This window comes from Pseudomonas sp. NPDC089734 (genome assembly GCF_044748865.1).
Classification (GTDB): Bacteria; Pseudomonadota; Gammaproteobacteria; order Pseudomonadales; family Pseudomonadaceae; genus Aquipseudomonas.
Genome location: NZ_JBIVGV010000010.1, coordinates 1 through 57671 on the forward strand (window position 1 = coordinate 1; position 57671 = coordinate 57671).

The 57671-nt window shown below is 58.6% G+C and carries 51 protein-coding genes and 2 tRNA genes (1 of these 53 running past the window's edge); 22 read left to right on the forward strand and 31 right to left on the reverse strand.

Annotated elements, in window-relative coordinates:
- Nucleotides 1–323: 323 nt before the first annotated feature.
- The 6 genes from msrQ to ACIPY9_RS14255 form a co-directional block, all read right to left on the reverse strand.
- A complete protein-coding gene (msrQ, locus tag ACIPY9_RS14230; RefSeq protein ID WP_400702117.1) occupies nt 324–944 on the reverse strand; it encodes a protein-methionine-sulfoxide reductase heme-binding subunit MsrQ in 621 nt (206 codons plus the stop codon).
- Nucleotides 944–1957 (reverse strand): protein-methionine-sulfoxide reductase catalytic subunit MsrP, encoded by a 1014-nt coding sequence (msrP, locus tag ACIPY9_RS14235; RefSeq protein WP_400702120.1) that lies wholly within the window; start codon nt 1955–1957, stop codon nt 944–946. Before msrP ends, msrQ begins: the two co-directional genes overlap by 1 nt.
- 63 nt (nt 1958–2020) lie before the next feature.
- Nucleotides 2021–2878, reverse strand: a complete 858-nt coding sequence (gene pssA / locus ACIPY9_RS14240; RefSeq protein ID WP_400702122.1) for a CDP-diacylglycerol--serine O-phosphatidyltransferase — start codon at nt 2876–2878, stop codon at nt 2021–2023.
- 146 nt (nt 2879–3024) lie between these two features.
- The gene (gene ilvC, locus ACIPY9_RS14245) at nt 3025–4041 is read right to left on the reverse strand and encodes a ketol-acid reductoisomerase (RefSeq protein WP_117166276.1); all 1017 of its coding nucleotides are present in this window, start codon (nt 4039–4041) and stop codon (nt 3025–3027) included.
- A gap of 45 nt (nt 4042–4086) precedes the next feature.
- A complete protein-coding gene (gene ilvN, locus ACIPY9_RS14250) occupies nt 4087–4578 on the reverse strand; it encodes an acetolactate synthase small subunit (protein ID WP_025258538.1) in 492 nt (163 codons plus the stop codon).
- 2 nt (nt 4579–4580) lie between these two features.
- On the reverse strand, nt 4581–6305 hold the full coding sequence (locus ACIPY9_RS14255; protein WP_400702127.1) for an acetolactate synthase 3 large subunit: 1725 nt from the start codon (nt 6303–6305) through the stop codon (nt 4581–4583).
- A gap of 398 nt (nt 6306–6703) precedes the next feature.
- Between ACIPY9_RS14255 and ACIPY9_RS14260 the strand changes: the two genes are divergently transcribed.
- Nucleotides 6704–7123 (forward strand): DUF4124 domain-containing protein, encoded by a 420-nt coding sequence (locus tag ACIPY9_RS14260; RefSeq protein ID WP_400702130.1) that lies wholly within the window; start codon nt 6704–6706, stop codon nt 7121–7123.
- Between the two features lie 13 nt (nt 7124–7136).
- Here the strand turns inward: ACIPY9_RS14260 and ACIPY9_RS14265 are convergent, their stop codons facing one another.
- Genes ACIPY9_RS14265 through mrcB form a run of 3 tightly spaced genes read right to left on the reverse strand, consistent with a single transcriptional unit; the run spans nt 7137 to nt 10526 of the window.
- Nucleotides 7137–7466 carry a YqcC family protein gene (locus ACIPY9_RS14265; protein ID WP_400702133.1) on the reverse strand — a complete coding sequence of 110 codons (330 nt, stop codon included), beginning with the start codon at nt 7464–7466 and terminating at the stop codon, nt 7137–7139.
- Nucleotides 7466–8185 (reverse strand): tetratricopeptide repeat protein, encoded by a 720-nt coding sequence (locus tag ACIPY9_RS14270; protein ID WP_400702136.1) that lies wholly within the window; start codon nt 8183–8185, stop codon nt 7466–7468. The genes ACIPY9_RS14265 and ACIPY9_RS14270 overlap by 1 nt, the downstream gene beginning before the upstream one ends.
- A 16-nt stretch (nt 8186–8201) precedes the next feature.
- Complete coding sequence (gene mrcB / locus ACIPY9_RS14275) at nt 8202–10526, reverse strand: penicillin-binding protein 1B (RefSeq protein WP_400702139.1); 2325 nt, start codon at nt 10524–10526, stop codon at nt 8202–8204.
- A 131-nt stretch (nt 10527–10657) separates the two neighbouring features.
- Between mrcB and ACIPY9_RS14280 the strand changes: the two genes are divergently transcribed.
- Nucleotides 10658–12193, forward strand: coding sequence for a bifunctional aminoglycoside phosphotransferase/ATP-binding protein (locus ACIPY9_RS14280; protein ID WP_400702142.1), 1536 nt, complete (start codon nt 10658–10660; stop codon nt 12191–12193).
- 95 nt (nt 12194–12288) lie between these two features.
- Nucleotides 12289–12633 (forward strand): pentapeptide repeat-containing protein, encoded by a 345-nt coding sequence (locus tag ACIPY9_RS14285; protein ID WP_400702145.1) that lies wholly within the window; start codon nt 12289–12291, stop codon nt 12631–12633.
- Between the two features lie 313 nt (nt 12634–12946).
- Here ACIPY9_RS14285 and deoC read toward each other — a convergent pair whose 3' ends face one another.
- From deoC to ACIPY9_RS14305, 4 genes are all read right to left on the reverse strand, one after another.
- The gene (gene deoC / locus ACIPY9_RS14290; protein WP_400702148.1) at nt 12947–13726 is read right to left on the reverse strand and encodes a deoxyribose-phosphate aldolase; all 780 of its coding nucleotides are present in this window, start codon (nt 13724–13726) and stop codon (nt 12947–12949) included.
- 135 nt (nt 13727–13861) lie between these two features.
- Nucleotides 13862–14629: a heme ABC transporter ATP-binding protein gene (locus ACIPY9_RS14295; RefSeq protein WP_400702151.1), complete on the reverse strand. Its 768-nt coding sequence runs from the start codon at nt 14627–14629 to the stop codon at nt 13862–13864.
- On the reverse strand, nt 14629–15666 hold the full coding sequence (locus ACIPY9_RS14300; RefSeq protein ID WP_400702154.1) for a FecCD family ABC transporter permease: 1038 nt from the start codon (nt 15664–15666) through the stop codon (nt 14629–14631). Before ACIPY9_RS14300 ends, ACIPY9_RS14295 begins: the two co-directional genes overlap by 1 nt.
- Nucleotides 15663–16577, reverse strand: a complete 915-nt coding sequence (locus tag ACIPY9_RS14305; RefSeq protein ID WP_400702157.1) for a hemin ABC transporter substrate-binding protein — start codon at nt 16575–16577, stop codon at nt 15663–15665. The genes ACIPY9_RS14300 and ACIPY9_RS14305 overlap by 4 nt, the downstream gene beginning before the upstream one ends.
- A gap of 272 nt (nt 16578–16849) precedes the next feature.
- Between ACIPY9_RS14305 and ACIPY9_RS14310 the strand changes: the two genes are divergently transcribed.
- Nucleotides 16850–17176 carry a Rieske (2Fe-2S) protein gene (locus ACIPY9_RS14310; protein WP_400702160.1) on the forward strand — a complete coding sequence of 109 codons (327 nt, stop codon included), beginning with the start codon at nt 16850–16852 and terminating at the stop codon, nt 17174–17176.
- Nucleotides 17177–17183: 7 nt separating this feature from the next.
- Here the strand turns inward: ACIPY9_RS14310 and sfsA are convergent, their stop codons facing one another.
- Together sfsA and ACIPY9_RS14320 are read right to left on the reverse strand one after the other, a co-directional pair.
- Nucleotides 17184–17897, reverse strand: a complete 714-nt coding sequence (gene sfsA / locus ACIPY9_RS14315) for a DNA/RNA nuclease SfsA (RefSeq protein ID WP_400702163.1) — start codon at nt 17895–17897, stop codon at nt 17184–17186.
- A complete protein-coding gene (locus ACIPY9_RS14320; RefSeq protein WP_400702166.1) occupies nt 17897–19069 on the reverse strand; it encodes a pyridoxal phosphate-dependent aminotransferase in 1173 nt (390 codons plus the stop codon). Before ACIPY9_RS14320 ends, sfsA begins: the two co-directional genes overlap by 1 nt.
- Nucleotides 19070–19398: 329 nt before the next feature.
- Here ACIPY9_RS14320 and dksA point away from each other — a divergent pair, with 329 nt between their 5' ends.
- From dksA to ACIPY9_RS14405, 17 genes are all read left to right on the forward strand, one after another.
- Complete coding sequence (dksA, locus tag ACIPY9_RS14325; protein WP_400702169.1) at nt 19399–19839, forward strand: RNA polymerase-binding protein DksA; 441 nt, start codon at nt 19399–19401, stop codon at nt 19837–19839.
- Nucleotides 19840–20071: 232 nt separating this feature from the next.
- Entirely contained in the window at nt 20072–20959 is an 888-nt protein-coding gene (gluQRS, locus tag ACIPY9_RS14330; RefSeq protein ID WP_400702172.1) for a tRNA glutamyl-Q(34) synthetase GluQRS, read from the forward strand.
- 89 nt (nt 20960–21048) lie between these two features.
- On the forward strand, nt 21049–21225 hold the full coding sequence (locus ACIPY9_RS14335; protein ID WP_002552060.1) for a hypothetical protein: 177 nt from the start codon (nt 21049–21051) through the stop codon (nt 21223–21225).
- Nucleotides 21209–24163 (forward strand): sensor histidine kinase, encoded by a 2955-nt coding sequence (locus tag ACIPY9_RS14340; RefSeq protein WP_400702175.1) that lies wholly within the window; start codon nt 21209–21211, stop codon nt 24161–24163. The genes ACIPY9_RS14335 and ACIPY9_RS14340 overlap by 17 nt, the downstream gene beginning before the upstream one ends.
- Nucleotides 24164–24185: 22 nt before the next feature.
- On the forward strand, nt 24186–25613 hold the full coding sequence (locus tag ACIPY9_RS14345; RefSeq protein WP_400702178.1) for a sigma-54-dependent transcriptional regulator: 1428 nt from the start codon (nt 24186–24188) through the stop codon (nt 25611–25613).
- Between the two features lie 694 nt (nt 25614–26307).
- A complete protein-coding gene (locus ACIPY9_RS14350) occupies nt 26308–27717 on the forward strand; it encodes a polynucleotide adenylyltransferase PcnB (RefSeq protein WP_400702181.1) in 1410 nt (469 codons plus the stop codon).
- A complete protein-coding gene (gene folK / locus ACIPY9_RS14355; RefSeq protein WP_400702534.1) occupies nt 27710–28213 on the forward strand; it encodes a 2-amino-4-hydroxy-6-hydroxymethyldihydropteridine diphosphokinase in 504 nt (167 codons plus the stop codon). The genes ACIPY9_RS14350 and folK overlap by 8 nt, the downstream gene beginning before the upstream one ends.
- Nucleotides 28214–28436: 223 nt before the next feature.
- Nucleotides 28437–29237 (forward strand): 3-methyl-2-oxobutanoate hydroxymethyltransferase, encoded by an 801-nt coding sequence (gene panB / locus ACIPY9_RS14360; protein WP_400702184.1) that lies wholly within the window; start codon nt 28437–28439, stop codon nt 29235–29237.
- Complete coding sequence (gene panC / locus ACIPY9_RS14365) at nt 29234–30085, forward strand: pantoate--beta-alanine ligase (RefSeq protein WP_400702187.1); 852 nt, start codon at nt 29234–29236, stop codon at nt 30083–30085. The genes panB and panC overlap by 4 nt, the downstream gene beginning before the upstream one ends.
- 7 nt (nt 30086–30092) lie before the next feature.
- Nucleotides 30093–30473: an aspartate 1-decarboxylase gene (gene panD, locus ACIPY9_RS14370; RefSeq protein ID WP_400702190.1), complete on the forward strand. Its 381-nt coding sequence runs from the start codon at nt 30093–30095 to the stop codon at nt 30471–30473.
- Between the two features lie 193 nt (nt 30474–30666).
- Nucleotides 30667–32331 (forward strand): glucose-6-phosphate isomerase, encoded by a 1665-nt coding sequence (gene pgi / locus ACIPY9_RS14375; protein ID WP_400702193.1) that lies wholly within the window; start codon nt 30667–30669, stop codon nt 32329–32331.
- 126 nt (nt 32332–32457) lie between these two features.
- Entirely contained in the window at nt 32458–34395 is a 1938-nt protein-coding gene (acs, locus tag ACIPY9_RS14380) for an acetate--CoA ligase (protein ID WP_400702196.1), read from the forward strand.
- 51 nt (nt 34396–34446) lie between these two features.
- Nucleotides 34447–35316, forward strand: coding sequence for an oxygenase MpaB family protein (locus ACIPY9_RS14385; protein WP_400702199.1), 870 nt, complete (start codon nt 34447–34449; stop codon nt 35314–35316).
- Nucleotides 35317–35429: 113 nt separating this feature from the next.
- Nucleotides 35430–36608, forward strand: a complete 1179-nt coding sequence (locus ACIPY9_RS14390; protein WP_400702202.1) for an acetyl-CoA C-acetyltransferase — start codon at nt 35430–35432, stop codon at nt 36606–36608.
- 109 nt (nt 36609–36717) lie between these two features.
- Nucleotides 36718–37734, forward strand: a complete 1017-nt coding sequence (locus tag ACIPY9_RS14395; RefSeq protein ID WP_400702205.1) for a class I SAM-dependent rRNA methyltransferase — start codon at nt 36718–36720, stop codon at nt 37732–37734.
- Nucleotides 37735–37845: 111 nt separating this feature from the next.
- Nucleotides 37846–40791, forward strand: coding sequence for a DUF748 domain-containing protein (locus ACIPY9_RS14400; RefSeq protein WP_400702208.1), 2946 nt, complete (start codon nt 37846–37848; stop codon nt 40789–40791).
- A gap of 47 nt (nt 40792–40838) precedes the next feature.
- A complete protein-coding gene (locus ACIPY9_RS14405; protein WP_400702537.1) occupies nt 40839–41117 on the forward strand; it encodes a DUF2845 domain-containing protein in 279 nt (92 codons plus the stop codon).
- 141 nt (nt 41118–41258) lie between these two features.
- Here ACIPY9_RS14405 and ACIPY9_RS14410 read toward each other — a convergent pair whose 3' ends face one another.
- From ACIPY9_RS14410 to rlmE, 16 genes are all read right to left on the reverse strand, one after another.
- Nucleotides 41259–41609, reverse strand: coding sequence for a BON domain-containing protein (locus ACIPY9_RS14410; RefSeq protein ID WP_400702211.1), 351 nt, complete (start codon nt 41607–41609; stop codon nt 41259–41261).
- A gap of 290 nt (nt 41610–41899) precedes the next feature.
- Complete coding sequence (gene pnp / locus ACIPY9_RS14415; RefSeq protein WP_400702214.1) at nt 41900–44005, reverse strand: polyribonucleotide nucleotidyltransferase; 2106 nt, start codon at nt 44003–44005, stop codon at nt 41900–41902.
- 173 nt (nt 44006–44178) lie between these two features.
- Entirely contained in the window at nt 44179–44448 is a 270-nt protein-coding gene (gene rpsO / locus ACIPY9_RS14420; protein ID WP_024684882.1) for a 30S ribosomal protein S15, read from the reverse strand.
- 146 nt (nt 44449–44594) lie between these two features.
- Nucleotides 44595–45512: a tRNA pseudouridine(55) synthase TruB gene (gene truB, locus ACIPY9_RS14425; protein ID WP_400702218.1), complete on the reverse strand. Its 918-nt coding sequence runs from the start codon at nt 45510–45512 to the stop codon at nt 44595–44597.
- Nucleotides 45513–45515: 3 nt separating this feature from the next.
- Nucleotides 45516–45932, reverse strand: a complete 417-nt coding sequence (rbfA, locus tag ACIPY9_RS14430) for a 30S ribosome-binding factor RbfA (RefSeq protein WP_400702221.1) — start codon at nt 45930–45932, stop codon at nt 45516–45518.
- A gap of 160 nt (nt 45933–46092) precedes the next feature.
- The gene (infB, locus tag ACIPY9_RS14435) at nt 46093–48630 is read right to left on the reverse strand and encodes a translation initiation factor IF-2 (RefSeq protein WP_400702224.1); all 2538 of its coding nucleotides are present in this window, start codon (nt 48628–48630) and stop codon (nt 46093–46095) included.
- Nucleotides 48631–48656: 26 nt separating this feature from the next.
- Nucleotides 48657–50138 (reverse strand): transcription termination factor NusA, encoded by a 1482-nt coding sequence (gene nusA, locus ACIPY9_RS14440; RefSeq protein ID WP_400702227.1) that lies wholly within the window; start codon nt 50136–50138, stop codon nt 48657–48659.
- Nucleotides 50139–50197: 59 nt separating this feature from the next.
- Entirely contained in the window at nt 50198–50656 is a 459-nt protein-coding gene (gene rimP / locus ACIPY9_RS14445) for a ribosome maturation factor RimP (RefSeq protein WP_400702230.1), read from the reverse strand.
- A 130-nt stretch (nt 50657–50786) separates the two neighbouring features.
- A tRNA-Met gene (locus ACIPY9_RS14450) sits at nt 50787–50863 on the reverse strand.
- A gap of 96 nt (nt 50864–50959) precedes the next feature.
- A tRNA-Leu gene (locus ACIPY9_RS14455) sits at nt 50960–51045 on the reverse strand.
- A 47-nt stretch (nt 51046–51092) separates the two neighbouring features.
- Entirely contained in the window at nt 51093–51473 is a 381-nt protein-coding gene (secG, locus tag ACIPY9_RS14460; protein ID WP_400702540.1) for a preprotein translocase subunit SecG, read from the reverse strand.
- Nucleotides 51474–51477: 4 nt separating this feature from the next.
- On the reverse strand, nt 51478–52233 hold the full coding sequence (gene tpiA / locus ACIPY9_RS14465; RefSeq protein ID WP_400702233.1) for a triose-phosphate isomerase: 756 nt from the start codon (nt 52231–52233) through the stop codon (nt 51478–51480).
- 66 nt (nt 52234–52299) lie between these two features.
- Entirely contained in the window at nt 52300–53640 is a 1341-nt protein-coding gene (glmM, locus tag ACIPY9_RS14470; protein ID WP_400702236.1) for a phosphoglucosamine mutase, read from the reverse strand.
- Nucleotides 53641–53656: 16 nt separating this feature from the next.
- Nucleotides 53657–54508, reverse strand: coding sequence for a dihydropteroate synthase (gene folP, locus ACIPY9_RS14475; RefSeq protein ID WP_400702239.1), 852 nt, complete (start codon nt 54506–54508; stop codon nt 53657–53659).
- 8 nt (nt 54509–54516) lie between these two features.
- Nucleotides 54517–56418: an ATP-dependent zinc metalloprotease FtsH gene (gene ftsH / locus ACIPY9_RS14480; RefSeq protein ID WP_400702242.1), complete on the reverse strand. Its 1902-nt coding sequence runs from the start codon at nt 56416–56418 to the stop codon at nt 54517–54519.
- A gap of 193 nt (nt 56419–56611) precedes the next feature.
- On the reverse strand, nt 56612–57262 hold the full coding sequence (gene rlmE / locus ACIPY9_RS14485) for a 23S rRNA (uridine(2552)-2'-O)-methyltransferase RlmE (RefSeq protein WP_400702245.1): 651 nt from the start codon (nt 57260–57262) through the stop codon (nt 56612–56614).
- A gap of 106 nt (nt 57263–57368) precedes the next feature.
- Here rlmE and ACIPY9_RS14490 point away from each other — a divergent pair, with 106 nt between their 5' ends.
- Nucleotides 57369–57671, forward strand: the 5' portion of a protein-coding gene (locus ACIPY9_RS14490; protein WP_400702248.1) for a YhbY family RNA-binding protein. Its footprint extends 6 nt past the window's final position; 303 of the gene's 309 nt are visible here — the first part of the coding sequence; the start codon lies at nt 57369–57371; its stop codon lies beyond the right edge, outside the window.

Consider the following 57671-nt stretch of genomic DNA (forward strand, 5'->3'; position numbering starts at 1 on the left):
CCGAGGCGCGCATTCTACAGCGACCTCAGAATCTGTCAAGCGATTATTTTACGAAGTTTTCAAAATTTCTTTTTCAACTTCAATCACTTGCGCTTCGATCAACTACCTGTTGCTCGTCAGCGGGAGGCGAATTCTACAGCATCGCGAGACGCTGTCAAACCCTTTTCTCGAACCGCTTTCGACCCAACCGCGACCGAAGCCCTTCTGCGAAGCCTACCGTCAAAAACACTTATAAATCGTTGATTTATAAGGCTTTTTCAGATCCGTCTGCGCCAGAAGTGGGGCGAATTATAGAGACATTAAATCGCCCGTCAACACTTAATTCAGTTTTTTATCGGACCCGCTGATTTTCGGGCATTGAACCGAGGGATACGCCTGGCAATCGGCGGAATCCTGAGAAGCAGCAATGCAGCCCCTATCACGGCATATAAAGACCATTCCTTGAGATCCGCCCGGACTATCCAGAGCATATGCAGCAAGCCCAACCCCAGAATCACATAAACAAGCCGGTGGAGCTTCTTCCAACGCACGCCCAGACGACGCTGGCTGTAACGGTTGGAGGTCACGGCCAGCGCCAGCAATCCGAGGAAGCCCAGGCTCCCGACAATAATGTAAGGCCGCTTGACCAGTTCAACCCCTAACTGCCCCCAATCCAGCCCCAGGATAAACAGTGCATACATCGTCATGTGCAGCACAACATAAGCAAAGCACCACAGCCCCAACTGCCTGCGTACGGCAATCCATCCCGGCCAGCCGGTCACTCGCTGCAAAGGCGTCATCGCCAGGGTAATCAGAAGCAGAATCAAGGTCCCCAACCCATGATGATCGACCAACACCTTTCCTGGGTCAGGCCCCAGTGCAAATATCCAGGCCTGATACAACCAGAAAACGGGGAAAGCCCCGGCAGCCAGAAAAACGCCAATACGCCAGAACGGATATCGCATCAGTAATCCTTCCTCAGATCCATCCCGGTATATAGAGAGGCCACCTCTTCCCCATACCCGTTGAACATCTCGGTTTGACGAACATTAGGGCTAAACAGCCCGCTCGGCAGACGACGCTCACGGGCCTGTGTCCAGCGAGGGTGATCGACCGTCGGGTTCACGTTGGCATAGAAACCATATTCATTGGCCGCGATGCTTTGCCATGTGGTTTTCGGCTGCTCGCTGACCAGACTGATTCGCACGATGGACTTCACGCTCTTGAAGCCGTACTTCCAGGGAACCACCAGACGCAGCGGCGCACCGTTCTGACCAGGCAGCTCTCTTCCGTACATGCCCACGGCAAGGATGGCCAATGGATGCATCGCCTCATCCAGCCGCAACCCTTCGACATATGGCCAGTCGATCAAGGCAAAGTCGGAACGCTGCCCCGGCATGGACTGAGGATCCTTGAGCGTCTCAAAGCGGATATAACGGGCTTTGGAAGTCGGCTCCACCTGTTTGAGCAATGCCGAGATCGGGAAGCCGATCCAGGGAATGACCATCGACCACGCCTCCACGCAGCGAAGTCGATAGATGCGCTCCTCCAACTGGTAGGGTTTCATGAAGTCTTCCAGGGCATAACGACCCGGCTTGCCGACCTCACCATCGATAACCACGCTCCACGGCTCGGTCTTCAACGCCCCCGCATTACGAGCCGGATCGCCTTTGTCGGTCCCGAGTTCATAGAAGTTGTTGTAGTGAGTGGCATCCTTGAAGGGCGTGATCGCCTCGTCCTTGACGTTGACGGCCTGCCATTGAGTGCCCGGCAGCTTCTCGGAAAACCAGGCCGGCGCCTTCCCCGCCTCGACATCGGCGTACCGGGACGGATCCTGCGCATTCGCCAGCCGCGGCATGGCCGTCACCGCCAGCCCGGCAAGCGAACCGGCAAGCAATGCACGACGAGAAAGGTAGATGTCTTCAGGTGTAACGTCCGACTCTCTGGAGTCGGACGTCGAGGGGAGTTTGATTAGCATGATGACTCCGTAAACGGGGTGAGCTGATGCACCTGTTATTTACGGAGTATGAGGGATATCCGATCACTCGGCGTTTTTATGCCGACGAAGATGTAACAGGTACTGAACAGGTCCGGATAGCGCATAACCGAGGAATATCAACAGCAAAATGCGCGGAGGATCGCTGAACACCACTGCGAACACCAATACGACCACCAGAATCGCAACAAACGGCACCCGACCTCTCAGGTCCAGTTCCTTGAAGCTGTTGTACTTGATGTTGCTGACCATCAGCATGCCTGCTGCCGCGACCAGCAAGGCCACCAGGAAAGACAGCTTCGAGCCCTGGATTCCGAAGTCGCTGAACGCCCAGACGGTTCCCGCCACGACACCCGCCGCCGCCGGGCTCGCAAGACCGATGAAGTAGCGCTTGTCAGCCTTGCCCACCTGGGTATTGAAACGAGCAAGTCGCAACGCCGCGCCCGCCACATAGATGAAGGCGACCATCCAGCCGACCTTGCCCATGTCGCCCAGCGCCCAGCCGAATGCCAGCAATGCCGGAGCAACACCAAAGGCAACCATGTCGGACAGGGAGTCGTATTCGGCGCCAAAAGCACTCTGAGTATTGGTCATGCGTGCAACACGACCGTCAAGACCGTCGAGCACCATGGCCACGAAGATCGCGATGGCTGCGAATGCAAAATACTTGCTTGCCGCAGCCGTGTCCCCAGCGCTCAAGGCGCTCTGGGCACTCATGGAACTGATAATGGAATAAAAGCCCGCGAACAGGTTCGCAGTGGTGAACAGGTTAGGCAGCAGATAGATGCCGCGGTGACGGACCTTGCGCCCTTCGGCGTCATGGCCTTCCTCTACATGTTCATCGATAGGCAGCAGACTTTCGGCGTCAGAGGCCTTGTTTGGCTCTTCAGGACGTTCGCTCATGGACATTACCTTGCAGCGGTGTGAAAAGGTTCGACAGGGGTCTGCGACGAGGGTTCGTCGACAAACGATGCAGCTTTATACCAGACCCTGACCCCATAACGAAAAAACGCGGCCGATTGGCCGCGTCCTTTCAGAACGGAAGAACCTTAGTTCTTGTTCTTGTCGACGATCTTGTTCGCCGCGATCCAAGGCATCATGGAGCGCAGTTGTTCGCCGATGATTTCGATGCCGTGAGCAGCGTTGTTACGACGCTTGGCAGTCATCGATGGGTAGCCGGTAGCGCCTTCGCTGATGAACATCTTCGCGTATTCGCCGTCCTGGATGCGCTTCAGAGCGTTGCGCATGGCCTGACGGGATTCGGCGTTGATGACTTCAGGGCCGGTCACGTACTCGCCGTACTCGGCGTTGTTGGAGATCGAGTAGTTCATGTTGGCGATACCGCCTTCGTACATGAGGTCAACGATCAGTTTCAGTTCGTGCAGGCACTCGAAGTAAGCCATTTCCGGCGCGTAGCCCGCTTCAACCAGAGTCTCGAAGCCAGCCTTGACCAGTTCAACGGTACCGCCGCACAGAACGGCTTGTTCGCCGAACAGGTCGGTTTCGGTTTCGTCCTTGAACGTGGTTTCGATGATACCGGTACGGCCACCGCCAACGCCCGAAGCGTAGGACAGAGCGACGTTCTTGGCGTTGCCCGAAGCGTCCTGGTAAACAGCGATCAGGTCAGGGATACCGCCGCCCTTGACGAACTCGGTACGTACGGTGTGGCCTGGAGCCTTTGGCGCGATCATGATCACGTCCAGATCAGCGCGTGGCACGACCTGGTTGTAGTGAATCGCGAAGCCGTGGGAGAAAGCCAGGGTTGCGCCTTTCTTCAGGTTCGGCTCGATTTCGTTCTTGTACAGCTGGGCCTGGAATTCGTCCGGGGTCAGGATCATGACCAGGTCGGCAGCAGCAACGGCGGAAGCAACGTCAGTCACTTTCAGGCCATGAGCTTCAGCCTTGGCGACAGTAGCCGAACCTTTACGCAGGCCAACAGTGACATCAACGCCGGAGTCTTTCAGGTTGCACGCTTGAGCGTGGCCCTGGGAACCGTAGCCGATGATGGCGACTTTCTTGCCCTGGATGATCGAAAGGTCACAGTCTTTGTCGTAAAAAACTTTCATGGAATTCCCCTGTTATCTAGGCCTTCAGGCCATTTGCTAAATGAGTTAGATGCTCAGCACTTTGTCGCCACGGGCAATGCCCGTCACGCCACTGCGTACTGTTTCCAGGATAGCGGCGGTGCCGATGGCCTGAATGAAGCTGTCCAGTTTGTCGCTTGTACCACTCAACTGTACGGTGTACACGCTGGCCGTCACGTCAACGATCTGCCCACGGAAGATGTCCGTGGTGCGTTTGATCTCGGCACGCTGCGCGCCGGTGGCCTTGACCTTGACCAGCATCAGTTCACGCTCGATGTGAGCGCTCTCGGAGAGATCGACCAGCTTGACCACTTCAACCAGTTTATTGAGGTTCTTGGTGATCTGCTCGATCACCTCATCGTGACCGACAGTGGTCAACGTCAGACGCGACAGGGTCGGGTCTTCGGTCGGAGCCACGGTCAGGCTTTCGATGTTGTAGTTACGCTGCGAAAAGAGTCCGACGACACGAGACAACGCACCCGGTTCGTTTTCCAGCAACAAGGAAATGATGTGCCGCATGATTATGTCCGCTCCGTCTTGCTCAACCACATATCGCGCATGGAGCCGTCCTTGATCTGCATCGGATAGACGTGCTCGGTCACATCGACCTGGATATCGAGGAACACCAGGCGATCCTTCATGGCAAAGGCTTCTTCCATCTTCGGCTTCAGGTCTTTCAGGTCGGTGACCCGAATACCCACGTGCCCATAGGACTCGACCAGTTTCACGAAGTCAGGCAGCGACTCCATATAGGAATGCGAGTGACGAGCGCCGTAGCTCATGTCCTGCCACTGACGGACCATGCCGAGCACGCCGTTGTTGAGCAGGATGATCTTCACGGGCAGACCGTATTGCAGACAGGTCGACAGTTCCTGGATGTTCATCTGGATGCTGCCTTCGCCGGTAACACAGGCGACGTCCGCATCCGGGAAGCTCAGCTTGACGCCCATGGCCGCCGGGAAACCGAAGCCCATGGTGCCCAGGCCACCGGAGTTGATCCAGCGATTAGGCTTGTTGAAGCGGTAGTACTGAGCCGCGAACATCTGATGCTGGCCCACGTCGGAAGAAACGTAGGCATCGCCCTTGGTCACTTCGCACAGGGTTTCGATCACGGTCTGAGGCTTGATGACACTGCCATCGCCACGGTTGTAGGGGAACAGGTCGCCGCCGGCACGCCACTCGTCGATCTGTTTCCACCAGGCCGCGACGGACTCCTTGTTCGGGGTCTCGCCGATATCCTTGAGTGTGGCGACCATTTCGGTCAGCACGCTCTCGACCGGCCCGACGATAGGCACGTCGGCCTTGATGGTCTTGGAGATCGAAGCCGGGTCGATATCGATGTGGATGATCTTGGCGTTCGGGCTGAACTTGCTGGCACCGTTGATGACACGGTCATCGAAACGTGCGCCCACGGCCAGGATCACATCAGTGTGGTGCATGGCCAGGTTGGCGGTGTAGCTGCCGTGCATGCCGAGCATGCCCACGAACTGGCGGTCGGTGCCCGGATAGCTGCCGAGGCCCATCAGGGTGTTGGTAACAGGGGCGTTGAGCAGTCGGGCCAGTTCGGTCAACTGGTCGGAACCGTTGCCCATCACCACGCCACCACCGGCGTAGATGATCGGACGCTTGGCAGCCACCAGCATTTCGACGGCCTTGCGGATCTGCCCCGAGTGACCACGAACGGCCGGGCTGTAGGAGCGCAGCTTGGCTTTTTTCGGGAAAACGTATTCGTATTTCTCGGCCGGGTTGGTCATGTCTTTCGGAATATCGACAACGACAGGACCTGGACGACCGGACTGCGCCAGATAGAAGGCCTTCTTCAGGACTTCCGGGATTTCCGAGGGATGCTTGATCATGAAGCTGTGCTTCACAATAGGCCGGGAGATACCGATCATATCGGTCTCCTGGAAGGCATCAGTGCCCACCAGTGTGCTGGCAACCTGACCTGACAACACCACCATCGGGATGGAGTCCATGTAGGCAGTGGCAATACCGGTGATGGCATTGGTTGCACCTGGACCGGACGTCACCAGAACCACGCCAGCCTTGCCGGTCGCACGGGCATAGCCATCGGCCATGTGCGTGGCAGCCTGCTCATGACGAACGAGAATATGGTTTACAGCCGGCTCTTTGAACAGTGCGTCGTAGACATGCAGGAGGGCACCACCCGGATACCCGTAAATGTACTTAACGCCTTCGTCACGCAGGAAGCGGACGACCATTTCAGCGCCAGATAAAAGCTCCACGTTGTTCACCTCTAAAACGCCAGAATACCGCCCAATCCGGGGCGGGTCTTATTAGGTTTACTGCCAAGCAGAGCATGAGCGACGGTGGTCGCCGACTACGTCAGCACTGACTGAGCAAGTATTGGGATGTCCCTGAGTGTTGCGGAACATTCCCACCCAGCGCGAGGTAACGCGTTGCGGGTGTTACAGGTCGGCGCGGGTGTGCGCCTCATGATCTACCGAGACGGTCTGCTTCTGGCAGTCCTTCTACAGCGAACTTTGAATTGTTGTGATTCGCCCCCCGCAAGTCAAGTCATCCGTGAGCTTTCTTCAAGGCAGTACCTCTTCGATGCACTCATTCGGACTCACGGATGCGGTTATGGTAGTTTGGCGCAGCACTGATTTTTCAAGGAAGCACTATGCGCTGGATGACCCTCGCAGCTGCACTCACGATGGCGGCAGGTATTACCGCCCATGCAGCCCCGATCTATAAATGGGTCGATGCTCAAGGGGTGACTCACTTCGATGCTCAACCGCCAGCAGGCCAGACGGTACAAGAGATCAATGTGCAGAGACCGCCACCGCCTCCTGTCGCGCCATCGGCTATCGAAGCCGACCCACAACAGCAGGAAATCGATGCACGGGTCAAGAAACAGGTGAAAGTCCAGGAAGCCAGGCTGGCCGAGAACTGTGAAATCATGCGTAACAACCTCGCGCTGTTGCAGAACAACCCGAGAGTGCGTGCGCAGACCGAAGGGGGAACAAAGCGCCTGACGGAAGATGAGCGAAAGGCGCGTATTGCCGAGACAGAAAAGAGCATCGCCGAATTCTGTCGCTAGCGGATGCGATGAATCAGCGGGCTTCGGTGATCAATTGATCGAACCGGGCCAGACGCTCCTGTAACTGCCGGGTTTCACCCTGGCGCGTCGAATAGACCATCTCGGCCATTTCCAGAATTCCCGAGGCATTGGGCAAGGGCAGATTCTGTTCCAGGATGATTTTCATCCTGGGCAGGAAAATCCATTGCAGCCATTGCTCGAACTCCAGAGTATCGACACAGAACGGCTCCTTGCTGGACAGGGCCAGCTCGCTGGGTGGCGTCTCATCCCACCAACCCAGCACACGCAGTTCCCGTTCGATCAGCAACAGTTGCTCAGCCACTTCAGGCAGACGCTTGTCCATCAGAGAACCTGTGCCTTTTGACGAGCCAATGCCGCACCTGCCGAATCACCCTGTTTCTCACGCGACTGGGCAATCAGTTCCCAAAGGCTCGATTGCAGGCTGGCGCGACCGCTGGCATAGGTCAGGCCACGACGGGCCAGTTGCTCGGCCTGCGCCGCATCACCCTGAGCCAGACGCACCTGCGCCAGACGATAAAGCACTTGAGGCTCGCGCGGTGCCACACGCTGGGCACGCTCAAGACTCGACGAAGCGCCATTGAGGTCTCCGCTGCCTTGCTGTTGCTGAGCGGTGGTCAACAACGCCAATACCGGGCCATCCAGTTGCTCGTCGGCCGACAGACCGCCCGAGCTGGAAGGAATGCCGCTCGGTGCCGAGGTGCTCGGCATGCTGTAGTTGTTCATGGGCGCCGAACTGATCGGTGCCTGGGAAACCGGCGGCGTATCGATCGTGAACGATGACTGGGCCGCAGGCGCAGAGAAGCTCTGGCTCGCAGAACCGCCCGGAACCATCACGACAACACCGGAATCCTGCGGCACGGCCTGAGCCTGCGCAGCCTGGGCGGTGTTGGCTCGATAAGCCGTGTTACGCGAAGCCGAAACACGCTCGCTGTTAGAAACCTTGGAGCCCGAATCCACGACCGGGATCGAGCCACGTTGCACACTGGCACAACCATTGAGCAATGCCAGCGCCGTTAAAGCCGGAATCCACCATGTTTTCACGTCACACCCTCATCACTTAGTTCAACCAACCCTTGACCCAATCCATCACTTCAGTGGCGGGTGCCGGGCTACCGCTGCATGTTTCACCGGGCTGCGGCTCACTGCCGCGAATATACGGCATCTGTACGGCATTCGGGCAGTTGGCATCCGATCCCTGACCGGTCTGCGCATTGACCCAGGACTGAACCACGTTGTCCGGCAGCGCCATGTCCAGCGGCAGCGGATCGGCCTTGCGCATGAAACTGGTCCAGACCTGCAGGGCACCGCTGGCTCCCGTGAAAGGCGTCTTGCCGTTATCGTCACGCCCCATCCACACGACAGCCAGCAAATCCTGACTGAAGCCTGCAAACCAGCTGTCTCGCGAATCGTTACTGGTACCGGTCTTACCCGCCAGATTCAGCGACGCAGGCAGTACGTTGTACACCGACTTGGCCGTCCCTTCCCGCATCACCCGCTGCATGGCGTTCTGCACCAGATAGATCGCTCCCGGATCGAAACGCTGCTCGATCTGGAACGGATAGCGCTTGAGCGGCTCACCCTCGGCCGTCAACACACTGCGGATACCGCGCATGGGCGTATTGAAGCCGCCACTGGCAATCGTCTGATACATCGTGGCGACTTCCATCGGGCTCAACCCGCCAGCCCCCAGAAGCATCGAAGGATAGGCCGGCCACTCACGTGTCACGCCCAGCTTCGCCAGGGTCTTGAATACATTGGGCACGCCCAGTTCAAGGCCCAGCTTGGCCGTCGACAGGTTGTAGGAGTGAGCCAGCCCTTGGTACAGGAAAATATTACCGTGCGACTTGCGGTCGTAATTCTGCGGTTTCCAGACCTGGCCATCGGCACCTTTGACCTGGAACGGTTCGTCGGCCACCCAACTGGTCAGGGTGTACTGGCTCGGACGTTCCAGCGCGGTGAGATAGATCGCCGGCTTGACCAGCGAGCCGATCGGCCGCACCGCATCGATGGCGCGGTTGAAACCGGCAAAACCGGCCTGACGACTGCCCAGCAGAGCCTGCACTTCTCCTGTCTCGGGGTTGGTCACGACCATGGCCGCTTCCACCTCGTCCGAGCCCTTGCGCCCGGTCAGGCGCTTGAACGTATCGTCCATGGCCGCCTGGGATTTCATCTGCAGGATCGGATCGAAGCTGGTGAAGATGCGCAGCCCTTCTTCGGTCAAGTCCTCGTCGCGGTAGTCTTCACGCAACTGACGCTTGACCAGATCCAGGAACGCCGGGAACGAGCTGTCCGCCAGACTGCCGGTTTTGGTCACGCCCAGAGGCATCTTCTTGGCAGCCTCGACGACCTGTGCCGTAGCGACACCTTGCTGCTCCAGCAGGTCGAGAACCAGGTTTCGACGTTCCAGCGCACGCTCGGGATTGCGGCGCGGGTTGTAATAGGAAGGCCCTTTGACCAGCCCGACCAGCAACGCCACCTGATGAATCTTCAGCTCCGACAGCGGCTGGCTGAAAAAGTACTGGCTGGCCAGACCGAAACCGTGCACCGCACGCTGACCGTCCTGACCGACGAACACTTCATTGAGGTAGGCCTCAAGAATTTCCTGCTTGCTGTAATGCAGCTCCAGCAGCACCGACATCATGGCTTCGGTCAGTTTACGGGTGAGGCTGCGCTCGTTGGTCAGGTAGAAGTTCTTGACCAACTGCTGGGTCAGCGTACTGCCGCCCTGGCGCATCTGCCCTTGCGACGTGTTGACCCAGAGGGCACGTGCGATGGACTTGGGAGAGACCCCGAAATGGTGATAGAAGTCCCGGTCCTCGACCGTGACGAGTGCATCGAGCAGATAAGGCGGTGCCTGATCGAGCTTGATCAGGATGCGGTCTTCCAGATTCTTCGGATACAGGCCGCCGATCATCAACGGCTCAAGCCTGGCCACTGCGAGTTTTGCACCGTTGCTGCCTGAAGTCAGGTCCGCCACATAATCGCCGGAAAAACGCACGCGCACCTGCTGGGCCGGATCGGTGCCTTCATAGAATTGAAAGCCGCGCGTGTTGAGATCCACGGTGTTGCCGTTGACCGAAGCCGCACCCGGACCATTGGCAACGCTTTCGCGGCGATAGCCCAGCGCATCGAGTTCGATGAGGAAGTCGTCGCGGCTCAGCTTCTGCCCGACAAACAGCTCCAGAGGCCGGGCATACACCTTGGCGGGAATGGTCCAGCGCTTGCCGGAAAACTTCTCCTGGACGACGGCATCTAGGTAAACGGCAACGCAGGCCAGGGCTACAAAGCCGACAATACCGAGCTTCAACGCCCAGCCCATCCACTTGCGAAGACTGCCGGAAGTTTGTTTTTTAGCTTTACGAGATGTGCGAGATCGAGTCATGGCCGCGGATTATACGCACTTTGCCGACAGCCGACAGGCACCCGGGCAAGCGGTTTGCAGCCTTGCGTCGAGCGGCCATAATGGCGGGCCTGAGCAATTACATTTCTGAATCTACTCTTGAAGGATCGTCCGTGAGCCAGTCACTGATTGCAGCGCTGCAAAACCCCGCCCTCTTCCCTCATCCGGTGGAGAGTTTCCAGGTTATAGAGACGCACATTTCATGGGTCCTGCTCACCGGCACCTATGTCTACAAATTCAAGAAGCCTGTGAATTTCGGCTTCCTTGATTTCACGACACTCGATGCCCGCAAACACTTCTGCCATGAAGAACTGCGCCTGAACCAGCGCCTGACAGAAGGCCTTTACCTGGAAGTGATCCCGGTCACCGGCTCGGCGGAAGCGCCACAACTGGGCGGCGACGGAGAAGTCATCGAGTACGCCCTCAAGATGCGCCAGTTCTCGCAAGACGGCCTGCTCAGCACCCTGCAAGCCAATGGCGAACTGACCACCGGCCACATCGATGAACTGGCCCGGCAGATTGCTGAATTCCATCTCAGCGCGCCGCAGGTAACCACTGAAAATGAGCTGGGCTCGCCTGACAGCGTCATGGCCCCAGTCCTGCAAAACTTTGAGCAGATTCGCCCGCTCATCAGCGAAAATGCCGATCTGCAGCAACTCGATTCCTTACAGGCATGGGCCGAGTCGAGCTTCGAGCGCCTGAAACCCCTCCTGGCCCAGCGCAAGGCAGAGGGCTTCATTCGTGAATGTCATGGTGACATTCACCTGGGGAACGCGACGGTCATCGATGGCAACGTGGTGCTGTTCGACTGCATCGAATTCAACGAGCCCTTCCGCATGACCGATGTCTACGCCGACATCGGCTTCCTCGCCATGGACCTGGAAGATCGCGGCCTGAAATCCCTGTCCCGGCGCCTCATCAGCCAATACCTGGAATTGAGTGGCGACTATCAGGGCCTCGAAGTGCTCAACTTCTATAAAGCCTATCGCGCCATGGTCCGCGCCAAGGTCGCCCTGTTCAGCCAGCCGGCGGATGCCGACGGCGTCCAGCGCGCCGCGACCCTGCGCCAATACCGCAACTATGCAAACCTGGCAGAGAGCTACAGTGCGATCCCGTCCAGCTTCCTGGCCATCACCCATGGCGTCTCTGCCGTCGGCAAGAGCCACGTGGCAATGCGACTGGTCGAAGCGCTCGGAGCCATTCGCCTGCGTTCGGATGTCGAGCGCAAGCGCCTGTTCACGGAACAGGCCGGGCTTTACAGCGCCGACGCGAGCAAAGCGACCTATGACCGCCTGCATCAATTGGCCGAGACGGTTCTGCGTGCAGGTTTCTCAGTTGTGATCGACGCCACGTATTTAAAGCAGGAACACCGTAATGCTGCGGCCAAAGCTGCCGAAACAACGGGTGTGCCTTTTCTGATTCTGGATTGCGAAGCGCCGCAGGCGGTCATCGCCGGCTGGCTCAAGCAGCGTCAGGAGCAGAACAATGACCCTTCAGATGCCACTCTGGAAGTCATCGAAGCCCAGCAGGCCAGCCGCGAACCACTGACCGCGGATGAAATCCTGTGCAGCAAGCACATTGAAACCAACAAAAGCAGCGACCTGGATGAGCTTGTGGATAACCTTCGCCAGCGCTTGCCAGGCCTGTGACACAACCGTCGAGCCGTTTAGCAGGTAGCGCTTCACGGCTCGACAATGATGGCGATATAATGGCGTCATAATTCCAACGTACCCCAGAGGCACCCATGAGCCAGCCCAAACAGCTCGATTCGCCGCTTTACATGCTGTTGCGTAGAGATGATATCGAAGGCTTCAACCAGGAGAAGCCCAAAACCGGCACGATCGATATGGCCGGCGGTGACTTCCGGGGGCTGGACTTGCGAGCGCTTGACCCGACAGGCATCGACTTCACCGATGCCTACTTCCGGTCAGCCGACCTTCGCGGCCTGGACTTGCGCCATACGCCACTGGAAGGTGCAAGCATTGCGCATGCACAGATTTCAGGAGTCTTCTTTCCGCCAGAGTTGTCGGCAGATGAAATCCGGATGTCCGTGACCTTCGGCACCCGGATGCGCTACCACACACGCTGAGCCGTCGCACGAATCAAGCCCGCATGCGCAAGGCATGCCGGGCTTGTGCGGCATTGATTCTCTCTCCCACTCCACTCCCCCGCTTCAGGCATTCACGTATGCACGGGCTTGCTTGCGTGCGCCCTGCTCATTCGCGAAAAAAGAGTTGTTGACTTAGAAATGAGAATCGTTATGATTATCACAACCGGTCGCGAGACTGGCCGATAACCTGAAAGACCTTGGTTCGGACTTTCAGATTATCTCCTCATCAGGCTAATCACGGTTTTTGACCCGGCTTTTTGCCGGGTCTTTTTTTGGCCGTCCGAAAGTGCCATCAAAGCCGGCTGGCGTTCTCCTCCTGTACCCCCAGCCGCACCAACAAATCGTCCAGCAAGCCCGAAGAGCCCAGTCGAACCCTGTCCACATTGAGCCACTGCGGTCCGAACCGGGCGTGCGCCATTTTCAGAAAGGTCCCTGCATCATCAAAGGTGCGAATGCCTCCGGCGATCTTGAAACCGACCTGCCCTCCCACTTCGGCAACCGACTCAAGAATGATGCGGGCCGCCTGGGAAGTCGTCACGGCAAGCCCTTTGCCAGTGCCACTCTTGATGAAATCGGCCCCCGATAGAATCGCGTTTCGACAGGCCTGAAGAATCATTTGCGGATCACGCAGATCACCGGTTTCGAGGGTGACCGTCAACTTCACACGGCTGCCACAGACCTCCTTGCAGGCCGCGATCATCTGCAACCCGGTCTGCTGATCACCTGACAGAAGCGCACGAAAGGGATACACGACATCAACCTCATCGGCACCGGATATCACTGCGGCACGCGTCTCGGCTAACACCGGTTCAAGGCTGGAACCGCCGTAAGGGAAATTGACCAGCGCCACCACCCGAATGGCCGGTGCAAACAAACGATCGAGGGAAGTCCGGGCCAGGCATACGAAACGCGAATGCACACAGACGGCGGCGACAGGCCCCACCGGGGTCAGCGCACGCTGACACATCCCCACAATTCGCTGCTCGGTGTCACCGCTGTTAAAGGCAAACAGGTCAATGAGGCTCAAGGCATGAAGAGCCAGTTGCTCATCTTCTACGGTCATTTCTCTCATGGCGTCCCGCTCCCGAAAACATGGGCGGACAATATACGAGCCCGAATCTCAAGGGCTGAGCACGCCACAACCTGGGAAATGAACTACATGAAGAAAGGAAAAGACTGAGCCAAAGTCGTCCCTTGAAAGCACAAGTCAACGCGCAATGATCAGCGGATGCCCCCGTTCAGGGTGAGCCGTCACCAACACGTCCAGACCGAATACGTCCTTGAGTGCATCGGACTGCAGAACAACTTCGGGGCAATCCAGCGAATAGGCCCTTCCCGCATTGAGCAGCAAAAGCCGATCACAGTAACGAGCGGCCAGATTCAGGTCATGCAGAACGACCAGCACCGCCCCTCCCCGGTCGGCAAAGTCACGAACAGCCTGCAAGGTCGTGTGTTGATGCAAAGGATCGAGCATCGAGGTCGGCTCATCGAGCAACAACGTGCAACCCTGTGTGCCAGGCCATAATTGCGCCAGCACCCGCGCCAGATGCACGCGCTGACGCTCACCGCCCGACAGAGCCATATAACTGCGCCCGGCGAGGTGCAGGGCATCGGCCGCCTGAAGGGCCTCGCGCACGATCCCTTCATCGATTTCGCGACCGGTGTCATGAGGCAGACGCCCCATTGCGACCACTTCATCGACACGGAACGAGAAACTCAGGGTCGAACTTTGCGGCAATACCGCCAGACTTCGCGCCCGCGCAGCCCCCTCCCACCGGGCAAGCGGGCGCTGCTCCAGCCAGACCTCACCGGTCGTGGGCTTGAGCTCACCACTCAGCGCCGCCAACAACGTACTTTTGCCTGCGCCATTGGGCCCGAGCACGCCCAGGATCTGTCCCGGCAGCACTTGCAGATCGATATCGGCCAGAACAGTCTGTCCGCCCCGACAGATGCACAGATTTTCGGCTCGCAACATCAACTGCGTCCTCGTATCAGCAAATACAGGAAGAAAGGTGCTCCCAACAATGCCGTGACGATACCGATGGGAAGTTCGGCAGGCGCCATCACAATGCGCGAAAAAATATCGGCCAACAGCAGCAGGCCGGCGCCCGCCAGCGCAGACGCGGGTAAAAGCACCCGGTGATCCGGCCCCGCCACCAATCGCACCAGATGCGGCACGATCAGCCCGATGAAACCGATCATGCCGGCAGCCGCTACCGCAACGCCGACCCCCAGTGCCGTGCAGAAAACCAGTTCGCGCTTGAGCACTTCAACGTTGATCCCGAGATGCCGCGCCTCAGACTCCCCCAGCAACAAGGCATTCAAAGCCTCGGCCCGGCGCGGTAACCAGAAAATGATGAACACGCCTACCAGCAGTAACGGCCATAGCCTTATATAAGAAGCACCGTTGAGGCTGCCCATGTTCCAGAAAGTAAGGGTCCGAAGAGTGGCATCATCGGCCAGGTAGGTCAGTAGACAGATGATCGCCACCGATAAGGCTGTCAGCGCAATACCGGCCAATAACATGGTTGCCACACTGGTCTGGCCATCGCGCCGTCCCAAACGGTACACCACGCTGGTTACGACCAGACCGCCTGCCACGGCGCAGACGGACAAGAGATAAGGAGCGATCGCATCCGGGACATTGCCCCATAACGTAACGCCAACGATTGCCAGTGCCGCCCCCAGAGAAGCCCCGCTGGAAACACCGACCAACCCCGGGTCAGCCAACGGATTGCGAAACAGCCCCTGCATCGCCACACCCGTCAACGCCAGCACAGCCCCTGCCGCCAACCCCAGCAAGGTCCGCGGCACACGTATCTGGCCGAGAATCAGTTCAGCCTGCTCGAGCCCTTCTCCTGCGACAGGCAATCCCGCCAGCCTCAAGGCCGCGCGCAGGGTATCGGATAGCGGCAAGCTCATTGGGCCAAGTGCCAGTGACAACCAGAATGAAACGAGACACAGAATGCTTAACCCGATAAACAGCACGCGCGGTGCTACCAGAGCCCTCATGGCTCAGACCGAACCGCAGCACTCAAGGGTCTGGCATCCGGATAAAACGCTTGAGACAGTTGTTGCAGGCTTTCGGGCAAACGAGGCCCCAGGCCGCCGACCAGCAGCGTCGGGTCCAGATCGAACAAACGCCCGTCCTTCGCCGCCGGTGTAGCGGCCAACGCCGGGTTCTCCTTGAACAGCGCCTTGCGTGCAGCCTCCCCGCGCAAGGTCCGGTCAGCCACGATCAGCACCTTGGGGCTCAGGCCAGCCATGGCTTCGACCGAAAACACTTTATAGCCGTCATGGGTCGCCAGGTTGTGACCGCCCGCCTGCCGGATCAGCCAGTCACCCGCCGTTCCCTTGCCAGCCACCATCGGCTTGCCACCGCCATGCCCGACCAACAGCAGAACACCCGGTGCCGCACTGCCCTTTTGAGCCTGGGCGATCCACACCTGCTGGTTATCCATCTGCTGTTGATAACTGTCGATCAAGCGGGCTGCACGGTCTGTATCTCCCAGCAGTGCCCCCAGGCGTTGCAGGTTGCTTTTCAGGGCGGCCATGTCCGGGTCGGCCGAGAAGGCTTCGACTTTCACGTTGGCAGCACGCAGTTGCGCCAGTACCGGCGGCGGCCCCATCTCTTCAGTGCCGACCAGCACATCCGGGCGCAGGCTGAGAATGCCTTCAGACGACAGTTGCCGCTGATAGCCGATGCTCGGCAATGACTTGAGCGATTCGGGATGCTGGCTGGTGGTGTCAACGCCCACCAGTCGGGCTTGAGCCCCCATTGCGACAACCCACTCGGTCAGGGCTCCGCCCGCACTGACCCAGCGTGAAGAGGTTTCCGGTGCGGCAGTCGGTGCGGCGTGCGCCAGCTGGCTGAAGACAATCCCGGCCATCGCTGCAAGCAAGCCACTGTTGAAAAATCGCATGAAGATTTCCTTTGAAGAAGCCCGGACCTTGGCGGTTGCGGCGAGGACCAGTGATTGGCAGAACGTTCAAGTCGCAACGCTCGACAGGAAGAGCGCGCAACGAGGGGCGAAATTGTCCGCGAACGTGCAGAATCAGCGGATTAAGATTGCATTAAGAGACCACTCGTCCCGGCGTCACTTCCTTAACGCCCGGCATACAAGTGGTCGGCTCAACGCAACAAAACCATTTGATAATTATTTGCATTTGAACGTCAAGCCAGATGGAGCCCCTTGTGAAGCATCTATGCGCCGCCACCGACCTTCCCGAATCGGAAAGTCGCGGGTTTGAAACGGAGGGGCTGAAGCTGCTGGCCGTACGACGCCAGGGTCAGGTATTCGTCTACAAGAACCGCTGCCCGCATCGTGGCATTGCACTGGAGTGGCAACCGGACCGGTTTCTGGATGACAGCGCCAGCCTGATCCAGTGCGCCACCCATGGCGCACTGTTTCTTGTCGAGAATGGCGAATGTGTTGCAGGGCCGTGTGAAGGTCAGTCACTGACCGCGATTGAATGCCGGGAAGACGCCGAAGGCATCTGGATCATGTTGCCGGACGATTGAGCGACGCTCACTCCAACCCCAGAATCTCCAGCCGCCTGTCGATACGGACCTCTTCAGGCGTCAGTTGCACACCATAGGCCAGCACCTCGACACCGGCCGCCACAGCCTCACGCAACGCAGCGGCATACGCCGGATCAACCTCCTGCGCAGGACGAACCGCCTCGATACCCGTGAGGTTCACGCAATACAGCAACACAGCCCGCACACCCTCGCGAGCGAGTGAGGCCAGCTCACGCAAATGCCGTGCGCCGCGCTGAGTGACCGCATCGGGAAAGGCCGCGACCGTCGACTCGTCGAACCCCAGCGTGACGCTCTTGACCTCGACATAGGCATAGCCCTCGGGGTATTCGAGACGAAAATCCACCCGGCTTTTTTCCTGCCCGTAAGCCACTTCACGCTTGAGCGCGGTAAAGCCGTTGAGTTCGCTGATCACGCCAGCCCGCAACGCTTCTTCGACCAGCGTATTGGCCCGGCCGGTATTAATGCAGGCCAGACGTCCCTGCGGTGTTTCGCTGATCTCCCACGTCCCGGGCAGCTTGCGCTTGGGGTCGTTGGAGCGGCTGAACCAGACGCGCCCGCCCGGCATCATGCAATTGAGCATCGAACCGGTATTGGGGCAATGGATGGTCAGTTGCTCGCCACTGTCGGTTTCAATATCGGCCAGGAAACGTTTGTAGCGAATCAGCAGGCGGCCTTGTTCGAGTTCAGGAGAAAAACGCATCAGCCTTTCCAGCTCCGCAAGCCACGGGCAATCCGCTCGACCGCCTCCTCGAGCCGGGGCAGGCTTTGGGTGTAGGCAAAGCGCACGTGATGCCCCGCCTGGAAGCGTCCGAAATCCAGCCCCGGCGTGAAGGCTATGTGCTCGGTTTCCAGAAAATGCCTGCAGAATTCATAGGCGTCGCCACCAAAAGCGCTGATATCGGCATACAGATAGAAAGCCCCTTCGGGCTCGACGGCGATACCGAAGCCCAGTTCGCGCAAGGCAGGCAACAGGAAATCCCGGCGGCGACCGAATTCGGCGCGACGCTGCTCGAAGATTTCAATCGTCTGCGGCTCGAAACAGGCAAGCGCCGCATATTGCGCCATGCTCGGCGCGCTGATGTAGAGGTTCTGCGCCAGTTTCTCCAGATCGGCAACCGCTTCGGCAGGTGCCACCAGCCAGCCCAGACGCCAGCCGGTCATTCCGAAATACTTTGAAAAGCTATTGAGCACGAAGGCATCGTTATCGACTTCCAGCACGCTGCTTGCGTCCACGCCGTAAGTCAGGCCGTGGTAGATCTCGTCCACCACCAGATGACCATTACGCGCCTTCACGGCGGTCGACAAGGCGGCCAGTTCGTCCGCATGCAACAAGGTGCCCGTCGGGTTGGCAGGCGACGCAACGAGCGCGCCGACACTGTCCTGATTCCAGTGTTGCGCGACCAGTCCGGGCGTCAATTGATAGCGTTCCTGCGGGCCGACCGGCACCAGTTGCGCTGCACCTTCCACCAGACGCAGGAAATGCCGGTTGCACGGATAACCGGGATCGGCCAACAGCCAGTGTTTGCCCGGATCGACCAGCAGACTGCTGGCCAGCAACAAGGCACCGGAACCGCCAGGTGTCACGAGAATGCGTTCGGGGTCGATATTCAGCCCATAGCGCCGGGCATAGAATCCGGCGATGGCCTGACGCAGCTCCGGCAAGCCACGCGCGGCGGTGTAACGGGTCTTGCCTGCCGCCAGAGCCGCCTGTCCGGCTGCAACGATGGGCTCTGCCGTCGTGAAATCGGGCTCGCCAATTTCCAGGTGAATGACATCGTGCCCCTCCGCCTGCAACTCGTTGGCCCGCGCCAAAAGCGCCATGACATGGAAAGGTTCGATGGCGCGACTGCGCTCGCTGTAAGGCTGGGCCATTTTTATTCCTTCAATCAAACCGGCATCCGAAACACAACGGTCATAAAAAAGTGGGCACGATTCTAACCAACCGTTTGCTGCGCGGTACTTTAAATCATGAAAGGGCAGAACTGGCCTGACAGAAAAATAAAATACCGGAGGCGGTGGCGAGCAATGAGTGGTAGAAGTGTTGGTTTATACCCGGGACATGCGAGCCATGCTCGACAACCGGGAGTAGCGCACTACGATTTGATCTGGTAAGTTCGCCCGCTTGCAGCTGCAGGGCCGGCGGGTGTCGGTGATGGAACAATCCTGCGCAATAGATTAGAAGAGTGAGAGGCGGTCCATACATGCCCACCCCAGAAAAGCAACAGAATCATCTAATCAGCGGCTTTGAACCCTACGTCGAAACGGCGGGTGAAGAGTATATGGGCGAGCCCATGCGCGCGCACTTCACCAAGATCCTGAACAAATGGAAACAGGATCTGATGCAAGAGGTCGACCGTACGGTAGACCATATGAAGGACGAGGCAGCCAACTTCCCTGACCCGGCAGACCGTGCCAGCCAGGAAGAAGAGTTCAGCCTGGAACTTCGGGCACGCGATCGCGAACGCAAGTTGATCAAGAAGATCGACAAGACGCTGCAACTGATCCTGGACGAAGACTATGGCTGGTGTGAGTCCTGCGGTGTGGAAATCGGCCTGCGCCGACTCGAAGCCCGCCCTACCGCCGACCTTTGCATCGACTGCAAGACCCTGGCGGAAATCAAGGAAAAGCAGGTAGGCAAATAACCTGTCGGCCACCTTGAACAAAAAGACGCTTCGGCGTCTTTTTTGGTTTCAGAGATATTGTTTTTCGCGAATGAGCACTGAGCCCATGCGGATTAATGTGGGACCGGATTTATCCGGGAAGGCAATATTTCCAACGATAGCGATGCGTTGGATGTACGGGTCTTTTCGCGAATGAATTCGCTCCTGCAGGCATTAGCCATTCATTCGTGAAGCCTGCGATGGGGATGCATCTATGAAAAACCCTGCCTATATCGGGCGCTTTGCGCCAACGCCCAGCGGCTACCTGCACTTTGGTTCACTGGTCGCCGCACTCGCCTCTTACCTCGATGCACGTGCAGCAGGCGGCCAGTGGTTGATGCGCATGGAAGACCTGGACCCACCCAGGGAAGTCGCCGGGGCACAGGCTGCAATCCTTGAGACGCTTGAACGCTACGGCTTTGAATGGGACGGCGAGCTGGTCCGTCAGAGCCAGCGTCACGATGCCTACGCCGACATTCTGAATCGCTGGTTCAACCATGGACTGGCCTATGCCTGCACCTGTTCGCGCAAACAACTGGAAGGTTTTCAGGGCGTCTATCCAGGCTTTTGTCGCAACGCTGGCCATGCCACCGAAGACGCCGCGATACGGATTCGCGTGCCGGAGCTGGAATACCGTTTTGTCGATCGGGTCCAGGGGACGTTCCAGCAACACCTGGGACGCGACTCCGGGGATTTCGTCATTCGCCGGCGCGACGGGTTATATGCTTATCAACTGGCCGTGGTGATCGACGACGCCTGGCAGGGAGTGACCGATATTGTGCGGGGAGCCGACCTGCTGGACTCCACACCTCGTCAGCTCTACCTTCAAGAACTGCTGGGAGTGCCACAACCGCGTTATCTGCATGTGCCCCTGATCACTCAGCCCAATGGCCACAAGCTTGGCAAATCCTACCGTTCACCGCCCCTCCCGGCAGATCAGGCCACGCCTCTGTTGCTTAGGGCGCTGCGAGCACTCGGTCAGCCCACAGGCCCCGAACTGTCCTACGGCAGTGCCCGGGAAGTCCTCGACTGGGGCATCAAGCACTGGGACGCAACGAAGATCCCCCGCACCGGCACAATTGAGGAAGCCCGAATAGACTGAGTTAGAGCGGTCGCCGAAAACTCGTACATAAGTACACTTGCAGGTTGTACGGCATCCGTTACCATGCCGCTCCTCACCACGGAGACCTTATGTACATTTACCGACTGGTCCTGCTTCTGGTGGTAGGCATCTACCTGTTCTCCCCGGCCATCATGGACTGGTGGATCGACGCGACCGGTGCCTGGTATCGCCCTTATATGTTGTGGCTGATCCTGATTGTGGTGACCTTCATTCTTCAGAGCCAGCGAGATGCCGATGAGCTTTAGCCTGACGCACATGCTGCTGGTCAGCGCCGCGTATCTGCTGTTTCTGTTCGGCGTTGCGTGGATCAGTGAGCGTGGCCTGATCCCCCGCTGGATCATTCGTCACCCTCTGACTTACACCCTGTCGCTGGGTGTCTATGCCAGTGCATGGGCCTTCTACGGTTCGGTCGGGCTGGCCTATCAATATGGCTACGGCTTTCTCTCCAGCTACCTCGGGGTTTCCGGAGCGTTTCTGCTGGCGCCGGTGTTGCTCTACCCCATTCTCAAGATCACCCGCACCTACCAGCTTTCATCGCTGGCGGACCTGTTTGCCTTCCGCTTCAGAAGCACTTGGGCTGGCGCGCTGACCACCGTGTTCATGCTGATTGGCGTATTGCCGCTGCTGGCCTTGCAGATACAGGCGGTGGCCGACTCCATCAGCATCCTGACCCGGGAGCCGGTACAGGATCGCGTTGCCGTTGCCTTCTGTGCGCTGATCACCCTGTTCACGATTTTCTTCGGTTCACGGCATATCGCAACCCGGGAGAAACACGAAGGGCTGGTGTTCGCCGTCGCCTTCGAGTCGCTGATCAAGCTGATTGCCTTGGGCGGCGTCGGGCTTTATGCCCTGTATGGTGTCTTCGACGGTCCGCAGCAACTGGAGCTTTGGCTGCTGCAGAACCAGACCGCCCTCGCCTCGTTGCACACGCCGCTTCAGGAAGGCCCGTGGCGCACACTGCTTCTGGTGTTCTTCGCTTCCGCCATCGTGATGCCGCACATGTATCACATGACCTTCACCGAAAACCTCAACCCTCGCGCGCTGGTCAGCGCCAGTTGGGGATTGCCGCTGTTCCTGTTGCTGATCAGTCTGGCGGTCCCGCTGATCCTGTGGGCCGGGCTTAAACTGGGTGCGACCACCAGCCCTGAATATTTCACCCTGGGCATAGGCATCGCCGCCAACAGCAAGGCCCTGGCCTTGCTGGCTTACGTCGGGGGGCTGTCGGCCGCCAGCGGCTTGATTATCGTCACGACCCTGGCGCTGTCGGGCATGGCGCTCAATCATCTGGTGCTGCCGCTTTATCAGCCACCGGCCGAGGGCAACATCTATCGCTGGCTGAAGTGGACCCGCCGCGGGCTGATCGTTGCAATCATCACCGCTGGCTATTGCTTCTACCTGATGCTCGGCGCCCAGCAGGATCTCGCCAACCTGGGCATCGTGGCCTTCGTGGCCACCCTTCAATTCCTGCCCGGCGTGCTTTCGGTGCTGTACTGGCCGACCGCCAACCGGCGTGGTTTCATCGCCGGTCTGCTGGCGGGCACCACCGTCTGGATCGTCAGCATGCTGTTACCGCTGATCGGTAACCTGCAAGGGTTCTATATTCCGCTGCTGAACATGATCTACGTGCTGGACGATACCAGTTGGCACATGGCGGCCATCGCTTCTCTGGCGGCCAACGTTCTCCTGTTCACGCTGATTTCGCTGTTCACCAACGCCAGCCCTGAAGAGGCCAGCGCGGCCGAGGCCTGTGCCGTCGATAACGTACGCCGCCCGCAACGGCGCGAGCTGCACGCCGTTTCGCCACAGGAGTTCGCCACGCAACTGGCCAAGCCCCTGGGAGCCAAGGCCGCGCAGAAAGAAGTCGAGCAGGCGCTGCGCGATCTGTACCTGCCTTTCGATGAGCGTCGCCCGTATGCCCTGCGCCGCTTGCGTGACCGGATCGAAGCCAACCTGTCCGGTCTGATGGGGCCGAGCGTCGCCCAGGACATGGTGGAAACCTTCCTGCCGTATAAATCCGGCAGCGAAAAGTACGTCACCGAAGACATTCACTTCATTGAAAGCCGCCTCGAAGACTACCACTCACGCCTGACCGGCCTCGCCGCAGAACTCGACGCCTTGCGCCGCTACCACCGCCAGACCCTTCAGGAACTGCCCATGGGCGTGTGTTCCCTGGCCAAGGATCAGGAAATCCTGATGTGGAACAAGGCCATGGAAGAACTGACCGGCATTGCTGCCCAGCGCGTTGTGGGCTCACGCCTGGAAACCATCGCGGAACCGTGGAAAGGCCTGCTGAAGGGCTTTATCAACGTACCGGACGAGCACCTGCACAAACAGAAGCTTGCACTGGACGGGCAGACTCGCTGGCTCAACCTGCACAAGGCGGCCATCGACGAACCCCTGGCACCGGGCAACAGTGGTCTGGTACTGCTGGTGGAAGACCTCACCGACACACAAATGCTGGAGGACAAGCTGGTCCACTCCGAGCGGCTGGCCAGCATCGGACGCCTCGCCGCCGGCGTTGCCCATGAGATCGGCAATCCGATCACCGGTATTGCCTGCCTTGCACAGAACCTGCGCGAAGAACGCGAGGAAGATGGCGAACTCAAGGAAATCAGCAGCCAGATTCTCGAGCAGACCAAACGTGTCTCACGCATCGTGCAATCGCTGATGAGTTTCGCCCATGCCGGCGCGCATCAGAACTCGGACGAAGCCGTCTGTCTGGCCGAAGTCGCTCAGGATGCCATTGGTCTGCTGGCGCTGAATCGCCGCAACTTCGAAGTCCAGTTCTATAACCTGTGCAACCCCCGGCATCTGGTCGATGGCGACCCGCAGCGGCTGGCACAGGTCCTGATCAATCTGCTCTCCAATGCCCGCGATGCATCGCCGGCCGGCAGTGCCGTCAGGGTCAAGAGCGAAGCATCCGAACACACTGTGGATCTGATCGTCGAGGACGAAGGCAGTGGGATTCCCAAAGCAATCATGGACCGATTGTTCGAGCCATTCTTCACCACCAAGGAGCCGGGTGAAGGAACCGGACTGGGCCTCGCACTGGTCTATTCCATCGTTGAAGAGCATTATGGACAAATCACCATCGACAGCCCGGCCGATCCCGAGCTACAGCGTGGCACCCGTATCAGGGTGACGTTACCGCGCCATGTCGAAGCGACGTCCGCCGTGAACTGAGACCGTCGAGAGAACTGAATCAATGCCGCATATTTTGATCGTCGAAGACGAAACCATTATCCGCTCGGCCCTGCGTCGTCTGCTTGAGCGTAACCAGTACGAAGTCAGTGAAGCTGGCTCGGTACCGGAGGCTCAGGAGCGTTTCAATATTCCGTCGTTCGACCTGATCGTCAGTGACCTGCGACTGCCCGGCGCTCCCGGCACAGAGCTGATCAAGCTCGGTGAAGGCAAGCCCGTCCTGATCATGACCAGTTATGCCAGCCTGCGCTCGGCGGTCGACTCGATGAAAATGGGCGCGGTGGACTACATCGCCAAACCCTTCGACCACGATGAAATGCTTCAGGCCGTCTCGCGCATCCTGCGTGATCGCCAGAACGCGACGAGCCAGCCGACCGAACGTAACACCGCGCCCAAGGCAAACGGTGCCGACAAGAGTCCCGCCCCCAACGGCGAAATCGGCATCATCGGCTCCTGCCCGCCAATGCTCGATCTGTACAGCAAGATCCGCAAGGTCGCGCCCACCGACTCCAATGTCCTGATCCAGGGCGAGTCCGGTACAGGCAAGGAGCTGGTCGCCCGTGCCCTCCACAACCTTTCGCGCCGCACCAAAGCGCCCATGATCTCCGTGAACTGCGCCGCGATCCCGGAATCGCTCATCGAATCCGAACTCTTCGGCCATGAAAAAGGCGCATTCACCGGGGCCAGCGCAGGCCGTGCAGGTCTGGTGGAAGCGGCCGATGGCGGCACACTGTTTCTCGACGAAATCGGCGAGCTGCCTCTCGAAGCGCAAGCCCGCCTGCTGCGTGTCCTGCAGGAAGGCGAAATCCGGCGCGTCGGCTCCGTGCAGTCGCAAAAGGTCGATGTGCGTCTGATCGCAGCCACACACCGGGATCTCAAGACACTGGCCAAGAACGGCGAGTTTCGGGAAGACCTTTATTACCGCCTGCACGTCATTGCCCTGAAACTCCCGGCACTGCGCGAACGCGGTAACGATGTCATTGAAATCGCCCGCTCGTTCCTGGCCCGCCAAAGCGCCAAGGCTGGCCGTAACGACCTGAAGTTTGCCCTCGACGCAGAACAAGCGATCCGCCATTACAGCTGGCCGGGTAACGTCCGGGAGCTGGAAAACGCCGTGGAACGTTCGGTCATTCTGTGCGAAAGCCCGGAAATCTCTGCCGACCTGCTGGGTATCGACATCGAACTCGATGGCCTGGACGACGACGAATACATGGGCCTGGCCCCTCTGTCCAACCCCACGAGCGCCACCAACAACGAACCGACCGAAGACTTGTCCCTGGAAGACTACTTTCAGCATTTCGTTCTGGAACATCAGGATCACATGACCGAAACCGAACTGGCCCGCAAACTCGGCGTCAGTCGCAAGTGCCTGTGGGAGCGTCGCCAGCGGCTGGGGATCCCTCGTCGCAAGGGCGTGGCCAGCGAAACCTGAGCGCAACGCTCTGGCATAAGGGATACAGGCCTTCAAGGAAACTGTTACCGCCAGGACCGAGACGTAACAAAAGCCGGGGCTTACGGTAACGAAGTCCCGGCTTTTTTATCCCGACGATAAAAGTCAGGTATCCGAAAAGCCCCGGTTTCATTGGCTTTTAAAAAGTTGGCACGGCTCCTGCTATATATTCGGTACAAGAAGAACAACAAACAGTACGACACCCATAACAAGAACAAGACGAATCGACTCACGCATAACAAGAACAACACGGCGGAGGCGCAGCTAACTGATTCTTTTGGAGAGGAGTTGTATTTGGGGCTTGCCCCGCAACCAGGCCGAGAACAACAAAAACTACCCTTAGGTAGCGCCTGAACTGGTTGGATCGAATGATCATTGCAACGCAGCGACCAAAGCAATCCGTTTGCTCTTGACTCCCGATTGGGAGGTTTCACAGGCGAGATCCTGTGAATGGGCACTCAACAAAAACAAGAAGCCCGAACAGATAATAAAAATAAAGAGCACGCACTTTGGGGGAGCTTCGGCTCCCCCAGTAGCTTCCAGAATCTGCTCCAACCTCCTTCCTGACGCTCTATGCGCAGCTTCCTACACCATCCCTCGACTAAATGCTAGAATCCCCGGCCATCGTGCGGCCATTCTTCGTTTTGGCCGAATATTCCTTCAAACAGTGCATCCCATGCTGAAGAAGCTGTTCCAGTCATTTAGTTCTCCACTGCGTAAACCGCAGCAACACACGCGCACCACGCCTGAAGTGCTCAATAGCAGCCAGCACTCGCTGCAACGCAGCCAATTCAGCCGTTATGCCGTCAACATCGTCGAGCGTCTGCAAAATGCAGGCTATCAGGCCTATCTGGTCGGTGGCTGTGTACGTGACCTCCTGCTCAATATCGATCCAAAGGATTTCGACGTCGCCACCAGCGCCACGCCTGAGCAGGTACGTGCGGAATTTCGTAACGCCCGGATCATTGGCCGCCGTTTCAAGCTGGTCCATATCCATTTCGGTCGTGAAATCATCGAAGTCGCCACCTTTCGCGCCAATCATCCCCAGGATGAAGAAGAGGAAGACAGCAATCAGTCCTCGCGCAATGAAAGCGGCCGCATTCTGCGTGACAACGTCTATGGCACGCTGGAAGAAGACGCCCAGCGCCGAGACTTCACGATCAACGCCCTGTATTACGATCCGGTCAGCGAGCGCATCCTTGATTACGCCAATGGCGTACATGACATCCGTAACCGCCTGATCCGCCTGATTGGCGACCCCGAGCAGCGTTATAAAGAAGACCCGGTGCGCATGCTGCGCGCCGTCCGCTTCGCGGCGAAGCTGGATTTCGGTATCGAAAAACACAGCACCCTGCCGATTCGCCCGCTGGCACCGATGCTGCGCGACATTCCGTCGGCGCGTCTGTTCGAGGAAGTGCTCAAGCTGTTCCTGTCCGGTCATGCAGAGCTCACCTTCGAGATGCTGGTGGATCTGGAACTGTTCGATCCGTTGTTCCCGGCCAGCGCCAAGGCTCTGGAGTACAACCCGACCTATACCCATACGCTGATCAGCCAGGCCTTGATCAATACCGACCTGCGTATAAAGCAGAACAAACCGGTCACACCGGCCTTCCTGTTCGCGGCCCTGCTCTGGCCGGCCTTGCCCGCCAAGGTACTGCGCCTGCAAGAGCGTGGCATGCCACCGATTGCTGCGATGCAGGAAGCGGCGCATGAACTGATCATTGAACAGTGCCAGCGCATTGCTATTCCCAAGCGTTTCACCATGCCGATCCGCGAGATCTGGGACATGCAGGAACGCCTGCCGCGACGCTCCGGCAAGCGCGCCGATCAGCTACTCGACAACCCGCGCTTCCGTGCCGGCTACGACTTCCTGCTGTTGCGCGAAGCGGCGGGCGAGCAGACCGATGGCCTGGGCGACTGGTGGACCGACTATCAGGAAGGCAACGACAGCGAACGCCGCGAAATGATTCGCGACCTGAGCAGCAAGCCTGAAGCGACCGGCAACGGCCCTCGCAAGCGTCGACGCAGCGGTGGTGCCAAGCGCAAACATAGCAATGCCGACACGTCCAACGCCTCGGGTGAGTAAATTGCCGAACAGCGAACGGGTCTACATTGGCATGGGCAGCAACCTGGCTGACCCGGCAGAGCAATTGCGCAGCGCACTCAAGGCACTGGCGCAACTGCCACAGAGTCACCTGGCGGGCGTCTCTTCCTTTTACGTCAGCGACTCGCTGCTGCCCGGCCAGCCTCGATACACCAACGCTGTCGCCGCCCTGGATACGTCACTGGCCCCCTTGGCGCTGCTTGACGCCTTGCAAGGCATCGAACTGGGCCAGGGGCGTGAGCGCCATGAACACTGGGGACCGCGCACGCTGGATCTCGATATCCTGCTCTTCGGCGAACGGCTGATCGACGAGCCTCGCCTTAAAGTACCGCACTACCACATGCAGGCCAGACCCTTCGTACTCTACCCTCTGGCAGAACTCGTGCCGGGGCTGCATCTGCCGGATGGGCGTGTCCTGAGCCAGTTGCTGGACGCGTGTCCATTTGAAGGTCTGGAGCGTTTGCCTGCACAGGCGTAACGCTGAGGTATCACCCGTTACGCTCTTGTGTAACCGATCAGGCAAACGGGTAACACACTTAATTGACTTCATGCCCCCTCCTCACGAAGATAGGCCTCCCGCCGCCAACCCGTTGGTGAATGGGCGCGAAACAGGCCTTTGCGAAACACCGCGACACGACGGTGTGCCTGCTTTTCCAAGATGAATCGCCTCGGTGTTCACAGCGCCTGATGGAGGACTTTAAATGCCGGATATAACTGTTACGTCACTGCTGGCGCTCAAGCAGAAAGGTGAAAAGATCACCATGCTGACCTGCTACGACGCGACCTTCGCCCACACCGCCTGTCAGGCGGGTATCGAAGTGCTGCTGGTCGGTGACTCGCTGGGCATGGTTCTGCAAGGCCATGACAGCACCTTGCCAGTTACCACCGCCGAAATGGCCTATCACGTCGCCTGCGTCAAACGCGGCAATCAGGGCGCACTGATCCTCGCCGACCTGCCCTTCATGGCCAACGCCACCCTTGAGCAGACCTTCGCCAACAGCGCAGCGCTCATGCAGGCGGGTGCCCATATGGTCAAGGTCGAAGGTGCGGCATGGCTGGCCGACTCCATACGCCTGCTTGCCGAACGCGGCATTCCGGTATGCGCCCACATGGGCCTGACCCCACAGGCGGTGAACGTCCTGGGCGGCTACAAGGTTCAGGGGCGTCTGGAAGCCCAGGCGCGCCAGATGCGGGCCGATGCCATTGCTCTTGAACAGGCTGGCGCGGCCATGATCCTGCTCGAATGCGTACCGAGCGAACTGGCCGAGGAAATCACTCACGCCGTGAAGGTCCCCGTGATCGGTATCGGCGCAGGTAGCGCCACGGACGGTCAGGTGCTGGTGATGCATGACATGCTCGGTCTGTCCATCAGCGGCCGTGTCCCGAAATTCGTGAAGAACTTCATGATCGGCCAGCCTGATATCCAGTCCGCCATCCAGGCCTATGTCACGGCCGTCAAAAACGTCAGCTTTCCGGCCACTGAACACGGATTCTCGGCATGAACACAGTAAAAACCGTACTGGAACTGCGAGCAGCCGTTGCTCGCGCCCGCAGCGAAGGTAAACGGATCGGCTTGACGCCCACGATGGGCAACCTGCACAGCGGACATACCGCTCTGGTCACCCGCGCGGCTCAACGGGCCGACTTCGTGGTCGCGACCATTTTCGTCAATCCGCTGCAGTTCGGCCCCAACGAAGACCTGGCGAGTTACCCGCGCACGCTGGCCGCCGACCAGGAAAAACTCCTGCAGGCTGGCTGCAATCTGCTGTTCACGCCCAGCGTCGAAGAAATGTATCCCCACGGCATGGGCGACCAGACCATCGTCAGCGTTCCGCACCTGTCCGAAGGCCTGTGCGGGGCCAGCCGTCCGGGCCACTTCGATGGCGTGGCCACCGTCGTCAGCAAACTGTTCAACATGGTCCAGCCTGACCTGGCCGTATTCGGCGAAAAAGACTTTCAGCAACTGGCCGTGATCCGGGCTCTGGTCCGCGACCTGAACATGCCGATCCAGATCATTGGCGAGCCGACCGTTCGCGCTGCCGATGGCCTGGCCCTGTCCTCACGTAACGGTTACCTGAACGAAGAACAACGCGCCAAGGCTCCCGCGCTATATCGCGCCATCAGCGTGATAGCCGATGCCATTCGCTCTGGCGAAACACATTTCGACACACTGACCGGTGCCGCCAAACGCATGCTGGAAGGTGACGGCTTCCGTATCGACTACCTGGAAGTCCGTGAAGCCAACAGCCTGCGCCCTGCGACGGCTCAGGATCGTGACCTGGTGATTCTGGTTGCAGCCTTCCTGGGCACAACCCGCCTGATCGACAATCTGCACCTGACCAAGGAATAACAAAAAGATGCAAACCGTGATGCTCAAAGCCAAGCTGCACCGTGCAGAAGTTACCCACGCCGTGCTCGACTACGAAGGCTCGTGCGCCATCGATGGCGAATGGCTGGACCTGTCCGGCATCCGCGAGTACGAGCAGATCCAGATCTACAACGTCGACAATGGCGAGCGCTTCACCACTTACGCCATCCGTGGCGAAGAAGGTTCACGCATGATCTCGGTCAATGGTGCCGCCGCCCACAAGGCGAAAGTCGGCGACCGTGTGATCATCTGTGCCTATGCTCACTACTCCGAAGCCGAGCTGGTCAACTTCAAGCCACGCATGCTCTATATGGCGCCGGGCAATGAACTAAGCCACACCAGCAATGCCATACCGGTACAGGTTGCTTGAGTCATCCAGACACGGCACCACGAAAAACCCGGTCACTCACAGCCTGTGCGAAATAGTACCGGGCTCAGGTAAGGCAGAGCGCAGACAAACAGGCATGCGGAGGGTAGTCTCCGTTACGTGGCCAAGCATTCAAAGTCTGCGTTCTGGCTTTTCAACCTTCAAAGGCAGTTCAAGTTAAAGGAAACCCGCAGCGATGGCGTACTACCGCAATCCTTCTGATGTGACCGCCCTGCCCGCCTGGCAGGCGCTGAGTCAACACCGCCAAGCCATGCAGGATTTCAGCATGCGCGACGCGTTCAATGCTGACCCGCAACGCTTCAGCCAATTCACCCTCAGCAGTTGCGGTCTGTTTCTCGACTATTCCAAAAACCTGATTACCGGCGAAACCCAGGATCTGCTGGTCAATCTGGCCAATGAAGTCGGCCTCAAGGAAGCGATCAAGGCCCAGTACGACGGCGAACTGGTCAACTCATCCGAAGGCCGCCCGGCGCTGCACACCGCGCTGCGTCGTCCGGTGGGCGACAAGCTGATGGTCAATGGCGTCAACGTGATGCCGGAAGTCCACAAGGTCCTGAACCAGATCACCGAACTGGTCGGCCGCATTCACGACGGCCTGTGGCGCGGTTACACCGAGAAGCCCATCACCGACGTGGTGAACATCGGTATCGGCGGTTCGTTCCTCGGCCCGGAACTGGTTTCCGAAGCGCTGCTGTCGTACGCCCACAAAGGCGTGCGCTGCCATTACCTGGCCAATATCGACGGCAGTGAGTTCCATGAACTGTCGATGAAGATTCGCGCCGAAACCACGCTGTTCATCGTGTCGTCGAAATCCTTCAACACCCTGGAAACCCTGAAGAACGCTCAGGCCGCCCGCGCCTGGTATCTAGCCCAGGGCGGCTCCGAAGCCGAGCTGTATCGCCACTTCATCGCCGTATCGAGCAACAACGCGGCGGCGGTGGCCTTCGGTATCCGTGAAGAAAACATCTTCCCGATGTGGGACTGGGTTGGCGGTCGTTACTCGCTGTGGTCGGCCATCGGCCTGCCTATCGCACTGGCCATCGGCATGTCCAACTTCAAGGAACTGCTGTCCGGTGCCTACACCATGGACCAGCATTTCCAGAGCGCACCGTTCGAGAAGAACATGCCGGTGCTGCTGGGTTTGCTGGGCGTCTGGTATGGCAACTTCTGGGGCTCGCAGAGCCACGCGATCCTGCCTTACGACCACTACCTGCGTAACATCACCAAGCACTTGCAACAGCTGGACATGGAATCCAACGGCAAGAGCGTACGCCAGGACGGCACGCCGGTGTCCACCGACACAGGTCCGGTCATCTGGGGCGGCGTAGGGTGCAACGGCCAGCACGCTTACCACCAGTTGCTGCACCAGGGCACCCAGTTGATCCCGGCCGACTTCATCGTGCCGATCGTCAGCTTCAACCCGGTGTCCGACCATCATCAGTGGCTGTACGCCAACTGCCTGTCTCAAAGCCAGGCGCTGATGCTGGGCAAGACCCGCGCCGAAGCCGAAGCCGAGCTGCGTGAAAAAGGCATGCCGGAAGACCAGGTGCAGAAGCTTGCACAACACAAGGTCATTCCCGGCAACCGCCCAAGCAACACGCTGGTCGTCGAACGCATCAGCCCGCGCCGTCTGGGCGCACTGGTGGCCATGTACGAGCACAAGGTCTTCGTCCAGAGCGTCATCTGGGGCATCAACGCCTTCGACCAGTGGGGTGTGGAACTGGGCAAGGAACTGGGCAAAGGCGTCTATCAGCGCCTGACCGGCGGTATCGAAGAGCCTGCCGAAGATGCTTCGACCCAAGGGCTGATCAACTACTTCCGCGGGCGTCATCGCGGTTGATCGCCTTCGCGGATGAATCCGCTCCTACAGGTGTAGGAGCGAATTCATTCGCGAAACCCTCAAATTGAACCCGCTCTCCCCCTCAGGCTCCTATTCTTGTAACAGCACAGGAATAAGGAAGCCGTCATGTTCGATATCAGCGCATTCCCCAAAGCCGACGCCATACGCCAGTCCACGCAGCTCAGTCAGGCCGACTACCAACGCCTGTACCGCCAGTCTGTGGATAACCCCGATCAGTTCTGGGCCGAACAGGCGACAGCCTTTCTCGACTGGTCAGCCCCGTGGGACACAGTCCAGAGTTCAGACCTCGGCACCGGCCGGGCGAGCTGGTTCAAGGGGGGCAAGCTCAATGTCAGCTACAACTGCATCGATCGCCATCTGAGGGAGCGGGCAGATCAGATCGCAATGATCTGGGAAGGCGACAGTCCCTCCGAATCGGCCGAAATCACCTACAAGAAGCTGCACCACAACGTTTCCCGACTGGCCAATGTGCTGAAGATTCGTGGCGTCAAGAAAGGCGACCGGGTGTGTATCTACATGCCGATGATTCCCGAGGCCGCCTACGCGATGCTGGCCTGCGCACGCATCGGAGCCATTCATTCGGTGGTATTCGGTGGCTTTTCTCCTGATGCCTTGCGCGACCGGATTCTGGACTCCGACTGTCACACGGTCATCACCGCCGACGAAGGTGTTCGGGGCGGTAAATACATTCCCATGAAGCACAACGTCGACAAGGCCCTGCAAAGCTGCCCGAACGTGAGCACAGTGCTGGTGGTGGAAAGGACGCAAGGCGAGATCGACTGGGTCAAGGGCCGTGACCTCTGGTATCACGAAGCGCTTCACGGGATCAGCGATGAATGCCCGCCGGAACCGATGGATGCCGAAGATCCGCTGTTCATTCTCTACACCTCCGGCAGCACCGGGAAACCCAAAGGCGTGCTGCATACCACCGGTGGCTATCTGCTCCAGGCAGCCATGACCCACAAATACGTGTTCGACTACCGCGATGGCGAGATTTTCTGGTGCACCGCCGATGTCGGCTGGATTACCGGGCACAGCTACATCGTCTATGGCCCCCTGGCCAATGGCGCAACCACACTGATCTTCGAGGGCGTGCCCAGTTATCCGGACGCTTCGCGTTTCTGGCAGATCATCGACAAGCATCTGGTCAATATCTTCTACACCGCCCCCACCGCCTTGCGGGCCTTGATGCGCGAAGGTCCCAGACCGCTGCAAGACACGTCACGGGAAAGCCTGCGCCTGCTGGGCAGTGTCGGTGAGCCGATCAATCCGCAAGCGTGGGAATGGTACTTCCATCAAGTGGGCAAGGAACGCTGCCCCATCGTCGATACCTGGTGGCAGACCGAAACCGGCGGCATCATGCTGACACCGCTGATCAGCGCCAGCCAGGTCAAACCCGGCTGCGCCACCCAACCGATGTTTGGCGTGCAGCCCGTGCTGCTCGATGAAAAGGGCCAGGAAATCGAAGGCCCCGGCAGCGGGCTGCTGGCAATCAAGGCCAGTTGGCCGGGACAGATCCGCAGCGTATACGGTGACCCGCAACGCATGATCGACACCTACTTCAAACCGTATCCCGGTTATTACTTTACCGGCGACGGGGCCCGCCGCGATGAGGAGGGCGATTACTGGATCACCGGGCGGGTCGATGATGTGATCAACGTTTCCGGACACCGGATCGGCACGGCCGAGGTCGAAAGCGCGCTGGTGCTCCACGACAAGATTGCCGAGGCCGCCGTGGTGGGTTATCCCCATGACGTCAAAGGCATGGGCATCTATGCCTTCGTCACCCTCATCAACGGCATCGAACCCAGCGACGCCTTGAAGGCAGAGTTGCTGCGCCATGTCGGTCAGGAGATCGGCAGCTTCGCCAGACCCGAGCTGATCCAGTGGGCTCCCGCGCTGCCCAAGACCCGATCGGGCAAGATCATGCGACGCATTCTGCGCAAGATTGCCTGCAACGAACTCGATAGCCTAGGCGACACGTCCACCCTCGCCGATCCCGGGGTTGTGGATAACCTGATCGACAAACGCTTGAATCGGTGAGGCAAGCGAGGCATGGTCAGCACCATGCCCGCTGTTTCAAACCGAGAACACATGGAATTCATTCGTCGCCGCATCGAAACACAGGTCATGAGCCTGACCGGATTGTCACTGGGCCAACTGGACCTGGAAAACCCCAAGGGCGACCCTGGCCTGTTCGGCCCGCAGGCCATTTGCTGGCGGGTGCATGGCGACTTTACCAGCATGCTGATCGGCGGCATCAGCGCCTTGATGCTGCAAGCGCTGCATCCCCTGGCCCTGGCTGGTGTCTGGGATCACTCCAACTTCAGGGAGGACATGCTCGGTCGGCTTCGACGCACCGGGCAGTTTCTGGCCGGGACCACCTTCGGGGCAACCGGCGACGCGAACTGGCTGATCGAGAAGGTCCGCACCATCCATCTGCAAATCACCGGAACAGCGCCTGACGGCCGCCCCTATGCCGCCAGCGACCCTGAATTGCTGACCTGGGTTCATGTGGCCGAAGTCAGCAGCTTTCTGGCCGCGCACTTGCGCTACCTCAACCCCGGGCTGTCACTGGCCGATCAGGATACCTATTACGCGGAAACGGCCCTCATCGCCGAACGCCTGGGCGCCCGCGACGTACCGCGCTCACGTCAGGCAATTGCCGACTTTCTGGACAACATGCGCGGGCAACTGGTGTGCGACGAACGCAGCCGTGAAGTCATACGCCTGCTGCTCAACGAGCCTGCGCCGAACTGGCTGGTCAAACCGTTCGGGGCCTTGATGATGCAGGCCGGTATCGACCTGCTGCCTCACTGGGCCAGCGACATGCTCGGCGTTGCCCAGGGGCCGTTACGCCGCAAGATGATACGCGCGGGCGTCAATCACAGTGCGCCGATCCTGCGCTGGGCCGTGCGTAACGGCTCCATCCATCGGGCACAGCGACGAATGGGGCCTGGATAACGTGACCACCGGGTTCCCGGTTGGAACCTTGCTTTGTAGATGTGCCAACATGAACCCATTGATCACCTGAGGCCGTCACCGGTCCTGCGCCAATAACAATGAGGATCAGCACCATGCAAGACGTCGTTATCGTTGCCGCCACCCGCACAGCGGTGGGCAGTTTCCAGGGCTCGCTGGCCAGTATTCCCGCCGTGGATCTGGGGGCCGCCGTCATCCGCCAGCTTCTCGAGCAGACCGGTGTGGATGGCGGGCAGATCGATGAAGTCATCATGGGCCAGGTGCTGACGGCCGGCGCGGGCCAGAACCCGGCCCGCCAGGCGGCTATCAAGGCAGGCCTGCCCTTTGCCGTCCCCGCCATGACCCTGAACAAGGTGTGCGGCTCGGGCCTCAAGGCTCTGCATCTGGCCACCCAGGCGATCCGTTGCGGCGATGCCGAGATCATCATCGCCGGGGGCCAGGAAAACATGAGCCTGGCCAACTATGTGATGCCCGGTGCCCGTACCGGCCTGCGCATGGGCCACGCGGCGCTGGTCGACACCATGATCAGCGACGGCCTGTGGGATGCCTTCAATGACTATCACATGGGGATCACGGCCGAAAACCTCGCGGCCAAGTACGAAATCAGCCGTCAGGCACAGGATGAGTTCGCCGCCACGTCACAGCAGCACGCCATTGCTGCCATCGAGGCCGGGCGTTTCGTGGATGAAATCACCCCGATCCTGATTCCTCAGCGCAAGGGCGACCCTGTTCGCTTCGACACCGATGAACAGCCTCGTGCTGGCACCACCGCCGAATCGCTGGGCAAGCTCAAGGCAGCCTTCAAGAAAGACGGCACGGTCACCGCTGGCAATGCGTCGTCCATCAATGACGGTGCAGCCGCCGTCATGCTGATGAGTGCCAGCAAGGCCCAACAACTGGGCTTGCCGGTGCTGGCACGCATCGCCGCCTATGCCAATGCTGGCGTAGACCCGGCCATCATGGGTATCGGCCCGGTCAGCGCGACACGTCGCTGTCTGGATAAGGCAGGCTGGGCGCTGGAAGAGCTGAACCTGATCGAAGCCAACGAAGCCTTTGCAGCCCAGTCCCTGTCGGTTGCCAAAGAGCTGGGGCTGAATCTGGACAAGGTCAACGTCAACGGCGGTGCCATAGCATTGGGCCACCCTATCGGGGCTTCGGGCTGTCGAGTGCTGGTGACCCTGCTGCACGAAATGATCAAACGCGACGCCAGAAAAGGTCTGGCCACACTGTGCATTGGTGGCGGCCAGGGTGTCGCGCTGGCATTGGCCCGCTGAAACCGTGTGTCCGGGTGCTCGCTCCTGATCCCCTCACCGGAGCGAGCACTCAAATACCGGCACTTAGCTGTTAAACTCCCGCGCTTCATTCCAGCCCGAGGCGCCTTGCATGTCTTCCTTGAATCAGGCGCTCAGCGTCGCCCTCGATAATCGCCAGGATTTACTGGCCGAACTGCATCAGCAGGGAACGGACTGCTATCGACTGTTTCACGGTAGTCAGGAAGGCGCCAGCGGCCTGACCGTCGACCGCTACGGTCCGCAACTGATGGTCCAGAGCTTTCATCACACGCTGGATCTCGAATCGCTGCTTGGGCTGCACGCGCTCATCAATGCCCGACTGAATCTGGAAACCCTGCTGGTCTACAACGACCGCTCGCAAGGCAACTCACGCATCGATCGTCAGGACCCGGTCTACAAGGCCGAAGACGCTGCGCTGGAGGACATGATCGGCCATGAATGGGGACTGAACTACCGGGTGCGTGGACGCCACTCCGGGCAGGACCCTCTGCTGTTTCTCGATCTGCGCAACACGCGCGGCTGGGTCAAGGCGCACAGTGCGGGCAAGCGTGTGCTGAACCTGTTCTCCTACACCTGTGGCGTCGGCCTCAGTGCGGCTGCGGGCGGCGCGCGTGAAGTCTGCAATCTGGACTTTGCCGAAAGCAACCTGGCAGTAGGCCGCGAGAACGGCGCGCTCAATCCCCACTTGCCGCCGATGCAGTTCATCCAGTCGGATTACTTCCCGGCCATCCGCCAACTGGCAGGTCTGCCCGTCAGTTCGCGTCGTGGGCAGAAACTCCCCGGCTACGTGAAACTTGAACAGCGCCAATACGACCTGGTACTGCTCGATCCGCCCGCCTGGGCCAAAAGCGCTTTCGGCACCGTCGATCTGCTGCGCGATTACCAGAGCCTGCTCAAACCGGCACTCCTGAGCACGGCCGACGACGGCGTACTGATCTGCTGCAACAACCTGGCAAAAGTCAGCATGGACGACTGGCGCGAGCAGGTTCTGCGCTGCGCAAGCAAAGCCGGCCGCCCCGTACGCGACTGTCAGGTCATCCAGCCCGCAACCGACTTTCCTTCGCTGGATAATCAGCCACCGCTCAAGACTCTGATTCTGCAGCTTTGATGTTGCCGGGTATTAAAGGAATTTTCCTACAACACTGAAAGGCTTCACCTTTTGAACCCGACGGGCATGCCATACTCCAAGGAGCTCCCTTAGAGAGAGACAAAGCCCTACATGTCCAAAGGATTGAAACGTACTCTTGGCACTTTGCTGGCTGTATTCGTGCTTTACAGCCTGCTGGGCTTTTTCATTCTGCCCGGCGTTGCCCTGCGTATCGCCAACCAGCAGCTGAGCAATCATTCAACGGTTCCGGCAAGACTCGAACGCCTTGAACTCAATCCGTACAGCCTGGAGCTGACCCTGTGGGGACTGAACATCGGCACTCCCGGCAAGGAACAGATTGCCTTTGAAAAGCTGTATGCCAACCTGCAGATCGACAGCCTCTGGACCGGCGCACTGCACCTGCAAAGGGTCGAATTGAGCGCCCCCAGAACCGAAGTGCTGTTCGACAAGGCAGGCCAGTTGAATCTGGCACAGCTGTTCAAGCTGCCGCCCAGTGAACCGGCTCCGGACGAGCCTGCAAGCAATCCCTTCCCGCTGCGCGTCGATGAAATAAAACTGGCCGAGGGCTATGTACACTTTCAGGACCAGCGGCCCGGCGAGCCCATCGAATTCCTGTACGACAAGCTGAACCTTGAGCTGAAGAACCTCAGCACGCTTCCCGAAGACAATGCGGACATGACGCTGGTTGCCGCAGGCCCCGATGGCGGCCAGATCGATTGGGTCGGTCGCATCAGCCTTGTGCCGGTGACCTCCGAGGGCACCCTCAAGGTCACCGATAGCAAAATGAAACTCTGGTGGCCTTATGTTCGCGATGCCTTGCCCCTGGCGCTGAAGGATGGCGTGCTGAATTTCAGTACCGCCTACCGGCTCGATCTGAGCAAGGGCACCGAACTTCAACTCAGCAACGCGGCAGCGAGTGTCGCACCGTTCGCGCTCGACGCCCCCGATGGACGGCCATTGGTACGCTTGCAACGCCTGGAGATCAGCGAGACATCGGTCGATCTGGCCAGACAGCTTGTCACCGTCGGCAAGATACGCAGCAACACGCTGGAAACATGGGCCGCCCGTGAAGCCGACGGCCAACTGGACTGGCAGAAACTGTTTGCCGGGCAACCGGAAAAACCAGCCCAGAAAAAGCCCGAGATCGACGCCAAGGCCGCAGAGCCGGCAGCCGCCCCGCAGGCAAACGCTCAGCCCTCGCCGCCCGGCAAACCCTGGCAGGTACTGCTCAAGGACGTACAGTTACGCGATTATCGGGTTCACCTGGCCGATCGAGTGCCTGCCGAGGCGGTGGCTCTGGAAGTCGGCCCCTTGAACCTGGACCTGCAGAACTTCGACAGCCTCAATAAATCGCCCTTCACCCTCAAGCTGGACACCGGAATCGGCAAGCAAGGCAACCTCACGGCAGCAGGCGATGTAAACCTCAGCCCGATCAATGCCCGCTTGAAGGTCACGACCCGTGACATCGACCTGCGTCTTGCCCAGGCCTATATCAGCCCCTTCATTCGCCTTGAAATGCGCAGCGGGATGCTGGACAGCGATATTGCCGTCGACCTGAAAAGCACCGAGCCCCTGGCGCTGGGTGTGACCGGCAAGGCGCAGGTCAATCAGCTGCATACGCTCGACACCCTCAAGCAACGCGACTTCCTGAAATGGCAGCGACTGGAGCTTGAAGGCCTGAATTATCAGCATGGCGACAACCTGTCGATTACCAGAGTCAATCTGGAGCAGCCCTATGCCCGCTTCATGATCAATGACGACCGGACCACCAATATCGACGACCTGTTGATCCCTCAACCTGCCGACAAACAGACCACCGCAGCCTCTGCAAAAACCACTGGCAGCGAAAAGCCACTGGGGATTCATATCGGCGAAGTGAACATTCAGGAAGGCTCGGCCAACTTTGCCGACTTCACCCTGACCCCCAACTTCATCACGGCAGTCCAGCAACTCAACGGCCGCATCGGCACGATCGATAACCGCCAGCCCAAACCGGCACCGGTCAATGTGGAAGGCAAGGTGGATCGCTATGCGCCGGTCACCATCAAAGGCAGCCTCAACCCCTTCGACCCGATGGCCAGCCTCGACATCGCCACCAGCTTCAAGCGTGTGGAACTGACCACCCTGACGCCCTACTCCGGCAAATTCGCCGGGTTCCGGATTCGCAAGGGGCGGCTCAATCTCGACCTGCATTACCTGATTACCCAGGGCAAGCTGAAAGCCGAAAACAAGGTGCTCGTCGAACAACTGCAACTGGGGGAAAAGGTCGACAGCCCCGATGCCGTGGACTTGCCGATTCGCCTGGCGGTTGCCCTGCTCAAGGACACCCAGGGCAGGATTGCCATTGAACTGCCGGTCGAAGGTGACCTGAACAACCCACAATTCAGCGTCATGCCGATTGTCTGGCAGACGCTGCGCAATCTTGTGCTGCGAGCGGCACAGGCCCCCTTCAAGTTATTGGGCGGCCTGGTTACCGGCGGAGGCTCCGAAGACCTCGGGAACGTGAGTTTCGCGCCAGGCTCCAGCGAGCTGAGCAATGAGGCCAGAAAGGCCCTGGACACACTGGCCACCGCCCTCAAGGAGCGCCCGGCGTTGCGTCTGGAAATCGAAGGCACCAGCGCGGCCAGCAGCGATGGCCCCTTGATCGCGCAGCAGCGACTGGAGCGTGAATACCAGGCCACCTACTACAAGATCATGCAACGCCGCGGTGACAAGGTCCCGGCCAGGGCCGCCCTGCTGCAAGTGCCTGATGACGAAAAAGGCCCGATGCTCGAAGGTATCTATCGCGCCCGTCTCAAGCAGCAGCCACCGGCAGAATGGGCCGATCTGGGCAAGGAAGAGCGCCTGAACAGAATGCGGGCTGCCGTCCTCAAGTTCTGGAGCGGCAACGAAATCCTGCTGCGTGAGTTGGGGCAGGAGCGAGCGGCCAGTATCAAGGACTATCTGGTGGACAAGGGCAAGCTTGAAGACCAGCGTGTCTACTTCGTCGATGCACATCTGGGCCAGGCACAAGCGGATGGCCAGGTTATCAGCCCTCTTCATCTGGACAGCGAGTAAACGACTTGAAGATACCTCTACGAATCATCTGTAGTCTCAGCCTGTCGATGACCCTCCTGTCGATGACAGCCGCACAAGCTGCAACCTTGCGTTGCGGCAGCCAGTTGATCAGCACGGGGGACAGGCTCTTCGAGGTTCAACAGAAATGCGGAGCGCCTGTCAGCCAGGAGGTACTGGGAAGCAAGGAGGTCTACAGCAGCAACTTCAGAAGGTCAGAGGAAGTGAGAATCGAAGAGTGGGTTTACGGTCCGGATAACGGCATGTACCAATACCTGCGTTTCGAGGGCGGTCGACTCGTCAGGATCGATAGCAAACGCGGCAACTGATCCTCCCCCCAATAGAACAGGCCCCGATGCGAACACCGGGGCCTGTAATGGCCACATCCTTGTGGCCTCTCGCATGAATCTCCCATCTGCCAACGACCTCCGTGGTCGTCAACTCGATGTCAGATATGCAGGTTTGGAGGATTATTCAGCCTTCAGACCATCGGCAGAAACGGCCTGGACGCCTTTGATTTTCTTGGTGATATCAACGGCCATTTTCTTCTGAGCTTCAGTCACTGCCACTGTCGAAGACAGGGAAACCACGCCTTTGTTGGTTTCAACCTTGATGTCCGAGCCAGGAATGCCTTTTTCAGTCAGCAGGTCAGCCTTGACCTTGGTGGTGATCCAGGTGTCACCTGCCGTTTCCTTGGCCTGAGTCACCTCACCGGCAGCCAGCATCATGGGAGCCTGGGTGTTGGTCTGAGCGAATGCAGCGTTAGCCATGGTCAGTGTCAGGGCAGTAGCGGTGGCAGCAGCGATAGCGAACTTCTTCATACGATAACTCCTGTTTTTCTCAGAAACTGCGCCAGCATCGTGGCAGCAGGGTTAACAGGTATATCGCAAGCGCTGTGCCAACCCAGCCCCATCAATAAAAACCTTAAAATTCAACAAGTTATGATTTTATACATTTTGCCCGATCGTGCAGATTGCCCGTTCTGGCGAAAGATTCACATGCAAGATGCATGTTCTACCCGGGCATTTTGAGGTGTCTTGCACGACCCTTTATTGCACCCATAAAAAAAGGATCCCGAAGGATCCTTTTTTTGGCGAAGCCTATCGAACGATCAGACGCCCGAGGCTTTGGCAGCCGCTACGTCTTTGATCGACAGCTTGATACGGCCGCGGTTGTCCACGTCCAGTACCAGTACTTCGACTTCCTGGCCTTCTTTCAGGATGTCGGTCACTTTCTCGACGCGAGCATCGCTCAGCATGGAGATGTGAACCAGACCGTCCTTGCCAGGCAGGATGTTGACGAATGCGCCGAAATCGACGATGCGCTCAACCTTGCCGACATAGATCTTGCCGATTTCCGCTTCTGCGGTAATACCCAGAACGCGCTGACGTGCTGCTTCAGCGGCTTCCTTGGTTTCGCCGAAGATCTTGATCGAGCCGTCGTCTTCGATATCGATCGAAGCCTTGGTCTCTTCACAGATTGCACGGATGGTCGCGCCGCCTTTACCGATGACGTCACGGATCTTGTCGGTGTCGATCTTCATCGCGATCATGGTCGGAGCGTTGGCCGACAGCTCGGTACGCGACTGACCAATGATCTGGTTCATCTGACCGAGGATGTTCAGGCGAGCTTCCAGGGCCTGGCCCAGGGCGATCTCCATGATTTCTTCGGTGATGCCCTTGATCTTGATGTCCATCTGCAGCGCGGTAACACCTTTGGAGGTACCGGCTACCTTGAAGTCCATGTCGCCCAGGTGGTCTTCATCACCCAGGATGTCGGTCAGAACGGCGAACTTCTCGCCTTCCTTGACCAGACCCATGGCGATACCGGCCACTGGGGCCTTCATCGGCACACCGGCGTCCATCAGCGCCAGGGAAGCACCACAGACCGAAGCCATGGAGCTGGAACCGTTGGACTCGGTGATTTCCGACACGACACGGATGGTGTACGGGAACACGTCGGCATCAGGCAGCATGGCCTGAACGCTGCGACGCGCCAGACGGCCGTGACCGATTTCACGACGACCGGCACCGCCCATGCGGCCACACTCGCCCACCGAGAACGGAGGGAAGTTGTAGTGCAGCATGAAGGGGTCTTTCTTCTCGCCTTCGAGCGTATCCAGCAGCTGTGCATCGCGTGCTGTACCCAGAGTAGCAACGACCAGAGCCTGGGTTTCACCACGGGTGAACAGTGCCGAACCGTGAGTCTTTGGCAGAACGCCGACTTCGATGTTCAGAGGACGAACAGTGCGGGTGTCACGGCCATCGATACGTGGCTTGCCGTTGACGATGTTCTCGCGCACGGTGCGGTATTCGATTTCACCGAAAGCAGCTTTGACTTCGCTGGCAGACGGGCTGCCGTCTTCAACAGCCAGTTTGGCAACGATCTGATCACGCAGCTCGCCCAGGCGCGCATAGCGATCGGCCTTGACGGTGATGGTGTAAGCCTGGGAGATCGCGTCGCCGAACTCGGAGCGGATCGCGCCCAGCAGATCGGTGGCTTCAGGTTGTGGCTGCCAGTCCCAGACAGGCTTGCCCGCTTCAGCGGCCAGTTCCTTGACGGCGTTGATCACGGCCTGGAATTCGTCGTGGGCGAACAGAACGGCACCCAGCATCTGGTCTTCGGTCAGTTCCTTGGCTTCGGATTCAACCATCAGAACCGCTTCGGAAGTACCGGCAACAACCATGTCCAGGCTCGAAGCCTGCAGTTGCTCGTAAGTCGGGTTCAGCAGGTAGCCGGTGCTTTCGTGGAAAGCAACGCGGGCAGCACCGACAGGACCGTCGAACGGAATGCCGGAGATGGCCAGGGCTGCCGAAGTACCGATCATCGCAGCGATGTCCGGATCGGTTTTCTTGCTGGTGGAAACCACGGTGCAGACAACCTGCACTTCGTTCATGAAGCCTTCAGGAAACAGCGGACGGATCGGACGGTCGATCAGACGCGAAGTCAGGGTTTCCTTCTCGGAAGGACGGCCTTCACGCTTGAAGAAACCACCTGGGATCTTGCCAGCAGCGTAGGTCTTTTCCTGATAGTGCACAGACAGCGGGAAGAAGCCTTTGCTGGCATCGGCTTGCTTGGCACCCACTACGGTCACCAATACGCTGACGTCGTCGTCAACGGTGACCAATACTGCACCGGAAGCCTGACGGGCGATACGGCCCGTCTCCATAGTTACGGTCGACTGACCGAACTGAAATTTCTTGATTACCGGGTTCACGGTTTCCTACCTTTTCTGTGGCTCTTGGGGAACTGGTTTCTTGCGAATTCTTGGGCAGCGAGGGGAATCGGCCCCTTCGACACTCCAGATAAAACTAGAGGCTGGATGCCTGCCAGGAGCCGTCGGAGAACCGACGAATCGTGACAGACAGCCAACCTCTTGCAACGTCGTTATTAGCGACGCAGACCCAGACGACCGATCAGGGTGCTGTAACGGCTAACGTCCTTACCTTTCAGGTAATCCAGCAGCTTGCGACGCTGGTTTACCATACGGATCAGACCACGACGCGAGTGGTGGTCCTTACCGTTGGCCTTGAAGTGGCCTTGCAGTTTGTTGATGTTGGCGGTCAGCAGTGCAACTTGCACTTCTGGCGAACCAGTGTCACCAACAGCTTGCTGGTAGTCGGTTACGATCTGAGCTTTTTCTTCAACGCTGAGTGCCATGTGGGCAATCCTTTAGTAAAGGAAACCGTTTTCAAGGAAAACGATTCCAACAGGCCGAGGACAAATCCTCGTATTAAAAGATGAGATGTGACCGTGCCTGTTGACAGCCACCCTCGTTCCCGCCTGCCTGAACAGACGGGTTCCGGTCATTCTGACCGAATCAACCGACGTGGCGCTATACGCCCGTCTTCACTCACTTCACCGATACCGATGAAGCGACCTTCGTGATCCTGCACCCGGACCATACCGAACTTCGGCGCATCCGGTGCTCTTACCGGCTGACCATGCAGCCAGTAAAACGAACTGTGTTCAGAGAACTTCAGCAGTGGCCAATGTAGCAGACCGCTGTCCGAAGGCATCAGGAAACGGTCAACCGCTTCGTTGCCACCTTCGGCATGAACCTGCTCAAGCTCTTCCAGCGTAACCGTCTGGCTCAGACTGAAAGGCCCGGCCTGGGTACGACGCAGCTCGGCAACATAGGCACCACAGCCCAGTTTCTCACCGATATCCTCGACCAGAGTCCGGATATAGGTACCTTTGCTGCAATCGACCGAAAGGCGTGCAGTCTCGGATTCGCACGCCAGCAATTCCAGACGCGCAATAGTAACAGAACGAGGCTCGCGCTCCACTACTTCCCCTGCACGAGCCAGCTTGTAAAGAGGCTGACCATCGCGCTTGAGAGCCGAGTACATGGGCGGTATCTGGCTGATTTCACCACGAAAATCCGGCAGGACCGCTTCAATATCGTTACGACCAACGGTCACGGGACGCGTTTGCAGAACCTCGCCTTCGGAGTCGGCCGTGGTCGTGGTCTTGCCCAGTTGCATCAATGTTTCGTACGACTTGTCCGAATCCAGCAGGTACTGGGAAAACTTCGTGGCTTCCCCGAAGCACAGTGGCAGGACACCTGTCGCCAGAGGATCGAGGCTGCCGGTATGCCCGGCCTTTTCGGCATTGAGCAACCAGCGCACCTTTTGAAGAGCCGCGTTGGAAGTAAAGCCCAGGGGCTTGTCGAGCAGGATGATTCCGCTGACGTTCCGGCGTATACGCTTGACCTGAGCCACCCCTTACTCCTCGGTATTGTCCGGTTTCACGCCATACGACGCGGAACCTTCCTGATGTTGTCCATCTTCAGCCACTGCGCGCTCGATCAGTGCAGAGAGATGTGCACCACGCGCCACGCTTTCGTCGTAGTGGAAATGCAGTTGAGGCACGCTGCGCAGCTTCATTTCGCGGGCCAGTTGCATGCGCAGGAAACCTGCGGCGGAATTGAGCACCTTGATGCTCTGGGCGATCTCTTCAGCGTTGTCCTGCCCCATGACCGTCATGTAGATCTTGGCATGACCGACATCACGGCTGACGTCTACGGCCGTGATGGTGACCAGACCTACACGCGGGTCCTTGATTTCGCGGCGGATCAGTTGCGCCAGTTCGCGCTGCATCTGATCACCGATTCGTTGGGTACGGCTATATTCTTTTGCCATGGCTTGCTACCTGTTACTGACTCGGGACCAAACCCTGACAGTCTGAAAGCGGCAAACGCCCGGCCTGACAATTGCCAGACCGGGCGTTGCGTTTAGAGTCCATGACAGCGACCGGGGCATTTGCATGCGAGGTACTGCCATGGCTCCTACAGCTCGCGGCTTAGAGGCTGCGAGCCACCTGGACCTTCTCGAAGACTTCGATCTTGTCACCGACCTTGACGTCGTTGTAGCTCTTGACGCCGATACCGCATTCCATGCCGGCACGGACCTCAGAAGCGTCGTCCTTGAAGCGGCGCAGGGATTCCAGCTCGCCTTCGAAGATAACGATGTCGTCGCGCAGAACACGGATCGGACGGTTACGGTGAACGACACCTTCAACCACCATGCAACCTGCGATCGCGCCAAACTTCGGCGAACGGAACACATCACGAACTTCGGCGATACCGAGGATGTTCTCACGGACATCGCTGCCCAGCATACCGGTCAACGCTTTCTTGACATCTTCGATGATGTCGTAGATCACGTTGTAGTAACGCATGTCCAGGCCTTCCTGCTCGACGATCTTGCGAGCGCCGGAATCGGCACGCACGTTGAAGCCGAACAGTACAGCGTTGGAGGCCAGTGCCAGGTTGGCGTCGCTCTCGGTGATACCACCGACACCGCCACCGACAACACGCACTTGCACTTCGTCGTTACCCAGGCCGCCCAGGGCGCCCTGCAATGCTTCCAGAGAACCACGGACGTCGGACTTGAGGACGATGTTAAGCGTCTTCTTCTCTTCCTGGCCCATGCTTTCAAAGATGTTTTCCAGCTTGCCGGCATGAGCGCGAGCCAGTTTGACTTCACGGAACTTGCCTTGACGGAACAGAGCGACCTCACGGGCCTTCTTCTCGTCGGCCAGTACGCTCATCTCGTCACCGGCGTCCGGCGTGCCATCCAGACCCAGGATCTCGACCGGAATCGAAGGACCTGCCTCTTTGACCGGCTTGCCGTTCTCGTCCAGCATGGCGCGGATACGGCCGAAGTTCGAGCCGACCAGAACCATGTCGCCCTGACGCAGGGTACCGTCCTGAACCAGAACAGTGGCAACCGGGCCACGGCCCTTGTCCAGGCGGGACTCGACGACAACACCACGGCCAGGAGCCGATGGAGTGGCCTTGAGTTCCAGAACTTCGGCTTGCAGCAGGACAGCTTCCAGCAGCTCGTCGACACCGGTACCCATTTTCGCGGAAACCGGAACGAACGGAGTATCACCGCCCCAATCTTCGGAGGTCACACCGTGAACCGACAGTTCGCTACGGATGCGATCCATGTCGGCACCCGGCTTGTCGATCTTGTTCACGGCGACAACCAGAGGAACACCGGCAGCCGCAGCGTGCTGAACGGCCTCGATGGTCTGTGGCATTACGCCGTCATCGGCTGCAACAACCAGAATGACGATGTCGGTTGCCTTGGCACCACGGGCACGCATGGCGGTAAACGCGGCGTGACCCGGGGTGTCGAGGAAGGTGACCATGCCGCGCTCGGTTTCAACGTGGTAGGCACCGATGTGCTGTGTAATACCACCGGCTTCGCCAGCCGCAACCTTGGCACGACGGATGTAGTCGAGCAGGGAAGTCTTACCGTGGTCAACGTGGCCCATTACGGTCACGACCGGAGCACGGGCGAAGGTTTCACCCACGAACTTCAGCGATTCGGCCAGGGAATCTTCCAGGGCGTTGTCGCTGATCAGCGTGACCTTGTGGCCCAGCTCTTCGGCGATCAACTGGGCAGTTTCCTGATCCAGTACCTGGTTGATGGTCACCGGAGTGCCCAGCTTGAACATGAACTTGATGACTTCAGCAGCCTTGACGGACATCTGGGCAGCCAGTTCGCCGACCGTGATGGTCTCGCCGATGGCAACGTCACGAATAACCGGACCGGTAGGGTTCTGGAATCCGTGGGCATTGCGCTTCTTCAGCTTGGACTTGCCACGACCGCCACGACGGAAACCATCGCTTTCTTCATCGGTGGTACGAGGTGCGACGCGTACAGCCGGCGCCTTCTCTTTTACCGATGCGCGGTGCGGAGCATTCTTGCGCTCACCATCGCCGCCACGAGAGTTGCGATCATCGCCACGAGTCTTGTCCGGACGACGCTGGTCGTCACGCTTGCGTACTTCGACAACAGGCGCAGCCGGTGCGGATGTCGGCGCAGGTGCTGCCGGAGCCTCACGTACAGGCTCGACAACAGGAGCGACAGGGGCTGGCTCAGGCGCAGCCTCTTCAACGACCGGTGCAGCGACAGGCTGACGGCGCGCTTCTTCTTCGGCGCGACGCTTGGCTTCTTCTTCAGCCTTCTGACGAGCAGCGTTTTCTACCGCACGGCGCTCTTCCAGCTCACGCTTGCGCTCGGCTTCGATTTCTTCCGGGCTGCGTTGTACGAAGACTTTCTTCTTGCGTACTTCAACGCTGATGCTCTTGCTGCCAGCAACGCGCAGGGTGCTGGTGGTCTTGCGCTGCAAGGTAATCTTGCGCGGCTCTTCCACTTTCACCTTGTGGCTGCTTTTCAAGTGAGTCAGCAGCGATTGCTTTTCACTATCGGTCACATGTTCCTCGGCGGCGGTGTGCGGCAGACCTGCCTCACGCATCTGCTGCAGCAGGCGCTCTACCGGTGTTTTGACCTCATCGGCCAGTTGTTTCACCGTGACTTGCGTCATGCACTTCTCTCCTCAGGCCGCGCCTGTTACTCGAACCAATGGGCTCGGGCGGCCATGATCAACTTGCCGGCACGATCATCGTCAATGCCGTCGATGTCGAGCAGGTCATCAATAGACTGCTCGGCCAGGTCTTCGCGGGTAATTACGCCGCGCACCGCCAGTTCCATCGCCAAATCCTTGTCCATACCCTCAAGCGAGAGCAGGTCGTCGGCCGGATGGGCGTCTGCCAGCTTTTCCTCAGTAGCGATGGCTTTAGTCAACAAGCGATCATTGGCCCGAGCGCGAAGCTCGTTGACGGTATCTTCGTCAAAGCCATCGATGTTGAGCATTTCTTCCAACGGTACGTAGGCAATTTCTTCCAGGCTGGTGAAGCCTTCATCAACCAGCACCTGCGCCAGGTCTTCGTCGACTTCCAGCTCGTCGATAAAGTTGCGCAGAATGTCGCCGGTCTCTGCCTGCTGCTTGGCCTGGATGTCCGACTCGGTCATCACGTTCAGGGTCCAGCCAGTCAACTGGCTTGCCAGACGCACGTTCTGACCGCCACGACCAATGGCCTGGGCCAGATTGTCCGCACCCACCGCGATATCCATTGCATGGGCATCTTCATCGACGATGATTGCCGCCACTTCAGCAGGGGACATTGCGTTGATCACGAACTGAGCCGGGTTATCGTCCCAAAGCACGATATCCACACGCTCGCCACCCAACTCGCCGGAGACAGCCTGAACGCGCGAACCACGCATGCCGATACAGGCGCCTTGCGGGTCGATTCGTTTGTCCTTGGAGCGAACAGCGATTTTTGCACGCGAACCCGGGTCACGGGAGGCAGCCATCACCTCGATCAGACCTTCGGCAATTTCCGGTACTTCGATACGGAAAAGCTCGATCAGCATTTCTGGCGCAGTACGCGACAGGATCAGCTGAGGGCCACGGTTTTCAGTGCGGATTTCTTTCAGCAGCGCACGCAGGCGAACACCGACCCGGAAAGTCTCACGGGAAATGATGTCTTCACGTGCCAGCAGTGCTTCGGCATTGTTGCCCAGGTCAACGATGACGTTGTCACGCGTAACCTTTTTGACAGTACCGGAAATGATTTCGCCCAGACGCTCGCGGTAAGCATCGACAACCTGGGCGCGCTCGGCTTCACGAACCTTTTGCACGATGACTTGCTTGGCGGTCTGCGCAGCAATACGACCGAACTCGATGGACTCGATCTTTTCTTCGATGACGTCGCCAGCGACAGCACCCGGCTTTTTCGCCTGGGCCTGATCCACAGCCAACTCGTAGGCCGGGTCGTCAAGATCTTCATCTTCGACGACAGTCCAACGACGGAAAGTCTCATAGCTTCCGGTGTGGCGGTTGATTTCCACACGCAGCTCAACTTCATCTTCAAAACGCTTTTTGGTAGCAGTGGCCAGTGCCAGCTCCAACGCCTCAAAAATCACTCCAGCCGGAACGCCCTTTTCATTGGACACCGACTCAACAACCAGCAGTACTTCTTTGCTCATCGTACGCCTCGCCTTTCGCAAGCCATTGGATCCGCGGGATCCGCAGTATCTGGCACGTCTCAGTCAAACGTGGGAATAATGTTGGCCTTGTCGATCAAGTCGATCGGCAACAGGTACTCATGGTCATCTACATGCACCACGACATCCTGCTCCTCCACCCCGCGGAGAAGACCTTGAAAGTTGCGTCGACCATCAAATGGCGAGCGCAACTTTATTTTCACTTGTTCCCCAACGTGCAAAGCAAACTGTTCAAGAGTGAACAGTGGGCGATCCATGCCGGGAGAAGACACTTCAAGCGTGTATTCAGCACTGATGGGATCTTCTACATCCAGAACACCACTGACCTGGCGGCTGACTATTTCACAGTCTTCCACCAGAACGCCGCCTTCTTTGTCGATATAAATTCGCAGCAGTGAATGTCGGCCCTGGGAAAGAAACTCTATTCCCCAGCATTGATAGCCAAGAGCCTCGACCACCGGGGCCAACAAGGCCTGCAACTGTTCTAGCTTGCTCGACACCTGAACCCCCTCGTGCATGCTTTAAAAATAAAAAAATGGGCTAAAGCCCATCCATGAAAGCGCCGCCGAACAACGACGCCATGTACTGTCCAGCTAACAAAAAGCCCCTAGAATAGGGGCTTCGCGAAACTGGTTGCGGGGGCTGGATTTGAACCAACGACCTTCGGGTTATGAGCCCGACGAGCTACCAGACTGCTCCACCCCGCGACAAAGCTGGGGCGGAAGTATACGACCGTTCCCTCAAGGGGTCAATCGAACATCCACCTACAAGAAAGCCCGCTAGTGCGGGCTATCTTGCTTAATTGGTACCGAGAAGGGGACTCGAACCCCTACACCCTATGGGCACAACCACCTCAAGGTTGCGTGTCTACCAATTCCACCACCTCGGCATTACAACTCTTTTTGGCGACCTCAAAAAACATCGCCGAATTCTTTTTTACTTCTGCTCTGGAGCCTGTGGCACATCAGCTGGAACAGCTGCTGGCTTCTGACCTTCAAGCACCGGAACATCATCTGCTGCCGGTTTTTGTTTCACTTCCAATACTGCTGGATCTGGCAAACCTACTTGAGACAGCCCTTGAGCTTTCTCTTTAGCAAAGTAACCTAACCCCAAGCTGGTTATGAAAAAACATGCGGCGAGTATAGCAGTAAACTTACTAAGAAAGGTAGAGGTTCCTTGCCCTCCGAACACAGTATTTGATGCACCTGCTCCGAAAGACGCACCCGCCTCTGCACCTTTACCCTGCTGCAGCAATACCAGAGCGACAACGCCCAGAGCGCCCAACAGATGAAAAACGACTACGACTGTTTCCAGCATTTTTTCAGTTTCCCGCGGCGCGACAAATAGCACCGAATTCATCTGCATTCAGGGAAGCTCCACCAATGAGCCCCCCATCGATATCCGGCATGCTGAACAGCTCGACCGCATTGGCCGCCTTCACACTGCCGCCATAAAGAAGCCGCACGCCTTGTGCCACTTCGGAATTCTCTTTCGCCAACTGCGCGCGAATAGCTGCGTGCACTTCCTGCGCCTGCTGAGGCGAGGCAGTCAGCCCGGTACCAATGGCCCAGACCGGCTCGTAAGCGATTACCGCATCAACAAATGCACCGATGCCAAATTCGGCAATGATGCTGTCGAGCTGCTGCCCGACAACTTCCAGCGTCCGACCCGCTTCGCGCTGTTCAAGGGTTTCCCCTACACACAACACCGGTATCAGACCGCTTGCCTGAACAGCTGCAAATTTCCGGTTAAGAACATCATCCTGCTCACCAATCAATTGGCGGCGTTCGGAGTGCCCAACCAGTACAAACCTGCAACCTGCATCAGCCAGCTGACTCGACGCTATCTCGCCTGTCAGTGCACCTTGCGCTGCCTGTATCGCAGCATCCTGTGCACCGACAGCGATCGACTGACCTTTCAGCCCTTCGATCACCTGAGCGATGTAGAGGCTTGGAGGCATAACCGCGACTTCTACATCGCTTGGCAGAACCTGCCCGGCAAGCCCGTCAATCAGCTCTGCGACGCTGGCGCGGGTACCATGCATCTTCCAGTTACCAGCTACCATAGGGCGACGCATGCTACACCTCGTCGGTCAAAGTGGGCGCAGATGTTACCCAACACTTTCAACACTGGCAAGCCAAAATCAGGCGCAAACTTCTGCAACAAGCTTTGCCAGCTCATCGGCGTAGTTTTTGACCTGCACTTCGTCCTCGCCTTCGACCATGACACGCACCAATGGCTCAGTGCCAGACTTGCGCAGCAGGACCCGGCCACGCCCCGCCATTTCAGCGGTCACGCGGGCACAGGCTTCCTGTACCGAAGGATGGGAAACAGGGTCCACGCCGCCACCGAAACGCACATTGACCAATACCTGAGGGCATTTGCGCAGTTTCTGACGAATCTCATGCAGGCTGACACCCTTGCGGCGCAAGGCCAGCAGCACCTGCAAGGCCGCAATGATTGCATCCCCTGTCGTGGTGTGCTGGAAGCAGACGATATGCCCGGAGTTTTCACCGCCGATCTGCCAGTCTCGCTCCAGCAGCTCGGCAATCACGTAACGGTCGCCGACATTGGCCCGCACGAACGGGATGTTCTGCTCGGCAAGCGCCAGTTCCAGGCCCAGGTTGCTCATCAGGGTGCCCACCACACCCCCCTGCAAGCGCCCACGCTCCTGAAGATCGCAGGCAATGATATACAGAAGCTCATCGCCATCGACGACGGTCCCTGTATGGTCAACCATCAGCACCCGGTCACCGTCACCGTCAAAGGCGATCCCCAGGTCCGCCTTTTCAGCCACGACAGCCGCCTGCAGCGCACTCATGTGAGTCGAACCGCAATCCTTGTTGATATTGAGCCCGTCAGGCTGCGCCGAAAGCACAACGACCTGTGCACCCAGTTCACGGAAAACGTTGGGGGCCACCTTGTAGGTCGCACCGTGGGCGCAATCGACCACCAGTTTCAAGCCGGCAAAGCTGGTGCTGGTTGGCACACTGCTTTTACAGAACTCGATATAACGGCCAGCCGCATCGTTGATACGCGAAACCTTTCCGAGCTTTTCCGACTCGGCGACGGTCATCGGCGCATCGAGCAACTCTTCGATCATCTTTTCGATCTCGTCAGGCAGCTTGGTGCCCTTGCCCGAGAAAAACTTGATGCCGTTGTCGTAGTGAGGGTTGTGGGAAGCACTGATCACAATGCCCGCTTCAGCGTGAAACGTGCGCGTGAGGTAGGCGATGGCCGGCGTCGGCATCGGACCGAGCAACATGACATCAGCCCCGGCAGCGGAAATACCCGCCTCCAGCGCCGACTCGAACATATAACCGGAGATTCGCGTGTCCTTGCCGACCAGGATCCGGCAAGCGCCCATTCGACGAAATGCCATGCCTGCCGCCCAACCGAGCTTGAGCATGAACTCAGGCGTGATCGGGAACTGCCCGACACGACCACGGATACCGTCTGTTCCGAAATATTTTCTTTTAGTCATAAATGCTCCGCGATTCCTACTCAGCCGATTCAACAGCCGCAATCATGCGCACCACGTCAGCCGTCTCGGCGACATCGTGCACACGCAGAATTCTTGCCCCTTTGGTCATGGCCAAAGCAGCGAGTGCCAGCCCCCCGAACAACCGCTCTCCGACAGGACGCCCCAGCACACCACCGATCATGCTCTTGCGTGAAACACCCACCAGCAGCGGTCGACCCAGCGCATGCAGCTCCTGCATATGCTTGAACAGACTCAGATTATGGTCCAGCGTCTTGGCGAAACCATAACCGGGATCAAGGATGATACGGTCACGAGAAATGCCCGCCGCAACACACTGCTCCATCCGATCAGCCAGAAATGCCGTGACTTCGCCGACCAGGTCCTCGTAATGAGGATCGTCCTGCATATCGCCCGGCTCGCCCAGCATGTGCATCAGGCAGACCGGTAAGCCTGTCCGGGCAGCCGCCTCCAGTGCACCCGGTCGACTCAACGAGCGGACGTCATTGATAAGGCCCGCGCCGAGTCGAGCCGTTTCAAGCATGACTTCAGGCGTTGAGGTATCGACCGAGATAATCACATCCAGCTCACGGGCGATCGCTTCGACCACAGGAGCCACACGCTCAAGCTCCTCGACAGGGGAAACCGGAAGCGCACCAGGGCGCGTGGACTCTCCGCCCACATCGATCAGGGTCGCCCCCGCCTGGACCATGGCCTCGGCGTGACGCAAGGCGACATCAAGCTGGCTGTAACGGCCACCATCCGAGAAGGAGTCTGGAGTTGCGTTGAGGATGCCCATCACGTGCGTACGGGAAAAATCAAGAACCCGGTTGCCGCAAGGCAACCGGGTCGGGTACAGCGTAGATGTCATGTCAGGCCTTAATGTTCAGCAGCAGGACCGCCGATTGGAGCTTCCGGGCGGGCATCCGTCACAGGCGTGCCTTTGGTACCCGAACCACCTTCCCAGTCACGCGGTTCGCGTGGAGGACGGCCTGCCATGATGTCATCGATCTGATCCGCATCGATGGTTTCATACTTCATGAGCGCATCGGCCATGGCATCGAGCTTGTCACGGTTGTCCGTCAGAATCTGTTTGGCCGTGCCATAGCAGTGGTCGATGATGCTGCGCACTTCCAGGTCGATCAGCTTGGCAGTATCGCCGGAGAAGTTCGAGTTCTGGCTGCCGCCACGCCCCAGGAAGCCTGAGTCTTCATCTTCGGAATACATCAGCGGGCCGAGTTTTTCGGACAAGCCCCACTTGGTCACCATGTTCCGGGCAATCTGGCTGGCACGCATGATGTCGTTGGAGGCACCGGTGGTCACACCATCAAAGCCCAGCGTCATCTCTTCTGCGATACGGCCACCGTACAAGGAGCAGATCTGGCTGACCAGTGCACGCTTGGAGAGGCTGTAACGATCCTCTTCCGGCAGGAACATGGTCACACCCAGGGCACGGCCGCGAGGAATGATCGACACCTTGTAGACAGGATCATGCTCGGGCACCAGACGCCCCACGATCGCATGTCCGGCTTCATGGTAAGCAGTGTTCTGTTTTTCCTTCTCGGACATGACCATGGTCTTGCGCTCGGCGCCCATCATGATCTTGTCTTTGGCCAGCTCGAACTCTTTCATTTCAACGATGCGCTTGCCTGCACGAGCGGCAAACAGCGAAGCCTCGTTGACCAGGTTGGCCAGATCGGCACCCGAGAAGCCTGGAGTACCCCGCGCGATGACCGCAGCGTTGACATCCTCACCCATCGGAACCTTGCGCATGTGAACCTTGAGAATCTGCTCACGGCCACGAATGTCCGGCAGACCGACGACAACCTGACGGTCGAAACGACCCGGGCGCAGCAAGGCAGGGTCCAGCACGTCAGGACGGTTGGTTGCGGCGATGACAATGATGCCATCGTTCATTTCAAAGCCATCCATCTCGACCAGCAACTGGTTGAGCGTCTGCTCACGTTCATCGTGACCACCACCCATGCCGGCACCACGATGGCGACCCACGGCATCGATCTCGTCGATGAAGATGATGCACGGTGCGTGCTTCTTGGCCTGCTCGAACATGTCACGCACGCGGCTTGCACCGACACCCACGAACATTTCGACGAAGTCGGAACCGGAAATGGTGAAGAACGGTACTTTCGCCTCGCCAGCAATAGCCTTGGCGAGCAGGGTCTTACCGGTACCCGGAGGACCGACCATCAGCACACCGCGAGGAATGCGGCCGCCCAGACGCTGGAACTTGCCCGGATCGCGGAGGAACTCGACCAGCTCACCCACTTCTTCCTTGGCCTCGTCGCAACCGGCCACATCGGCCAGGGTCGTCTTGACCTGATCTTCGGACAGCAGGCGCGCCTTGCTCTTGCCGAAGCTCATCGGGCCACCCTTGCCACCGGCACCGCCCTGCATCTGTCGCATGAAGAACATGAAGACGGCGATGATGACCAGAATCGGGAAGCTGGCGACCAGCAACTGCGTCCAGATGCTCTGCTGCTCAGGCTGCTTGCCTTCGATGACCACGTTGTTATCGACCAGATCACCGATCAGGCCATTGTCCGTGATGTTTGGACGGATGGTCTTGAAGCTGTCGCCATCACTGCGCTTGCCGGTGATAACAGCGCCATCCACAGTCACCTTCTCGACCTTGCCATCCTTGACCTGCTGGATGAACTCGGAGTAGTTGAGGGTCTGCGGCTCGTTCGGGCTGGAGAAGTTGTTCATCACTGTCACCAGGACAGCCGCGATGATCAACCACAGGATCAAATTCTTTGCCATATCGTTCAATTAGCTACCCTCTGAAGCAAGCTCCACGCAGGAAGCGTGCCTCGCATGATATTCACCGGCCTAACTTACTACAGAACCTACAGATGTGGCAGGCACCGTCTGTAACCCTTTGTGAAACTTTGACTACATGATGGTCATATATCGACCATTGGCATAGCCATTTGAAAAAAGCTATCGGCTACCTTCAAAGACGCTCATCGCTAGCAGAGCCTTCAATCCCGCGAAAGCCACGGGCCAGCAGATACTGCTCGCGAGACCTGTCGCGCGACGACAACGGCTTGCGCATCTGCACCTTGTCGAAAAGCTTGCGGATATCCTTGTGGTACACATCGAAGCCTTCACCCTGGAAGACCTTGATCAGAAAATCACCACCCGGACGCAAGACCCGACCGGCAAGATCCAGAGCCAGCTCGCAAAGGAACATTGCGCGCGGCATGTCCACAGCACTCAATCCACTCATATTGGGGGCCATATCGGAAATCACAAGGTCTACCTGTGTATTACCGACAGCTTCCAGAATTTGAGCGAGAACAGCGTCCTCGGTGAAGTCGCCCTTGATGAAGGTCACATCGGGGATGCTGTCCATATCCAGGATATCGGACGCAATCAGGCGACCCTGACCACCAATCAGACGACTGGTCACCTGGGACCACCCTCCAGGGGCCGCTCCCAGGTCAATGACCGTCATGCCTGGACGGATGAGCTTGTCCTTCTCCTGGATCTCCAGAAGCTTGTAGCTGGCGCGTGAACGGTAACCGTCCTTCTGCGCCATTTTGACGTATTTGTCATCGAAGTGTTCTTTGAGCCAGTTATGGCTTGACTTGGAACGGGCCACGGGGCACCTCAAAAAATAAACGAGTCGCGATTAAGTGGGCGGTCCCGGACTCGCTCGGGTAAACTGGCCGCCGCTTTTTTACAAGATCAGACGCAGGGGTCAGATTATGCCGCTCACTCAAGAGCAGAAGAAACAATACAAATCCATTGGCCACCATCTGAAACCAGTATTGATCGTGGCTGACAATGGTTTGACTGAAGGTGTGCTCACCGAACTTGAACGCGCACTGAGCGATCATGAGCTGATCAAGATCAAGCTCAACATTCTCGATCGCGAAAGCCGCCTCCAGGCCATTGCAGAACTCTGCAAGGCAGGCTCGGCGGACCTCGTACAGGTCATCGGCAAAATGGCGCTGATCTATCGCAAGAACCCAAAGGTAAACAAGCAACTGTCCAACGTCCACCGCGCA

Bases quoted from the DNA above. Each gene is read 5' to 3' on its own strand.
- msrQ (WP_400702117.1), bottom strand. From the start codon at position 944: ATGCGATATCCGTTCTGGCGTATTGGCGTTTTTCTGGCTGCCGGGGCT.
- msrP (WP_400702120.1), bottom strand. From the start codon at position 1,957: ATGCTAATCAAACTCCCCTCGACGTCCGACTCCAGAGAGTCGGACGTT.
- pssA (WP_400702122.1), bottom strand. From the start codon at position 2,878: ATGAGCGAACGTCCTGAAGAGCCAAACAAGGCCTCTGACGCCGAAAGT.
- ilvC (WP_117166276.1), bottom strand. From the start codon at position 4,041: ATGAAAGTTTTTTACGACAAAGACTGTGACCTTTCGATCATCCAGGGC.
- ilvN (WP_025258538.1), bottom strand. From the start codon at position 4,578: ATGCGGCACATCATTTCCTTGTTGCTGGAAAACGAACCGGGTGCGTTG.
- ACIPY9_RS14260 (WP_400702130.1), top strand. From the start codon at position 6,704: ATGCGCTGGATGACCCTCGCAGCTGCACTCACGATGGCGGCAGGTATT.
- ACIPY9_RS14265 (WP_400702133.1), bottom strand. From the start codon at position 7,466: ATGGACAAGCGTCTGCCTGAAGTGGCTGAGCAACTGTTGCTGATCGAA.
- mrcB (WP_400702139.1), bottom strand. From the start codon at position 10,526: ATGACTCGATCTCGCACATCTCGTAAAGCTAAAAAACAAACTTCCGGC.
- ACIPY9_RS14285 (WP_400702145.1), top strand. From the start codon at position 12,289: ATGAGCCAGCCCAAACAGCTCGATTCGCCGCTTTACATGCTGTTGCGT.
- deoC (WP_400702148.1), bottom strand. From the start codon at position 13,726: ATGAGAGAAATGACCGTAGAAGATGAGCAACTGGCTCTTCATGCCTTG.
- ACIPY9_RS14295 (WP_400702151.1), bottom strand. From the start codon at position 14,629: ATGTTGCGAGCCGAAAATCTGTGCATCTGTCGGGGCGGACAGACTGTT.
- ACIPY9_RS14300 (WP_400702154.1), bottom strand. From the start codon at position 15,666: ATGAGGGCTCTGGTAGCACCGCGCGTGCTGTTTATCGGGTTAAGCATT.
- ACIPY9_RS14305 (WP_400702157.1), bottom strand. From the start codon at position 16,577: ATGCGATTTTTCAACAGTGGCTTGCTTGCAGCGATGGCCGGGATTGTC.
- sfsA (WP_400702163.1), bottom strand. From the start codon at position 17,897: ATGCGTTTTTCTCCTGAACTCGAACAAGGCCGCCTGCTGATTCGCTAC.
- ACIPY9_RS14320 (WP_400702166.1), bottom strand. From the start codon at position 19,069: ATGGCCCAGCCTTACAGCGAGCGCAGTCGCGCCATCGAACCTTTCCAT.
- dksA (WP_400702169.1), top strand. From the start codon at position 19,399: ATGCCCACCCCAGAAAAGCAACAGAATCATCTAATCAGCGGCTTTGAA.
- gluQRS (WP_400702172.1), top strand. From the start codon at position 20,072: ATGAAAAACCCTGCCTATATCGGGCGCTTTGCGCCAACGCCCAGCGGC.
- ACIPY9_RS14335 (WP_002552060.1), top strand. From the start codon at position 21,049: ATGTACATTTACCGACTGGTCCTGCTTCTGGTGGTAGGCATCTACCTG.
- ACIPY9_RS14340 (WP_400702175.1), top strand. From the start codon at position 21,209: ATGCCGATGAGCTTTAGCCTGACGCACATGCTGCTGGTCAGCGCCGCG.
- ACIPY9_RS14345 (WP_400702178.1), top strand. From the start codon at position 24,186: ATGCCGCATATTTTGATCGTCGAAGACGAAACCATTATCCGCTCGGCC.
- ACIPY9_RS14350 (WP_400702181.1), top strand. From the start codon at position 26,308: ATGCTGAAGAAGCTGTTCCAGTCATTTAGTTCTCCACTGCGTAAACCG.
- panB (WP_400702184.1), top strand. From the start codon at position 28,437: ATGCCGGATATAACTGTTACGTCACTGCTGGCGCTCAAGCAGAAAGGT.
- panC (WP_400702187.1), top strand. From the start codon at position 29,234: ATGAACACAGTAAAAACCGTACTGGAACTGCGAGCAGCCGTTGCTCGC.
- panD (WP_400702190.1), top strand. From the start codon at position 30,093: ATGCAAACCGTGATGCTCAAAGCCAAGCTGCACCGTGCAGAAGTTACC.
- pgi (WP_400702193.1), top strand. From the start codon at position 30,667: ATGGCGTACTACCGCAATCCTTCTGATGTGACCGCCCTGCCCGCCTGG.
- acs (WP_400702196.1), top strand. From the start codon at position 32,458: ATGTTCGATATCAGCGCATTCCCCAAAGCCGACGCCATACGCCAGTCC.
- ACIPY9_RS14385 (WP_400702199.1), top strand. From the start codon at position 34,447: ATGGAATTCATTCGTCGCCGCATCGAAACACAGGTCATGAGCCTGACC.
- ACIPY9_RS14390 (WP_400702202.1), top strand. From the start codon at position 35,430: ATGCAAGACGTCGTTATCGTTGCCGCCACCCGCACAGCGGTGGGCAGT.
- ACIPY9_RS14395 (WP_400702205.1), top strand. From the start codon at position 36,718: ATGTCTTCCTTGAATCAGGCGCTCAGCGTCGCCCTCGATAATCGCCAG.
- ACIPY9_RS14400 (WP_400702208.1), top strand. From the start codon at position 37,846: ATGTCCAAAGGATTGAAACGTACTCTTGGCACTTTGCTGGCTGTATTC.
- ACIPY9_RS14405 (WP_400702537.1), top strand. From the start codon at position 40,839: ATGACCCTCCTGTCGATGACAGCCGCACAAGCTGCAACCTTGCGTTGC.
- ACIPY9_RS14410 (WP_400702211.1), bottom strand. From the start codon at position 41,609: ATGAAGAAGTTCGCTATCGCTGCTGCCACCGCTACTGCCCTGACACTG.
- rpsO (WP_024684882.1), bottom strand. From the start codon at position 44,448: ATGGCACTCAGCGTTGAAGAAAAAGCTCAGATCGTAACCGACTACCAG.
- rbfA (WP_400702221.1), bottom strand. From the start codon at position 45,932: ATGGCAAAAGAATATAGCCGTACCCAACGAATCGGTGATCAGATGCAG.
- infB (WP_400702224.1), bottom strand. From the start codon at position 48,630: ATGACGCAAGTCACGGTGAAACAACTGGCCGATGAGGTCAAAACACCG.
- nusA (WP_400702227.1), bottom strand. From the start codon at position 50,138: ATGAGCAAAGAAGTACTGCTGGTTGTTGAGTCGGTGTCCAATGAAAAG.
- secG (WP_400702540.1), bottom strand. From the start codon at position 51,473: ATGCTGGAAACAGTCGTAGTCGTTTTTCATCTGTTGGGCGCTCTGGGC.
- tpiA (WP_400702233.1), bottom strand. From the start codon at position 52,233: ATGCGTCGCCCTATGGTAGCTGGTAACTGGAAGATGCATGGTACCCGC.
- glmM (WP_400702236.1), bottom strand. From the start codon at position 53,640: ATGACTAAAAGAAAATATTTCGGAACAGACGGTATCCGTGGTCGTGTC.
- folP (WP_400702239.1), bottom strand. From the start codon at position 54,508: ATGACATCTACGCTGTACCCGACCCGGTTGCCTTGCGGCAACCGGGTT.
- ftsH (WP_400702242.1), bottom strand. From the start codon at position 56,418: ATGGCAAAGAATTTGATCCTGTGGTTGATCATCGCGGCTGTCCTGGTG.